This is a genomic window from Amycolatopsis sp. NPDC041971 (assembly GCF_055588925.1).
In genome coordinates, this window is record NZ_JBVJCE010000031.1 from 1 (window position 1) to 56,763 (window position 56,763).

At 67.8% G+C, this 56,763-nt stretch carries 36 protein-coding genes; 22 read left to right on the forward strand and 14 right to left on the reverse strand.

Annotation, left to right across the window (positions count from 1 at the left end):
* The first annotated feature begins 220 nt into the window (after nucleotides 1–220).
* From ACZ6DT_RS38835 to ACZ6DT_RS38875, 9 genes are all read left to right on the forward strand, one after another.
* Nucleotides 221–1,084, forward strand: coding sequence for an SCO6745 family protein (locus ACZ6DT_RS38835; protein WP_465604641.1), 864 nt, complete (start codon nucleotides 221–223; stop codon nucleotides 1,082–1,084).
* 443 nt (nucleotides 1,085–1,527) lie between these two features.
* Nucleotides 1,528–1,794, forward strand: a complete 267-nt coding sequence (locus tag ACZ6DT_RS38840; RefSeq protein WP_007035338.1) for a hypothetical protein — start codon at nucleotides 1,528–1,530, stop codon at nucleotides 1,792–1,794.
* A 13-nt stretch (nucleotides 1,795–1,807) separates the two neighbouring features.
* Complete coding sequence (locus tag ACZ6DT_RS38845; protein ID WP_465604644.1) at nucleotides 1,808–2,284, forward strand: hypothetical protein; 477 nt, start codon at nucleotides 1,808–1,810, stop codon at nucleotides 2,282–2,284.
* A 3-nt stretch (nucleotides 2,285–2,287) separates the two neighbouring features.
* Complete coding sequence (locus ACZ6DT_RS38850; RefSeq protein ID WP_465604646.1) at nucleotides 2,288–5,248, forward strand: ATP-binding protein; 2,961 nt, start codon at nucleotides 2,288–2,290, stop codon at nucleotides 5,246–5,248.
* Nucleotides 5,245–7,419 (forward strand): magnesium transporter, encoded by a 2,175-nt coding sequence (locus ACZ6DT_RS38855; RefSeq protein WP_465604649.1) that lies wholly within the window; start codon nucleotides 5,245–5,247, stop codon nucleotides 7,417–7,419. Before ACZ6DT_RS38850 ends, ACZ6DT_RS38855 begins: the two co-directional genes overlap by 4 nt.
* Before the next feature lie 3 nt (nucleotides 7,420–7,422).
* Nucleotides 7,423–8,019, forward strand: coding sequence for a hypothetical protein (locus tag ACZ6DT_RS38860; RefSeq protein ID WP_465604652.1), 597 nt, complete (start codon nucleotides 7,423–7,425; stop codon nucleotides 8,017–8,019).
* Nucleotides 8,020–8,023: 4 nt separating this feature from the next.
* Nucleotides 8,024–9,022, forward strand: a complete 999-nt coding sequence (locus tag ACZ6DT_RS38865) for a C40 family peptidase (protein ID WP_465604654.1) — start codon at nucleotides 8,024–8,026, stop codon at nucleotides 9,020–9,022.
* Nucleotides 9,023–9,115: 93 nt separating this feature from the next.
* The gene (locus ACZ6DT_RS38870) at nucleotides 9,116–10,291 is read left to right on the forward strand and encodes a hypothetical protein (protein WP_465604657.1); all 1,176 of its coding nucleotides are present in this window, start codon (nucleotides 9,116–9,118) and stop codon (nucleotides 10,289–10,291) included.
* Nucleotides 10,292–10,325: 34 nt separating this feature from the next.
* Nucleotides 10,326–10,523: a hypothetical protein gene (locus ACZ6DT_RS38875; RefSeq protein ID WP_465604659.1), complete on the forward strand. Its 198-nt coding sequence runs from the start codon at nucleotides 10,326–10,328 to the stop codon at nucleotides 10,521–10,523.
* Between the two features lie 217 nt (nucleotides 10,524–10,740).
* On the opposite strand, the gene ACZ6DT_RS38880 is transcribed toward ACZ6DT_RS38875, so the two are convergent.
* The gene (locus ACZ6DT_RS38880) at nucleotides 10,741–11,706 is read right to left on the reverse strand and encodes an ATP-binding protein (RefSeq protein WP_465604662.1); all 966 of its coding nucleotides are present in this window, start codon (nucleotides 11,704–11,706) and stop codon (nucleotides 10,741–10,743) included.
* Nucleotides 11,707–11,840: 134 nt separating this feature from the next.
* Between ACZ6DT_RS38880 and ACZ6DT_RS38885 the strand changes: the two genes are divergently transcribed.
* Together ACZ6DT_RS38885 and ACZ6DT_RS38890 are read left to right on the forward strand one after the other, a co-directional pair.
* Nucleotides 11,841–13,250 (forward strand): RNB domain-containing ribonuclease, encoded by a 1,410-nt coding sequence (locus tag ACZ6DT_RS38885; protein ID WP_465604728.1) that lies wholly within the window; start codon nucleotides 11,841–11,843, stop codon nucleotides 13,248–13,250.
* On the forward strand, nucleotides 13,247–14,008 hold the full coding sequence (locus tag ACZ6DT_RS38890; RefSeq protein ID WP_465604665.1) for a helical backbone metal receptor: 762 nt from the start codon (nucleotides 13,247–13,249) through the stop codon (nucleotides 14,006–14,008). Before ACZ6DT_RS38885 ends, ACZ6DT_RS38890 begins: the two co-directional genes overlap by 4 nt.
* A gap of 39 nt (nucleotides 14,009–14,047) precedes the next feature.
* On the opposite strand, the gene ACZ6DT_RS38895 is transcribed toward ACZ6DT_RS38890, so the two are convergent.
* Both ACZ6DT_RS38895 and gabT read right to left on the reverse strand, forming a co-directional pair.
* Nucleotides 14,048–15,478 (reverse strand): aldehyde dehydrogenase family protein, encoded by a 1,431-nt coding sequence (locus tag ACZ6DT_RS38895; protein ID WP_465604668.1) that lies wholly within the window; start codon nucleotides 15,476–15,478, stop codon nucleotides 14,048–14,050.
* Nucleotides 15,475–16,806: a 4-aminobutyrate--2-oxoglutarate transaminase gene (gene gabT / locus ACZ6DT_RS38900; protein WP_465604671.1), complete on the reverse strand. Its 1,332-nt coding sequence runs from the start codon at nucleotides 16,804–16,806 to the stop codon at nucleotides 15,475–15,477. The genes ACZ6DT_RS38895 and gabT overlap by 4 nt, the downstream gene beginning before the upstream one ends.
* A gap of 109 nt (nucleotides 16,807–16,915) precedes the next feature.
* Between gabT and ACZ6DT_RS38905 the strand changes: the two genes are divergently transcribed.
* Nucleotides 16,916–18,388 (forward strand): PucR family transcriptional regulator, encoded by a 1,473-nt coding sequence (locus tag ACZ6DT_RS38905; RefSeq protein WP_465604673.1) that lies wholly within the window; start codon nucleotides 16,916–16,918, stop codon nucleotides 18,386–18,388.
* Here the strand turns inward: ACZ6DT_RS38905 and ACZ6DT_RS38910 are convergent.
* Both ACZ6DT_RS38910 and ACZ6DT_RS38915 read right to left on the reverse strand, forming a co-directional pair.
* A complete protein-coding gene (locus tag ACZ6DT_RS38910) occupies nucleotides 18,372–19,106 on the reverse strand; it encodes a cache domain-containing protein (protein ID WP_465604676.1) in 735 nt (244 codons plus the stop codon). The two genes, ACZ6DT_RS38905 and ACZ6DT_RS38910, sit on opposite strands and share 17 nt — an antisense overlap.
* A 32-nt stretch (nucleotides 19,107–19,138) precedes the next feature.
* Nucleotides 19,139–19,882 (reverse strand): FadR/GntR family transcriptional regulator, encoded by a 744-nt coding sequence (locus ACZ6DT_RS38915; RefSeq protein WP_465604679.1) that lies wholly within the window; start codon nucleotides 19,880–19,882, stop codon nucleotides 19,139–19,141.
* 163 nt (nucleotides 19,883–20,045) lie between these two features.
* Here ACZ6DT_RS38915 and ACZ6DT_RS38920 point away from each other — a divergent pair, with 163 nt between their 5' ends.
* On the forward strand, nucleotides 20,046–21,077 hold the full coding sequence (locus tag ACZ6DT_RS38920) for an aldehyde dehydrogenase family protein (protein ID WP_465604682.1): 1,032 nt from the start codon (nucleotides 20,046–20,048) through the stop codon (nucleotides 21,075–21,077).
* A 133-nt stretch (nucleotides 21,078–21,210) separates the two neighbouring features.
* On the opposite strand, the gene ACZ6DT_RS38925 is transcribed toward ACZ6DT_RS38920, so the two are convergent.
* Nucleotides 21,211–24,201, reverse strand: a complete 2,991-nt coding sequence (locus ACZ6DT_RS38925) for a PQQ-dependent sugar dehydrogenase (RefSeq protein WP_465604685.1) — start codon at nucleotides 24,199–24,201, stop codon at nucleotides 21,211–21,213.
* A gap of 440 nt (nucleotides 24,202–24,641) precedes the next feature.
* Between ACZ6DT_RS38925 and ACZ6DT_RS38930 the strand changes: the two genes are divergently transcribed.
* Nucleotides 24,642–34,205 (forward strand): RHS repeat-associated core domain-containing protein, encoded by a 9,564-nt coding sequence (locus tag ACZ6DT_RS38930; RefSeq protein WP_465604688.1) that lies wholly within the window; start codon nucleotides 24,642–24,644, stop codon nucleotides 34,203–34,205.
* A gap of 172 nt (nucleotides 34,206–34,377) precedes the next feature.
* On the opposite strand, the gene ACZ6DT_RS38935 is transcribed toward ACZ6DT_RS38930, so the two are convergent.
* The 4 genes from ACZ6DT_RS38935 to panB all read right to left on the reverse strand — a co-directional run bounded on the left by ACZ6DT_RS38935 (nucleotide 34,378) and on the right by panB (nucleotide 38,141).
* On the reverse strand, nucleotides 34,378–34,734 hold the full coding sequence (locus tag ACZ6DT_RS38935; protein ID WP_465604690.1) for an XRE family transcriptional regulator: 357 nt from the start codon (nucleotides 34,732–34,734) through the stop codon (nucleotides 34,378–34,380).
* A gap of 94 nt (nucleotides 34,735–34,828) precedes the next feature.
* Entirely contained in the window at nucleotides 34,829–35,794 is a 966-nt protein-coding gene (gene pip, locus ACZ6DT_RS38940) for a prolyl aminopeptidase (RefSeq protein ID WP_465604693.1), read from the reverse strand.
* An 89-nt stretch (nucleotides 35,795–35,883) separates the two neighbouring features.
* Nucleotides 35,884–36,858, reverse strand: a complete 975-nt coding sequence (locus tag ACZ6DT_RS38945; RefSeq protein ID WP_465604696.1) for a right-handed parallel beta-helix repeat-containing protein — start codon at nucleotides 36,856–36,858, stop codon at nucleotides 35,884–35,886.
* A gap of 407 nt (nucleotides 36,859–37,265) precedes the next feature.
* The gene (panB, locus tag ACZ6DT_RS38950) at nucleotides 37,266–38,141 is read right to left on the reverse strand and encodes a 3-methyl-2-oxobutanoate hydroxymethyltransferase (protein WP_465604698.1); all 876 of its coding nucleotides are present in this window, start codon (nucleotides 38,139–38,141) and stop codon (nucleotides 37,266–37,268) included.
* 242 nt (nucleotides 38,142–38,383) lie between these two features.
* Here panB and lysX point away from each other — a divergent pair, with 242 nt between their 5' ends.
* Together lysX and ACZ6DT_RS38960 are read left to right on the forward strand one after the other, a co-directional pair.
* The gene (gene lysX / locus ACZ6DT_RS38955) at nucleotides 38,384–41,701 is read left to right on the forward strand and encodes a bifunctional lysylphosphatidylglycerol synthetase/lysine--tRNA ligase LysX (RefSeq protein WP_465604701.1); all 3,318 of its coding nucleotides are present in this window, start codon (nucleotides 38,384–38,386) and stop codon (nucleotides 41,699–41,701) included.
* Between the two features lie 143 nt (nucleotides 41,702–41,844).
* Entirely contained in the window at nucleotides 41,845–42,432 is a 588-nt protein-coding gene (locus tag ACZ6DT_RS38960; protein ID WP_465604703.1) for a DinB family protein, read from the forward strand.
* A 76-nt stretch (nucleotides 42,433–42,508) separates the two neighbouring features.
* On the opposite strand, the gene ACZ6DT_RS38965 is transcribed toward ACZ6DT_RS38960, so the two are convergent.
* Nucleotides 42,509–43,045, reverse strand: a complete 537-nt coding sequence (locus tag ACZ6DT_RS38965; protein ID WP_465604705.1) for a methylated-DNA--[protein]-cysteine S-methyltransferase — start codon at nucleotides 43,043–43,045, stop codon at nucleotides 42,509–42,511.
* 90 nt (nucleotides 43,046–43,135) lie between these two features.
* Between ACZ6DT_RS38965 and ACZ6DT_RS38970 the strand changes: the two genes are divergently transcribed.
* Nucleotides 43,136–43,762 carry a VOC family protein gene (locus ACZ6DT_RS38970; protein ID WP_465604707.1) on the forward strand — a complete coding sequence of 209 codons (627 nt, stop codon included), beginning with the start codon at nucleotides 43,136–43,138 and terminating at the stop codon, nucleotides 43,760–43,762.
* Here ACZ6DT_RS38970 and ACZ6DT_RS38975 read toward each other — a convergent pair.
* Together ACZ6DT_RS38975 and secA2 are read right to left on the reverse strand one after the other, a co-directional pair.
* Nucleotides 43,733–45,490 carry an NAD+ synthase gene (locus ACZ6DT_RS38975; protein WP_465604710.1) on the reverse strand — a complete coding sequence of 586 codons (1,758 nt, stop codon included), beginning with the start codon at nucleotides 45,488–45,490 and terminating at the stop codon, nucleotides 43,733–43,735. The genes ACZ6DT_RS38970 and ACZ6DT_RS38975 overlap by 30 nt on opposite strands.
* Nucleotides 45,491–45,648: 158 nt before the next feature.
* Entirely contained in the window at nucleotides 45,649–47,976 is a 2,328-nt protein-coding gene (secA2, locus tag ACZ6DT_RS38980) for an accessory Sec system translocase SecA2 (protein ID WP_465604713.1), read from the reverse strand.
* Nucleotides 47,977–48,124: 148 nt separating this feature from the next.
* On the opposite strand from secA2, the gene ACZ6DT_RS38985 reads away from it, so the two are divergent.
* Nucleotides 48,125–49,696 carry an alpha/beta hydrolase gene (locus ACZ6DT_RS38985; RefSeq protein WP_465604731.1) on the forward strand — a complete coding sequence of 524 codons (1,572 nt, stop codon included), beginning with the start codon at nucleotides 48,125–48,127 and terminating at the stop codon, nucleotides 49,694–49,696.
* Nucleotides 49,697–49,748: 52 nt separating this feature from the next.
* On the forward strand, nucleotides 49,749–51,296 hold the full coding sequence (locus tag ACZ6DT_RS38990; RefSeq protein WP_465604715.1) for an alpha/beta hydrolase: 1,548 nt from the start codon (nucleotides 49,749–49,751) through the stop codon (nucleotides 51,294–51,296).
* Nucleotides 51,297–51,374: 78 nt separating this feature from the next.
* Here ACZ6DT_RS38990 and ACZ6DT_RS38995 read toward each other — a convergent pair whose 3' ends face one another.
* A complete protein-coding gene (locus tag ACZ6DT_RS38995) occupies nucleotides 51,375–52,043 on the reverse strand; it encodes an LppX_LprAFG lipoprotein (RefSeq protein ID WP_465604718.1) in 669 nt (222 codons plus the stop codon).
* An 89-nt stretch (nucleotides 52,044–52,132) separates the two neighbouring features.
* Here ACZ6DT_RS38995 and ACZ6DT_RS39000 point away from each other — a divergent pair, with 89 nt between their 5' ends.
* From ACZ6DT_RS39000 to ACZ6DT_RS39010, 3 genes are all read left to right on the forward strand, one after another.
* Nucleotides 52,133–53,398, forward strand: a complete 1,266-nt coding sequence (locus ACZ6DT_RS39000) for an MFS transporter (RefSeq protein ID WP_465604721.1) — start codon at nucleotides 52,133–52,135, stop codon at nucleotides 53,396–53,398.
* A 69-nt stretch (nucleotides 53,399–53,467) separates the two neighbouring features.
* On the forward strand, nucleotides 53,468–54,811 hold the full coding sequence (glnA, locus tag ACZ6DT_RS39005) for a type I glutamate--ammonia ligase (RefSeq protein ID WP_465604723.1): 1,344 nt from the start codon (nucleotides 53,468–53,470) through the stop codon (nucleotides 54,809–54,811).
* A 14-nt stretch (nucleotides 54,812–54,825) separates the two neighbouring features.
* Nucleotides 54,826–56,388: an amidase gene (locus tag ACZ6DT_RS39010; protein ID WP_465604725.1), complete on the forward strand. Its 1,563-nt coding sequence runs from the start codon at nucleotides 54,826–54,828 to the stop codon at nucleotides 56,386–56,388.
* The last annotated feature ends 375 nt before the right edge of the window (nucleotides 56,389–56,763 follow it).

Genomic DNA, 56,763 nt, shown 5'->3' on the forward strand with positions numbered 1-56,763 from the left:
CCCCCCCCCCCCCCCCCCCCCCCCCCCCCCCCCCCCCCCCCCCCCCCCCCCCCCCCCCCCCCCCCCCCCCCCCCCCCCCCCCCCCCCCCCCCCACTCCCGAACCGGCTCACCTGCGAAGTGATAGCAAAGGTCCCTTGCTCCCGCCGCAGCCCCACCACACCTCCCACTGCCGCCCCTTCAGACGACGCGCCCCTGTCTACTTGCCGGTAGGCTGCCCCCATGGGCGAAGCGAGTCAGGTCACGGGACGGTTCCGCAGGACGTTCGAAGTACTGCATTCCCTTACCTACTTCGCACCCGAGACGGAAGCCGCGCTCACCGGCGCGGGCCTCCGGCCGGGGCGGATGACCTACTTCGCGGGCCGCGCGGCGCCCATGGGCGCGGTGGGCTCCGAGGTGGTCGCGGCCACCTTCTACAACTTCAACCCCGAGCTGGTCGCCCGCTACATCCCGCGCGCGTGGACGCTGGCCGGCCCGGACAGGATCATCGAGGCCCGCTTCGAGGCCGTCGACGCGGCGTTGACCCGGCTGCTGGGCAAGGAGACCCTCGGCTCCGAAGAGGTCGCCGAGGCGGCCGAGCTCGCCCGCGAGGCGACCGGAGGCTGCCAGCCCGACGGCCGTCCGCTCTATGCTGGGCACGCGGGCCTCGACTGGCCGAGCGAGCCGCACCTCGTGCTCTGGCATGCCATCACCCTGTTGCGCGAGCATCGCGGTGACGGCCACATCGCCGCGCTGATCGTCAACGGTCTCGACGGGCTCGCCGCTCTCGTCACGCACACCGCCACCGGCAAGGGGTTCCTGCCCGCCGTCGCCAAGGCGTCCCGCGGCTGGAGCGACGAGCAGTGGGACGGCGCGGCCGCCAAGCTCCGCGAACAGGGCATCCTGGACGCCGATGGCGGTCTGACCGAGGCCGGACACGATCTTCGCGAGCGGCTCGAAGTCGCCACCAACGCCTCGTCGGCGAGGCCGTGGGAGTACCTCGGCGAGGAGAAGACCAAGCGCCTTCACGAGCTGTGCGGGCCTTTGAGTCGTAAGGCCGCCGAAGCGGGCGCTTTTCCCGCGAATGTGTTCTCTACGGGCAGATAATTACGCTATGTAGCGAAAATGCCTACCCTGTTTTCGCTTTGGGTAACGGAAGTGTGACTTTCGCTTGATCGGCCCTCATAATTTTTGTCGAATGCGTGTTCACCCAGCGGACTCGGGAGAAGCCGCCGAACGAGTCATGTCACACTGGTCGAGGCCCGATTCTCCGCGGCCGGTCCGTACTCACAGTGAGCAAGATGCCTCGCAACCGAGTGAGGCCGTCGGCACACTGCGAAATACGGGTGGCCGGGGTTAAACCAGACGACCCTTGCAACGATGATGGAGACCGAGGATGGTCGTGGTGCTGTGCCTCGCTCTGTGATCTGTGGACAAAGCGATATCTACAGAGCGCGCTTTGACCACTACGCCTCGTAACGCCATGATGTTCGAAGCACCACCGAGCCAGAACCGCGCGAACCCCCTCTCCGCGCACCGGGAGTAATGCGATGATGACCATGACCACCCTCGACACGCTGGCCGCCGGCGAGCTCGGCACCGGCAACGTCCGCACCTGGCTGATCGACAACATCATCCCCCTGGTGCTGCTGGCCGTCGCGCTCCTCCTGCTGTGGCTGGGCGGCGGCAAGGGCGACAACGCCGGTGTCATGCGCCGACTCGCCGGTGTCGTGATCGCGCTGGCGATCATCGGCCTCGCGGTGAGTGGCGCCGGAGTCAACGTGGGCCAGTGGATCGCCGGCCTCTTCACGGGCTGAGGCAGGGCTCGCGTTGCGTATCCGCACCGATGACGAGGTTTACCGGGTCGATGCCGTGTGGCTCGGCCCGCCGAAAGCGACTTTTCCCTGGAGAGCCCGCTACGTCGCGTGGCTCGTCGGTATCCCGGTCTTCCTGCTCGTGCTCACCGTCGAACGGTGGGCGGGCTGGAGCTTCGGGTTCTTCTCGACGGCCTGGGCCTTCGTCGCCACAATTGTGATCACCAGGTTGATCACGTCCAAGATCAGTCACGAACGCCCCCTCGGCGCCGTGGCCGGGATGGCGGCGAAAGAGCTCAACACCCCTAGAGAACGGACTACGGGCACGGGGGGCGCCGCCAGCGCGTCCCGTGTCCGGGTGCGGGCGAACCGCCCGTTACCGAAGCATCGCAGGAGACGGCAGTACCAGCACCACGGCTACGGCGGCGGCGCCGGAGCTCAGGGAACACCACGAGCGCGTCGGAGCCGTCCTGCGGCTCGGGCCGGGAGGTAGTCGTTGTTCGGTCGCGGCGGAAGCCGAGGAAAACGTGATCGAGATCTGCAGCAAGGGGCCTGGAACCCGCCCCAGCAGGTCCGCTCCGCGCAACCCAAGAAGGCCGATAAGGGGAGGCGGCTGCCCGGGGAAGCGGCGATACCTGCCTACACCCCGTCGATCGCGGCGCGAAGCATCGACGGGCACCTGTTGCGCACCGGTCACGAGGTCTACGCCTGGTACCGGCTCGCCCCCCAGCGCTGGTCGTTCCGATCGGATTCGCAGCGCCGCGACCTGATCGCGGCCATCGCCGGGCAGTACGCGGAGCTCCAGGGCCGCTGGCTGCACCTGCGCGTGACCAACCGGCCGTATCCGATCCGCATGTGGGCCGAGGCCCACGTGCACAACGCCGTCGGCCGTCCCCAGGACGTGCCGGGCGCGCTGTCCTTCGACGATTACCTCATCGGCGAGCAGCAGCAGCTGATGGGCCGCTCGATGGCGGAAAAAGAGGTCTACCTCGGCGTCCAGGTGCAGACCAGGCGGATGATCGACCGTGCGGTCGAGAGCGCCGCCCCGGTGCTGCGCAAGATCCTGCCCGAGGCCGTCGACGCAGAACTGGCCGCACTCGACTCCGAGGTCGAGCATCTCGACCAGGTGATCGGCTCGGCCGGGCTCGAAGGCCGTCCGGTGCATGCCGAGGAGATGTCCTGGTTGATGCACCGCTCGTGCTCGCTGGGGTTGCCCGCGCCGCGCAACATGCCCGCGGTCCCCGGCGCCGCCTGGGAGCCCGAGGATCTCGCCAGTTTCACCGACGCGGCGGATTTCCACGCCGAGCCGTACGCGCCGACGGTCACCGTGCGCGGCCGCACCGGATCGAACGCCGGGGTCTCGCGGCATCTCGCCGTCCTCACCGTCGGCCAGATGCACGGTCTTCAGATCCCCGAGGTCGACGACCCGTGGATCCAGCACGCCGACCGGCTGCCCGCCGCGGTCGAGGTGTCCGCGCGGATCTACGTCCGGCGCCCCGAGGAAGTGGCGGGGGAGCTCCAACGCCAGATGAACAAGGTGCGTTCGCAGGTCAAGCACTACACCGACGAGCACGAACTGGAGCCGCCGCAGTCGCTGGCGCGCCAGGCCGGCCGGGTGCTGGAGATCGACGACGAGATGACGTCGGGCTTCACCGCGCTGGCCACCCGGGTGCGTTCTTGGTGGCGGCTGGCGGTGTCCGGGCCGACGGAGCGGGACGCGCTGCGCCTGGCCCAGCAGCTTCTCGACCTCTACAAGCCGAAGATCGCCGTCGAACACCCCGAGGCGCAGTACGCGCTGGCCAGGGAATTCATCCCCGGCGAGCCGCTGGCCTCGGCGGCGTACATGCGGCGCGGTTCGGTCGTGTGGGCGTCCTCGTCGGTGCCGACGGCGACCGCCGAGGTGGGCGACCGCCGCGGCATCCTGCTCGGCGAGACCGTGACCGCGACCCGGCGCCCGGTGGCGTGGGATCCGTGGATGGCGCAGGAGATCCGCGACGGTTCCGGGCTGACCGCGATGGTCGCCGGTCTCGGTGGCGGTAAGTCGTTCCTCGGTGGTGGCATCGTCTACAAGACGCTCCGCGCGGGCGCGCATTGGACGATCCTCGACCCGTCGGGCCCGCTGTCGCGGCTGTGCGACCTGCCCGAAATGCGGCCGTACGCGCGGAACATCAACCTGCTCAACGCGCAGCCCGGCATCCTCAACCCGTACCGCGTGGTCGCCGAGCCGCAGATCGAGCACTTCATGGACGAGGACGACCCCGAGCGGTCGTGGCGGCGGGAGAAGGCCCTCGCCGGTGCGACGCGCCGCCGTCTCGTGCTCGACGTCCTCACCGGTGTCCTGCCGTACGAGGTCTCGCGGATGCCGCAGACCCGGATCGTGCTGCTGCGCGCCGTCCGTGCGGTCGGCGGCCGGTTCGAAGCCGATCCCGGCCAGGTCATCGACGCGTTGCGCCGGGACTCCAGCGAGCACCATGAGCACGCCGCCGTCGTCGCGGACTTCCTCGACGAGATGCGCGAGCGGATGGCACTGCTCATCCCGGAGACCGACGCGGACCCGTACGCCGAGACCCGCGACGACCGGATGACCGTGCTGACCATGGCGGGGCTGACCCTGCCCAAGGACGGTGTCCCGCGCGAGTACTGGACGGACGCGGAGTCGCTCGGCGTCGAGATGCTGAACCTCGCCGCGTGGCTGACGCAGCGGTCGGTGTACGAGAAGCCCAAGGAACTGCGCAAGGGCGTTTGGATCGACGAGGCGTTCTTCCTGTCCGAGGTCCCGACCGGTCGCGTGCTGATGAACCGCTTCGCCCGTGACTCGCGTAAATGGAACGTCCGCGTGCTGCTTTCCTCGCAGATCCCCGCGGACTTCCTGAAGATCCAGGGTTTCGTGGCGCTGCTGGACTCGGTGTTCGTCGGGCGTCTTGACGACGACGACGCCCAGGCCGACGCGCTGCGCCTGCTCAAGGTCCCGGTCGGCGTGGGCTACGAGCAGGTCGTCGCGGCGCTGGGCCGCCGTCCCGGTTCGCAACGTGATCTCCAGCGGGACGTCGAGCCCCGGCAGTTCATCTTCGGTGACGGCGCCGGCGGCGTGGAGCGGATCCGCGTCGACTTCTCCGGCCCGCACCTGGAGCACCTGCGCCGGGTCATGGACACCACGCCGGGTTCGCCCGACGCCAAACCGTCGAGGCCGGGCAACGAACTCGCCGTCCCGGAGGAGAAGCAGTTCGTGGCCGCTCCGCCGGAGGAGGACGACTTCGAACTCGAAGAGGATCTCGAACTCGCGGCCGAACTCGAAGTCGGGCTGACCGAGGAGCAACTGCTCGGCGCCCCGGACCCGTTGGCGGCCGAGACCGGGGAAGTGCGAGGCGCCGTCCGAAACGGACACATCACGAACGGGGAGAAGGGCGAGCAGCCCGCGCGCGCCGGCAAGGGCGGCACCGGCAGGGATGCCGCATGAACACGGTGATCACGCTGGCGTGCGTGCTCGCGTTCGCCGCGGGCTGGCACGCGCTGCGCCGCCGCCTCGAAGAGGGGCCGCGGCCCGGCAAGAACAGACCCAGCCGCCGCGCGACGATGCTCGCCGTCATGCTGATCCTGGGCCTCCAAGCCGTGGCGACCGCTCCGGCGGCTTCGGCCGCGGCCTGTGGTGAGGCACCGAACCCGGAACGGCCCGGCGCGGGCATGGTCGGCGCGCTCGACCCGCCCGCGACAGCGCGCGGTGAAGGCGGCAGCCCGTACAACGTCTACGGGTACGCGGGGCACGTCTGGGACACGTTCGAAACCGACTGCGGTCCGCTGGCCGGTATCACCTCGCCCAACTCGACGATCGACACCTGGGCGGGCAACCAGCTGTTCAACATCGGCAAGAACATCGTCGGTGCCACCAACTCGCTGCACTACACCGTGTTGCAGGGCAGCCTGCTCAGCCCGCTGTACAACGCCGTCAAGGCCGGGGCCGAGAAGGTCTACAACAACATCTACGCCCAGTTGTTCGGCCTTGCCGCGCTGATCATGTCCATCATGTTGTTCCGCAACATCTGGCGTGGCGACCTCGCGGCGGTCAGCAAACGGGCGCTGTACGGGCTCGCCGCGGTCTGGCTGGCCGCGTCCTCCTTGGCACTGCTGCGATTCCTCGATCCGATCGACAACGCGATCGTGCAGACCACCACCAACATCCAGGCCGGGTTCATCGACGAGGCGAAGACGCCGCCGCCGACCCAGCCGCAGCCGCCCTCGACCCAACCGTGCCAGGCGACCCCGGAGGCCGTCGCGGCTCGACAGCCGTGGGACCGGGTCCCGACCGAACTGCACTGCCGGGTCGTCTACGACAACTGGCTCCGCGGGGAGTTCGGCAGCCCGGACTCGCCGCAGGCCATCCAGTACGGCCCGGCCCTCCTGGACGCGCGTGCCTTCACCTGGGGCCAGATCCAGCAGGGCGGCGACGCCGACACCGCGCTGGTCGACTCCAAGAAGGCGGCGTTCAAGGACATCTCCACCAAACTCGGCCCGGCGACGGGCTATTTCACGGGTGAGGACGGCAGCCGTGTCGGCGCCGGTTTCCTTTCCCTCGGCCAGGGAATCTTCTATTCGCTGTTCCAGTTGCTCGCGAAGGCGACGGTCCTGCTCGCGCAGGTGCTGATCAGGATCTTCGTCCTGACGGCTCCGTTGATCGGCCTGATCGCGCTGCTCCAGCCCCAGATCATGCAGCGGATCCTGAAGGTCGTCGGCGCGGTCGCCTTCAACCTCATGGTGCTCTCGGTGCTGGCGGGCGTGCACACCCTCCTGCTGGAGGCGATCTTCACCGCGGGGAACTCGCTTTCCCTGCTGACGAAGATGGTGCTGGCCGCCATCATCACCGTGCTGCTGTTCATGATCGGCCGTCCCGTGCGGCGGTTGTGGCAGATGGTCGAGATGTCCGTCGGCATGGTCGGCGGCGCGGTGCCCTCGCCACGCGGCGGCCTCTTCTCCCGTTTCCGCAAGAAGAGCAACGAACCGACCCCGCAGGACGCCTTCTGGCAAAACGTCCGCGACACCGACGACGTCGTCGATGGCGACCTCCGCGGTCCGGTGGGCGCGACGGTCGGCGGCGGGCGGTTCCGGCCCGAGGCGACGATCTTCGCCAGTTCGCAGCGGCTCGACAGCGGCTCCGCCGCGATCCGGCCCGCGGCGGCCTGGTCGGGAGCGCCGTGGCCCGGCGCCGTCGGCGGCGGTGGCGGCATGCCCGCGCTTCCCGCCGGTGGCGGCGGAAGCGTCCCGGTGTTCGGCCAGTACAACCCGTCCGCGGGCAATCCGGGGGACTCCATGTTCACCTCGGGCGGGCGGAGCCCGATCCAGGTGCCGAGCCGCCGGGTCGACACGTCGCCGGTCGCCGACCGGCGCTGGAGCGACGAACCGGAGCCGGTCGTGGTGCCATCGCGGATGAACTCCGCGGGCGGCGGCTACACCACGCCCGACTACTCGGGAGCCGTGCCGGTGCAACCGGGGCCGGCCGCGGCACAGGTGCCACGCCCGCGCCGCGTCGACCCCGAAGTCGTCGCGGGCAAGCCGGTCTACGTGCTGTACCGGCCTTCGCGCGGGCTCGAAGTCCGCGAGGAAGTCCGCGACACAGACCATGCAGTGGGTCGGTGACCCATGCCGATCCGGACCAATCGCGGGCGCACCGCGGTCTACCGCAGACTCTGGGGCTGGCCACTGCGCTCGCCCCGCCACCTCATCGGCACGCTCGTGATCCTCGCGGTGTTGTTCACCGCGCTGGGCATCCTGCTGCCGAAGTCCATCGGAAAACCGGGACAGACGGCCATCGGGCCGGGTGCTTCGGCGACGGCCAGTTCACGTCCCGGCGTCGCGGCGCCGGTGACCGTGACGTCGACGTTGCCGCCGAGGATCACCACCCGGCCGCCGCCGTCTTCCGCGCCGGTCGACCAGGACGGGGTCCGGGTCGCCAAGGAGTGGGTGACGGCATGGGCGAACCATCCCGACGGTACGACGACCGAGAAGTGGCTGAACGGACTGAAGCCCTACACCACCGAGGAGTACCTGGCCGGGGAACTGACGACGGTGGATCCCGCCAACATCGCCGCGACCAGGGTCTCCGGGGAGCCGCAGGTCGCGTCCTCGGTCACCGGATCGATGGACGTGGACGTCCCCACGGACGGGTCCAAGGTCCGGGTGACCGTCGTCAAGACGAACCCGGGATGGCGGGTCACCAAGTTCACCCAAGCGGGCTGACCCGATGAAGATCGGGCTCATCGTCGGCGTGCTGATCACCGCGGTCTTCGCCGCGGTGATCACCACGAGCAAGGTCACCGAGGTGGTGACCGACCACCTGGAGGCCCAGGCGGGCGGCGTCGTCAAGACCTCTTGCGACGCGTCGATCGGGCCGACCCTGCCCGGCCAGGTCGATCGCGGTTCTTCGGACGTGAACAAACTCGACGACGAACAGAAGGGGATCGTCGCGCTGATCATCTCGATCGGCAAGCAGCGGACGCTGTCCCCGCGGGCGTGGCAGGTGGCGATCCAGGCCGGGATGACCGAGTCCAAGCTGCGCAACCTGACCTACGGCGACCGCGACTCGCTCGGCATCTTCCAGATGCGGCCGTCGATGGGCTGGGGCACCGTCGCGCAGGTCACCGACCCGCCGTACCAGGTCAACAAGTTCTACGACGTGCTGCTCGCGGTGCCGGACTGGGAGAACATGCGTCCCGGCGACGCCGCGCAGCGGGTGGAGCGGTCCGGCTTCCCCGACCGCTACCACAACTGGGAGCCGATGGCGGCCCTCCTCGTGCAGAACGAGGGCCAGATCGTCGACGTCGTCGGCTGCGGCACGAGCGTCGGCAGTGTGGTGCCGCCGAGCCAGGCAGCCGCGCAGGCCATCAAGTTCGCCCTCGCCGAGCAGGGCAAGCCGTACGTCTGGGGCGCCACGGGGCCGAACAGCTACGACTGCTCCGGGTTGATGCTGCGGGCCTACGAGTCGGCCGGGATCATCATCCCGCGTGTTTCGCGGGACCAGTACAAGGGCGGCGCGATGCTGCCGGTCCGCCAGGCGCAGCCGGGTGACCTGCTGTTCCTCGCCACCGTGCCGTCGAACCCGGCGACCATCCACCACGTGATGATGTACCTGGGCGAGGGCAAGATCGTCGAGGCGCAGCAGACCGGGGTGCCGGTGCACATCCGGGACTTCTCCTTCGACGAGGCCGAAGTGGTCGCGCAGGCGGTTCGTCCTGGCGTTTAGCATGGTGAAAGCGTGGTATCGCGACCGCGGGACCATCGGATTCACCCGAAGTGGCGGCCTGTCCACCGGCAAGCGGCCGCACACTGGCAGAGGATGAAGAACGTGGCACGGAAATTCGGAAGGCGAGGCAAGCCCGCGGCGGCCAACGGTCCGGAGGTCGATCCCCGCGATCTTTTCGGTACCGCACAACCCGCGCGGCACGCGGCCCGGCCGGCGTCGAGTACGCCGCTGGCCGACCAGCTGAATCAAGGCTGGCCGGGCGTCGACGCCGGTTACGTCGTGTTGCCGCGTTCGCTGGCCGAGGGGATGTCGCTGCCCTGGCAGCAGCAGATGGCCGCCCTGCTGGCCCAGTTCCATCACGAGAACGCCCGCCTCGCCTGGCCGATCTACCGTGTCGTCCCGTCGCGCTACGAAAAACTCGTCGACCTCGACGAGGAACAGCTGGCGGAGGCCGGCTACCTGGTCGAGATGGACACCGAAGGCGAGATGATCTACCGCGAGCGCAGCGGCCGGAAGATCGAAGACCCGGCGAACACCACGGTGCTCGTCTCGTGTCTCGACCCGATCCCGAAGCCTGCGCGGCGTCAAGCGCCCCCGCCGCCTTCGCAGGCCGCGCCGACCGCGACCGGGCAGCCGCCGCGCGCCCCGGCGCCGATGAACATCGGACCCGCGCCGGTGTGGCGCACGGTCACCCCGCCGGTGCCTCCCGCCCCTCCGTCCGGTGGGTTTCCCGCGCCTTCTGGTGGGGCTGTGCCGCCCGCTCCGCCCGCTTCGTCCGGCGGGTCGCCGTTGCAGGGCGGCCAAGCGGTACCTCCGGCGCCGGTTCAGCCCGCCGCCCCCAGCGGGCCTCAGGTGCCTTCGCCTGCTTCGCAAGCACCGGCGCCTCAGGCACTGCCTCAGCCCACCCGGATGCAGCCCCCGTCGACGAACCAGACGCCGCCTCCGCCGATGACCGCCCCTCCGGCCACTCCGGAAGCGCAGCCCGCCGCGCCGTCCCAAGCCGAACCGGAGCCGCCTGTCACGACTCCGCCGCCGTCCGCGATGCCGCAGGCCGCTCCTCCTCCGCCGGTGTCACCCACTTCGCCGCCGCAGGGCATCCCCGTCGCGCCGGAACCCGCGACCCCGCCGCGCGGTGTCCCGATGCACCGGGGCTGGTTCGACGAACTCGGCGGGAACGCGCCGGAAAGCTCGAAGGTGGACCAGCCCGAGAGCGCCGAGTTCGGTCCGACCGGTGATCCCACGGAGATCCCGTACCGCTATCGCAAGTGATGACAGGACGTCCGGGTGATGTCAGGCTTGTCGTATGTCGAGCGACCCGAACCCGGATCAAGGCTGGTACTTCAACACCAAGACGAATCAGGTCGAGCACCTGGAACGAGGCCGGGGCGTCGACCTCCTCGGCCCGTACCCGGACGAGGCGACGGCCCGGCGCGCCCTGGACATCGCCAAGGAACGCACCCGCCAGGCCGACGCCGAGGACGCCAAGTGGAACGGTGACTGAGCGCCTGTGCGTCGGGTCCTGAGGTTGATCGACGGGGGATCGGGGACACTCGACGTCCCCGATCCCCCGTTGATCAAGGCCGTCCTTCGCCACCGACCTCGAGTGCCGCTGCACCGTGAGCAGGCGGGGGAGCAAGGGACCTTTGCTAGCGTCGCTTAGCGCATGCAACCAAGCGATAGCAAAGGTCCCTTGCTCTCTCCTCCGCTGAAACAGCAGGTCAGGCGTCTTGCCGCGCCAAAGCCGGGCCCAGCGCGAACTCCGGGTCCACCTGAGCCGTGAGGTCCTCCCCGGCCCGCCCGCTGCCCCACGCCCGCGCGTTGCGGAGGTGGAACTCGACGCCCTGACGCTGGTAGCGCGCCCAGTCCCGCTGCTCGCCGTCGACGGTCGCGAGCATCGAGTCCAGCGTCCGGAGGTTGTGCGTTTCGAGTTCGCCGATGGGGCGCGCGCGGCCGCGTTCGGCGGCGCGGACGTGCCGCGAGTTCTCCATCCAGCCCAGCAGGGCGTCGCCGACTTCTGCGCGCAGGAACTCGATGTCCTCGTCCTCGGTGACCTTGTTGCCCACGACGACCAGCCGCACCCCGAAGTCGCGCGCGTAGTCGGCGTATTGCCGGTACACGCCGACGCTGCGCACGGTCGGTTCGCACACCAGGAACGTCACGTCGAACCGCGTGAACAGGCCGGACGCGAACGCGTCGGCGCCGGCGGTCATGTCCATGACCACGTATTCGCCCGCGTCGTCGATCATGTGGTTCAGCAGCAGTTCCGCCGCGCCGACCTTCGAGTGGTAGCAGGCGACACCGAGGTCGTCCTCGTCGAACTGGCCGGTGACGCCGAGCCGCACGCCGCCGAACTCGCGGAAGCACGCCTGGAAGATGGGGTTGTCCTCGAACGGCCGGACCAGCCGCGACCCGCGCCCCGGCGGAGTCGTCTTGATCATCGAGGCCGCGTCGGCGATCCGCGGGTTGTCGCCGCGCAGGTACTCCTTGATCAGGCCCATGTTGTCACCCAGCGTCGGCCACGCGATGGCCTCTTCCTCGCTCGCGCCGAGCGCGACGGCGAGGTGCTGGTTGATGTCCGCGTCGATCGCCAGTACCGGTTTCCCGCCGCCGGCCAGGTACGCGGTGAACAGCGACGCCAGCGTGGTCTTCCCGCTGCCGCCCTTCCCGACGAACGCGATCTTCACGCCACGGCCCTTCCTGTCGTTTTGAAAAGGGTATCGGTTTTCATTTCGGCTCGTAACGTACACCCGACCGGCCCGCACCCGAACGGGCGATCAACGGCGCCGGATCGGGATAGGGTTGGGTGGTGCCTTCACTCGTGATCAGGACACGCTCGGCAGGAGGGGACTTCGGTCACCTTCGAGCCGAGTTCTCGCTGCCGGAGTCGTTCGGGCCCGACGTGCTCGCCGAGGCGGAGGCGGCGGTCGTCGACCCGATCGAGTCCGCGGAGGAACGCGAGGACGCCACCGGTCTGCCCTTCGTCACCATCGATCCGCCCGGTTCCAAGGATCTCGACCAGGCGGTGCTGGTCGAGCGCGTCGAGGGCGGCGGATTCCGCGTTCACTACGCGATCGCCGACCTGGCCGCCTTCATCCCGCCGGGGGGCGCGCTCGACAAGGAGGCGCGCCGCCGCGGGCAGACGCTCTACCTGCCCGACGGGAACGTCCCGCTGCACCCGCCGGTGCTGTCCGAGGGCGCGGCGAGCCTGCTGCCGGGGGAGACCCGGCCCGCCGTGCTGTGGACCATCGACGTCGACGCGGACGGTGAGCCGACGGCGACCAACGTCCGCCGGGCGCTGGTCCGGTCCACCGAACAGTTCGACTACGAGACCGTCCAGGCTTCGATCGACGCGGGCGAGCCGCATCCGTCGGTCGCCGCGTTGCCGGAGCTGGGCCGGCTGCGCCGCGAGCTCGCGATCCGGCGTGGCGCGGTCGAACTGCAGTTGCCGGAGCAGGAGATCAGCGGCGATCCCGACGGCGGCTGGGCGCTGATCCAGCGGCCGCGCAACGACGTCGACGCGTGGAACGCCGAGATCTCGCTGCTCACCGGCATGGCCGCGGCCAAGATCATGATCGGCGCCGGGATCGGGGTGTTGCGCACGTTGCCCCAGCCCGACGCCGAAGCGGTCGAATGGCTGCGCCGATCGGCGCAGGCGCTGAACATCGACTGGCCCGAAGGCAGGAGCGTGTCCGAGTTCCTGGCCGCGCTCGACCCCGGCCAACCCGCCTCGATGGCGCTTTTCGCCGACACCACAAGGCTTTTGCGCGGCGCCGGGTACACCGCGTTCGACGGCGAACTGCCCGCCTTGACCACGCACGCCGGGATCGGCGGCGCGTATGCCCACGTCACCGCGCCGATCCGGCGGCTGGTCGACCGGTTCGCCACCGAGATCTGTCTCGCCGTGAGCGCCGGCCGCGAAGTGCCCGAGTGGGTCCGCGCGGCGCTTTCGGAGGTGCCGGAGCAGATGACCGCGTCCGACACGCTGGCGGCCAAGGTCGAACGTGCCTGCATCGATCAGGTCGAGGCCTGGGTCATGGCCGAGCACATCGGCGAGGAGTTCGACGCGATCGTGCTGCGGGCCGACGAGACCAAGTCGGAGATCCTAATCGAGAATCCGCCGGTGATGGGCAAGTGCGCGGGTGAGAAGCCGCCAGAAGGCGAGCGGATCCGGGTCCGGCTCACGGCGGTGGACGTCGACAAGCGGAAATTGTCCTTCGAGCGCGCATGATCGACGATCTCGGCGAAGTGGTCCCGCTGCGCGAACCGGCGTCGCGGGTGGTGTCGCTCGTGCCGTCGCTGACCGAAGCCGTCGAGGTGAGCGCGCCGGGAAGGCTGGCGGGCGCCACGGACTACTGCACCCATCCGGTCGATCTGGACGTCCCGAGGGTGGGCGGCTCGAAGTACCCGAACGTGGACAAGGTGCTCGAACTCGCACCGGATCTGGTGCTGGCCAACTCCGAGGAGAACCGGCCGGAGGACGTGGAGCGCCTGCGCGCCAACGGGATTCCGGTCTGGGTGATGGAGGCGTCGGCGACCGTGCCCGGCGCGCTCGCCTCGATCCGGCGGATCCTGACGCAGGCCTACGACCTCGTCGAGCCGGAATGGCTGGTCGAGGCCGAAAAGATCTGGCGGGAGACCCTGCCGGAGCGGTTCCGCGCGGTCGTGCCGGTCTGGCGGAAGCCGTGGATCGTGCTCGGCAGGGACACCTTCGGCGGCGACGTCCTGCATCGCGTCGGAATCGGCAATGTCTACGCGGACGACGAAGAGCGCTACCCGCGCCCCAAGCTCGACGAGGTCCAAGCGCGCTTCGCGGCCGGAGACGCGAACCTGCTCGTACTGCCCGACGAGCCCTACGAGTTCACCGCGGACGACGGCCCCGAAGCGTTTCCCGGCGCGAAGCACGTCCTGGTCTCTGGACGCTACCTGACCTGGTACGGCCCTTCGCTCGTCGAGGCCCATGCCCACCTCACGCGTTTAGTCCTCTGAATGCGGTAGTAGCGCATCCAGAGGACTAAACGCGGGTGGTCAGAGAGTGAGACCGGTCAGGACGGTGACGCGTTCTTCGGTGAAGTCGGCCATCGCCGACGCGGGGCCTTCGCGGCCGACGCCGGAGTCCTTCACGCCGCCGTAGGGCATCTGATCGGCGCGGAAGCTCGGCACGTCGCCGACGAGCACTCCGCCGACACGCAGCTTCGCGGACACGTCGAACGCCGTCGGCAGGTCGCGCGTGAACACACCCGCCTGAAGGCCGAAGCGCGAGTCGTTGATCCGGCGCACACCGTCGTCCACCGACTCCACGCGCGTGATCGACACGACCGGTCCGAAGACCTCGTCGGCCATCACCGACGCGTCCTCCGGCACGTTCGCGAGCACCGTCGGCTCGACGGTCGCACCGTCGCGCTTCCCGCCGGTCAGCAGTTGACCGCCCGCGTCGACGGCCGCGGCGATCCACGACTCCACCCGGGAAGCGGCGGCGGTGTTGATCAGCGGCCCGACGTCCACGCCGTCCGTCCGCGGGTTGCCGGTTCCGAGCGCGCGTACCTGCTCCAGCACCTTCGCCCGGAGCTCGTCGTAGACGTCGGCGTGCGCGTACACGCGCTGCACCGAGATACACGACTGGCCCGCCTGGTACATCGCGAACGTCGCGATCCGCTGCGCCGCGAAGTCCAGATCCGTCCAATCAGGACAGACGAGCACCGCGGCGTTGCCGCCGAGTTCGAGCGCGACATGCTTGCGCGGCACGCTGTCGCGGATACCCCAGCCCACCGGCACGGAACCGGTGAACGACACGACCGGCAACCGCGGATCGGCCACCAGTCGAGCCGATTCCTCGTTGCTCACCGGGAGAATCGACCAGCTTCCGGCGGGCAGGCCGGTCTCGGCGAGGATCTCCCCGAGCAGCAACGCGGTCAACGGCGTCGCGGGCGCGGGCTTGAGCACGATCGGCGCGCCGACCGCGATCGCCGGAGCCACCTTGTGCGCCACCAGGTTCAGCGGGAAGTTGAACGGCGTGATGCCCAGCACCGGCCCCTTCGGCACGCGGCGGACGAGCGCGAGCCGTCCGGTGCCGCCCGGGTCGGTGTCGAGCCGCTGCAGGTCACCGGAGAACCGGCGTGCCTCTTCGGCGGCCCAGCGGAACGTCGACGCCGCGCGCCCGACCTCGCCGCGCGCCCACTTCAGCGGCTTGCCCGACTCGGCGGTGATCAGCCGCGCGAGCTCCTCGGACCGCTCACCCAAAACTCGGGACACGTGGTCCAACGCGCCCGCCCGGACATGCGCGGGAAGCGTCGCGAACTCGTCGGAGACGTCGTGCGCCGCCTGCACGGCGGTCTCGATGTCCGAAGTGGACGGAACGTGGTGCGACCCGGCCTCGCTCCCGTCGAAGGAGTGCCGGACGACGACGGTCTCGCCGCCGGCGACCGGCTTTCCGGCTACCCAGAAGGGGAAGGTACTCACTTGACGGCCTCCGTGCGGACAGCGTGCTCGAGGACGGACAGTCCCTCGTCGAGCAGTTCGGTGGACAGGGACAGCGGCGGCAGCAAGCGGACGACGTTGCCGTAGGTGCCGCAGGTGAGGACGACGACGCCTGCCTGGTGACAGGCCCGCGCGATGCGCTTGGTCAGCTCGGCGTCGGGTTCGGTGGTGCCCGGCTTCACGAACTCGGCGGCCAGCATCGCGCCGCGGCCGCGGACGTCACCGATCACGCCGGTCTCCTCGGCCAGTGCCCGCAGCCGCGGCAGTACCGTGTCCTCGATGCGCTTCGCCGACGCCGTGAGGTTGTCCTGGCGCATGACCTCGATCGAGCCGAGCGCCGCGGCGCACGCGATCGGGTTGCCGCCGTAGGTTCCGCCGAGTCCGCCCGGCGGGACGGCGTCGAGCAGTTCCGCGCGGCCGGTGACGGCGGCGAGCGGCAGCCCGCCCGCGATGCCCTTGGCGGTGGCGATCAGATCGGGCACGACGTCTTCGTGCGTGGACGCGAACCACTCGCCGGTGCGGCAGAAACCGGTCTGTACCTCGTCGGCGACGAACAAGACGCCGTTTTCGGTGCACCAGCGGGAAAGCGCGGGCAGGAAACCGGGAGCGGGCTCGATGAAGCCGCCTTCACCCTGCACCGGCTCCAGTACGACGGCCGCGACCTGGTCGCCGCCGATCTGCTTCTCGATGCGGTCGATGGCGATCCGCGCCGCTTCGGGACCGGACAGCCCGTCGCGGTACGGGTACGAGCCGGGCACGCGGTAGACCTCGGGCGCGAACGGGCCGAAACCGTGCTTGTAGGGGATGGACTTCGCGGTCAGCGCCATCGTCAGGTTGGTACGGCCGTGGTAGGCGTGGTCGAACACGACGACGGCCTGGCGACCGGTCGCGGCGCGGGCGATCTTCACCGCGTTCTCGACGGCTTCGGCGCCGGAGTTGAACAGGACCGAACGCTTCTCGTGGGTGCCCGGTGTCAGCTTGTCGAGCGCCTCGCACACCTCGACGTAGCCCTCGTACGGCGTGACCATGAAACACGTGTGCGTGAACCGGCCGGCTTGCTCGCGGACGCGGTCCACGACGGCGGGGGCGGCGTGGCCGACGTTGGTCACCGCGATGCCGGAACCGAAGTCGATCAGGACATTGCCGTCGGCGTCGGTGAGCAGGCCGCCCTCGGCGGAGGTGACGTAGACGGGCAGCACCGAACTCACCCCCGCGGCGACGACGGCGGCGCGTCGCTCCTGCAGGGCGCGCGAGGCGGGGCCGGGGATTTCGGTGCGCAGCCTGCGCTGGGTTTCGGTGGTGACGGTCACGGCCAGACTCCTGCGGACGCGAGGGACGGGGTCGCCATCCAGGATGGGAGCCGGTCCGGTCCACGTCAGCTCGACATCTTGTCGATATCGAGGCGTAGAGTTGGACAACATGGCACTGACCCTCGCCGCGCTGGTCGCCGAACGCACGCTCGGCCTGCGCGTGCGCGCGGCGGAGGCCGGCCTCGACCGGCCGATCGGCTGGGTCCACCCCACCGAACTGACCGATCCGCAGGCCTTCCTCGAAGGCGGTGAACTGCTGCTGACCACCGGCCTCGCCCTCGACGAGACCACGTCACCCGGGTACGTCCGGCGGCTCGTCGACGCCGGCGTGGCGGGGCTCGGTTTCGGAGTCGGCCTCAGCCACGAGAGCATCCCCCGGTCCCTTGTGGACACGGCGGAAGAGGTCGGGCTCCCGGTGCTCGAAGTGCCGAGGAAGACACCGTTCATCGCGATCACTCGCGCGGTCTCCCGTGCCGTCGCCGCCGACGAGTACGCCTCGCTCGTGCGCACCGGCAAGGGCCAGCAGGAGCTGACCAGGACGGCCGTCGGCAAGGGCGGTCCCGGTGGGATCGTGCGGAAACTGGCGAAGCTGGTCGACGGCTGGGTGCTCCTGCTCGACTCCTCGGGCGCGGTCACCGAGGCTTCGTCGGCGTCCTTGCGGCCGTTCGCCGACGAAATCCGGGAAGACCTCGCGCGGCTGCGCGCGGGCACGCTGGTGACGGTGGCCGGGGAGTACGAGGTCGTCTTGCAGACGCTGGACACCCGCGCGCGAGGCGTGCTCGCCGTCGGCACCCGTGAGCCGCTCGACGCCGCGGGGCAGCATATCGTCAACACCGCGGTGTCATTGCTTTCCCTTGCCCTGGAACAAAACCGCGAGTACGTCGGCGCCTTGCGACGGCTGAGGTCGGGGACGATCGACCTGCTCGCCGCCGGGCACACCGAACTCGCCACGCGCACGATGAAGTCGCTTTGGGGCGGTGTTCCGGAGGCGCCGTGGACCGTGCTGGCCGTCGCCGGTCCCGCGGGCGCACGTCGTTCCCTCGCCGACAAGCTTGACGCCGAAGTGTCCGGGGAGACGGTGTTCTTCGGCGAGTCCGGGGCGTTCGTGGTCGCGCTCGGCGACGTGGAGCCCGTCGTCCGGCAGGCTTCCCGGATCGGGGGACTGCACTCCGGAGTCTCCGATCCGGTGTCCATAGTGGACTTCCCGGCCGGGCTCCGGCAGGCGAAGCAGGCGGCGGAAGCGGCCAAGGCCAAGCGCTCTCCGCTGGTCCGGTTCGCCGAACACGCCGGACGCGGATTTCTGGAGATGGTCGATTCGCAGGCGGCACAAGCCTTCGCGGACAGCCTGCTGGCGCCACTGCGGCAGCATGACGAAACCGGCCGGGGGGAACTGGTCGCCTCACTGACCTGCTGGCTCGAACACCACGGTCACTGGGATCTGGCGTCCGCGCGGCTCGGCGTGCACCGGCACACTTTGCGCAATCGTCTGCGCAAGGTCGCCGAACTGACCGGCCGCGATCTCGATTCCCCCGGCGTGCGCGCCGAATTCTGGCTCGCGCTGCAGGTCAGCGCTCGGACCTGACCAAGGCGATCGGCGAGTCCCCGCAGCGCCGCAGTCGCGTGCCGTTCTCCGTCGTGACCGGCTCCGCCCCAGCGGACCACCAGGCAGGGACGTCGACGTCGCGCACCAGGGAACCGGTCGCCTGGCGCGCGTTGTTCGACACGATGACCCGGCCTTGGGCGTTGACCAGTGCCGCGCGGCCGCCGAGCGCGCGCAGTTTCGGCTGCAGCAGGCGCTCGACCTCCCGCACGTAGATGTCCGCGCCGACGACCCCCGCGAACTCTCCGTCGCGCTGGACGGGGACGGTGAAGGTCAGCGTGTATTCGTCGGTGCAGAGGTAATCGACGTACGGTCCGTTGAGGTGGCGGCGGCCGGTGTCACGCGGGACGGTGAACCACGACTGCCGGGTGTAGTCCAGGAAGTTCTCGCTGCCCGGATCGAGGCTGATGACCAGTTGTACCGGCTCGGCGTCGCCGGTCTCGGTCCACCATTCGAAGGCGAATTCCTGATCGGCCAGCGCGTTCGGCGCGCTGATGAACCCGGCACCGACGACCAGGTCGCCGAGGACGTCGAAGACCCGCGGCCGAAGGCGGGGCAGATCTCCGGTAGTGGCATCGGCGGATGCGGCCAGGAGGCCTTCGGCGCCGGCCAATACCGGCTTCAGCCGGCCGAAGACGTCCTCGACCAGGGCGGATACCTGTTCGATGACCTCGGAACCGGCGGACGGTGTGTCGTTCACGGTGCTCACCTCGGATGCGCGGACGCCGCAGCTTAAGGGGCCAGAAGGGCTAAATGCACGCCCGCCAGCCGGTCTATCGCTTCGAGGACGTGTTCCTCGACGAGCTTCCTGGCCAGCTCGCCGTCGCCCTGAGCGATCGCGGCGGCGATCGCGCGGTGTTCGGCGTAGGCGTTCTCGCGGGTGCCGTGCGGCTCGAGCGGCAGCCACAGCAATCCGCCTCGTTCGCTCTGCAACTGCACTTCTTCCCTGGTCAGCCGCGGCGATTGGGCGGCCGCGGCGACTTCGAGATGGAACTGGCGCTCGGCGCGCGATGCCTCCGCGCCGGTGGCGGTGCGGATGTCCTCGGTCGCCAGTTCGAGCCGCTCGATGTCCTCGGGCGAACTCCGCTCGGCCGCGAGTTTGGCCGCGGCGCCCGCGATGGCGAGGTAGTGATCACCGACGTCGCGGAGTTCGGACAGCGAAACCGTGCGAAGGCGCTCTCGCCACGAAGCGGCCGAAGGGTTGATAGGCGTCTTCACGAAGCTTCCGCCGCCTCGGCCGCGTCGCGTCTCCACGAGCCCCTGGTGTCTTAAGGCCACGAGCGCCTCGCGAACCGTCACGGTGGAGACGCCGAACTGGGCGGCCAGCTCGGCTTCGCTCGGCAGCTGCTCCGAGTCGGCGAGCAACCCGAGCGTGATGGCGTCGACCAGCCGCGCGGTGACCGCTTCCGCCCGGCCGATCTGGTCGAGCGGCGCGAACATCGCTGATCGCGCGCTGTGCGACATCCCCTTACGCATGGTGGCCCTTCGCCCGTACCGCTACCCGATGGGATCAATCTTGCCCCATCGTCTAGTCATTTAACATCTGGACTTATACGTTTCGGCCCCTGCTGCCCGCGAGGGAGCAAGGGACCTTTGCTATCGCCTCACGCCCCCAGACCCAGTAGCCACAGGAGCGCTCGTGCGGCAGCTGAAGCACTTCATCGGCGGTGAGCACAGCGGATCCGCGTCGGGCCAGGTCGCCGACATCGTCGATCCCGTCACCGGCCGCCCGTATTGCACCGCCGCCGTCGCCGGCACCGGCAAGCCGATCGTGTTCACCGCGGCCGAGGAACTGCCGATGATCGTCGACCAGTTGCGGTTCTTCGCGGGGGCCGCGCGTGTCCTCGAAGGACGGTCGGCGGGCGAGTACATGGAAAGGCATACCTCTTTCGTCCGCCGAGAGCCGATCGGCGTGTGCGCGCAGGTTACGCCGTGGAACCATCCGCTCCGCATGGCGGTCTGGAAGATCGCCCCCGCGCTCGCCACGGGGAACACCGTGGTGCTCGAACCGGCGACACGACGCCCGCGTCGACCCTGTTTCTCGCCGAGATCTGCGCCGAATTCCTGCCGCCTGGCGTGCTCAGCCGGGTCTGTGCGTGCCGGGATCGAAGTCGCGGCATCGGCTGCGAAGGACGTGAAGCGCGTCCATCTCGAGCTCGGCGGTGAGGCGCCCGTAGTGGTCCTCGCCGACGCCGACATCGAAGCGGCCGCGGAAGGCATCACCGCCGCTGGGTACTTCAACGCCGGTCGGGAGTGCACAGCGGCGACGCGTGTCCTGGTCGCCGACGAGGTCCACGACGCTTTCGTCGCGGCGCTCACCCGCCAGGCACGGGCGACGACCACCGGTAAACCCGACGACACGTCGGTCAGCTACGAACCCCTCAACAACGCCGCCCAGTGGCTGCGCACACGACGGTCCACTGTGGAGGTGAGCGGCCTGAGAACGAGGGTACTTCTACGAATCGACGGTGATCTCCGGCCCGGTCATCACCGCAGCGCTTCGAGACCGAAGCGCTCGCCGCGGCCAACGGCGTCGACTACGCACTCGCGTCGCCGGCTGGTAGCCGAAATGCCGCACGGCGGCGTCAAGAAGTCCGGCTACGGCAAGGACCTCTCGCTCTACGGCCTCGAGGACTACACCCGCGTCAAGCACGTGATGAACGCGCTGTGACGACCACCGAAAGGCACGCCATACCTCATCAATCCGGCGTAACGGCTTTCCGGCGACACGACCTCAGGCGGACGGCTGTAAAGCGAAACGCCGGTGCGGCCTTTGCGGGCCGCACCGGCGTTCTCGAGTTCACTCAGTACCGACGGTCTTCGACCGCTCCTGTCGATCCGTTGTAGGTGATGTAGCCGAACTGGAAGTCGCTGCGCTTACCGGTCGGGGTGTTGTACTCACCACTGGTCGGGAAGCCGAGATACGAGGTCTCCCAGCCGAGGTCCCGCCAGCGAAGGCGGATCACCCCCTTGACCTCCCAGGCGACGTTCGTTCCCGCACGCCAGTAGATCGAGTGCGCGAAGCCGCCCTGGGCGAAGTGGTTGTACTTACCCTTACTGCCCGGCGTCCAGGTCTCGTCGGTGGTCGGGTAACCGATGCCGGTTTGCCAGCCGATCGCCGCGTAGCGGTCGCGGACATATCCGTGCACTTCGAAGGCATCGGTCGATGGTGACCAGTAGATCGAACCGTTCCCGCTGAAGTGGGTGTACCGGCCGACGCCGTCCGGCGTGGCCACCTCGTCGGTGGTCGGATAGCCGAAGAACACCTCCCAGCCCAGCGAACGCCATTTCTGCCAGATCCGGCCCATCACGTAGTGCGCGCCGGTCGCCGCGGTCCAGTAGATCGAAGCGTTGTTGTTGTTGAAGTGATTGACGCGCCCGATGCCGTCCGGCGTGGTCAGCTGGTCGCTGGTCGGGAAACCCAGTGGACCGGCTTCGCCGTTGGTGGCCTGCCACTTCGTGCGGATCTCGCCGTGGATGGCCATGGCCCCGACGCTGGAGTTCCAGTAGATCGACGCGTCACCGGTGAGCGGACCACCCACGAAGTCGTTGTAGCGGCCATTGTTCGCTCTGGCCACGAGTTCGTCGGTCTTCGGCGACCCCAGGTAGGCATGGGCGCCGAGCGTGACGTACTTGGTCAGGATCTCCCCGGCGACGGCTTTGACGCCGTGCTGCTCCGTCCAATACAGACGGCCGGAAGCGTACTGCTGCCAATGGCCGTCACCCTCGATGAGTTCCAGCCCCACCGGAGCGCCCATCAGCGTCCGGATGGGAGCCTCGTCCGCGTAGCGCTTCTGGATCGGGGTCTGGTATTCCGCACGGAGGGTGAGCCCCGCGACGGGCATCTGGACTTGACGGACCGGCTCGATGCTCTGGTTGTCCGGCCACTTGACGAAGTTCGCCGCGTCCAAAGATTTGGGAGGAGCGGAGATCTTGACGGAGGAGTTCACGGTCACCAGCCGGTTGGTGCTCTCGTTCACCCCGATCTGGACCCGCGCCGGACGACTGCCTGCGACGGCCAGCCGAGCCGTCCGGGGGTTGACGGTGTACCGCTGACTCGTGATCACGCCTCGGCTGTTCTCCGCCGTCCCGGTGACCACGACACGGGTGTCGGTTTCGTTCGGGAAGGCGAACAAGAAGGTGGTGCCCGTGCCGGTGCGCAGCGTGGTGTATTCGCAGGCGTTGTTCTGGGGACAGCGCATCCGCTCGGCTCGCCACTTCACGGTCAGCGATCCATCGGTGGGGTCCTCGGCCGAATCAACACCCAGGGAGACCGTTTCGCCGCCGGAAAAGACGGTGTTCGGGTCAGGAGCCGCGAGCGAGAGCACAGGGGTGGCTTCACCGGGAACGAAGGTCTGACTGGTGTTCGTCACCGCACCGTGCGCGTCGCTCACCGTGAGACCGACCGTCACCGCGTCGCCGGTCGAGTACGTGTGTTCCACGACCTGCCCGCTGCCGGTGGTGCCGTCCCCGAAGGTCCATTGGTAGTCGAGGGTGTCCAGGTCCGGGTCACTCGACCCTCCCGCGTCGAGTGAGATCTTCTTCGTGGCCGGCGTCACGGTTCCGGTGAACGCCGCGACGGGAGCCTTGTTCGCCGGCTTGTAGCTCAACCTGCGCAGTTTGGAAGATGCGGAGTCGGCCAGCACGACGTCGCCGTTCGGTGCCGTCAGAACGGAGACCGGATCGCCGATGTCGGAGGCGATCGTGTTGATCGCCTGGGTGACCTTGCCCCCGGCGTCGAACGCGAAGGTCGAAAGCGTGTGACCGCTTTTGTTGGCTACGAAATGAAGTCCCCGATAAGCGTCAGGATACGAAGTCCCAGTGTAGGGAAGTCCGCCGACGAGGGTATCCGTGGCTCCCTGGGTCGCCTCACTGACTGGCGCGGAGTTCGCGACGTTGGCACATTCCGGGAGGTCGCGATAGCCGGGGGCACGCGTGGTGCCTTCCCAGCACGGCCACTTCAAGTTCTGGCCGGGGAAGGCGAGATTCGCTTCGCTGCGGGCCGCCCAGCCGATGTCGGTGACGACGACGCCGCCCCGCGGATCCACCGCGATCCGAGGATCGCGCAGCCCGCTCGTGTAGTTGCGGCTACGCCAGGACGTCGGAGCCCCCGGGTCGTAGAACGGGTTGTCCACCCGCCCTTTGCCGTCCGTGCCGATGCGAAGCACTTTGCCCGTCGGTTGAGCCGGGTCCAGTGCCCGCAGGGCGAACTTGTCCACATTGTCCTTGGTCGCACCGGCCGGAGCCTGAACGGTCGCGTTGTCCCCGACAGCGACCCAGAGGACATCGCCGCCGGGATCCACGACGACGTCCTGTATTCCCTTGCTGTCGGCGTTGACCGGGAACTCCAGGACGGGGGTCTCGTCCGTGAGTCCCGTCGGCGCGCCCACCCCCTCCGCCCGCCATTTGCTGAGGCGGAACACCTGAGTGGATGTACTGGTCGCGAGTGCCCGAGTGGTATAGACCGTTCGGCTGGTAGTGAAGTCCGGTGCCACCGCGATGCCCGTGAGGCCGAGCGAACCGGCGGTGTGCACCGGAAGTGAGGCGATCTGTACCGGCTGGCCGCCTCGCGGTACCAGCTGCACCGATCCCAGGCGGCCGGTGGTCAGCGCGCTTCCGTCCGGGAGATAGGCGGCGTCGGTGAGATCTCCGGCCTGCTGGCCGGTGGGTGTGTCGACCAGGACGAACCCCGTGGGGAGTGCCGGTGCGGCTTGCGCCGGGGGTGCCGTGGTGATCACGGTGCCGAGCAGCACCGTGGCGGCCGCAGAGACGACCAGGGATCTTCGAGTCCGCATTGGACCTTCCTTCTCCGAATACGGAGAGTGCCATGCGCGGAAAGTGCTCACGAACGCACAAAAAATCGCGACAGCGCGACAGAGTTGCCCATTCTGTAACGCGACGCGACCTTCCGCCCCCAGCGCCCTCGTTTCTGGTTATGAGCACGCCGGACGCTAGCGGCTGGTCAGAGCGCCGTCATTCGACCGAAAGCGTGATTCGATCGTCGCTCGTGAATATCTGTGATCTAGCTCATCTTCAGCTAACGGTTATTTAGTACGATCGAACACCTGATCGATGATCGATCGGTCATCCACGCGTGTCCATTCGGCCACGGCCATTTGGCCCAAAATCGGTAAAAGGCCTTGCCGGGCGTCTCGCCGCCCAGCAATATCAACTTGCCGACCTGCTCTGAAGGAGCCGAGGGCTGTCCTGAGTGGGCATCCCAAGGGGGGAAGTCATGAAACGGATCCGTCGTGGACCTGTCCTGCGCGCAAGACTCCGGGTGACGCTCGCGTTGCTGCTGATCGTCGCACTCGTGGCGACGCTGGGGCCGGCGGCTTCGCAGCGGTTTCCGTCATCGGACGAGGCGGGTGCGTCGGCCGTGGCGGACGCCCCGAAGCAGGAGTCGGGATCCGCTGAAGGCGTCGCGGACCGGCCGACGCCCGATAGCGCCGCCACGCCCGCGATCAATCGGGCGACGGCCACTTCGCTTCAGTCGAAGTACCCGCCGATCACCTTTCCCGAACCCGCCTCCGGCAAGCGCGGTAACGCCAAGGTCGTACCGCCGCCTGCCGCTTCGGTGCGTGGTTTTGACGCGCAGGCCAGCAAGGAACTGCCACAGCGGCGCACCACGCACAGCAGCGTTTACGACAACCCCGACGGTACGCAGACCACCGTCTACGGCCAGGATCCGCTGAACTTCCCGCTGCCTGAGGGCGGGCTCGGCCCCGTCGACACCCGGGCCGTCCCCGACCAGGCAGGCGGTTGGCGCAAGGCGGGCGATGAGCTCCAAGTTCAGATGGGACAGACGAGCGGCTCGATGCGAGTGAGCGACGGCGCCGGGCACGAGGCCGCCTTCACTCTCCTGGGTGCGCGGGCGACGGCCGGACGCGCGGAAGGCAACGCGGTTGGGTACCCCGACATTCTGCCGAACGCCGACATGCGGGTCGAGTTCACCGCGGGCGCGGCCAAGGAGTGGTTCGTCCTCAAGAACCCCGACGCTCCTCATGCCTGGGAGTTCGCGCTCGATCTGAAAGGACTCGAGGCGAGGATCGCCGATGGCCAGGTGGTCTTCGTCGACCGGGCGGGTGCGGTCGTCCTGCGCGTACCGGCGGGCTACATGCTCGACTCCAGTCGTCAGGAAAGCGGTGAACCCGCGACCTCCTATGGCGTCACCTACCGGCTCGGAAGCCGTGATGGCAAACAGATCCTCCGGGTGGAACTCGACTCCGCGTGGCTGCGGGACCCGGCCAGGGTCTACCCAGTGCGGGTCGATCCCACCGTGGTCAAGGAGTCGGTCAGCACCGGCAACCTCGTGGTGGAGAACGGCACTCGGTTCACCAACGCCAATGAGTTGCGCATCGGCCGCAGCGGCGGCAAGACCGCTTCGAGCTACCTGCGGTTCGGCGGCATCGGCGGAGATCTGAAGGACAACCGGATCTTCGGTGCGCAGCTGCAGCTGACCAACTTCTGGTCCGGCTCCTGTACGCCCCGTCCGATGTCCGTGCATCCGGTCACCGCGGACTGGGGTTCCTCCGGAACGCCCCCGTTCGGCGGTGCGCTGGGCGGCGGGGTCTTCTCACACGGGTACATGGCCCCCTTGGCGACCAGATCGAACTGCCCCACCGCCCACGAACTGATCGACCTGGGCGTCGGCGGCCGGGACCTCGTCCAGCAGTGGGCGGGCGGTGCTCCGAACCATGGTCTCGCCCTTCAGGCGCCGACGGACCCGGCGGCGTGGAAACGCTTCACCGGTTTCGGCACGGCCAACCCCCCGCGTCTTTACGTGACGCACTCGCCGTACAACGCCGACTACCGCATCGACCGCGCCACACCGGAACCGCCGGTCACCCGCGCGGCCTCGGGCAAGGTCAAGATCACCGTGACGAACCGTGGAGCGCAGGCCTGGTCGCGCAACGACTTCGCGCTGGGTTACCGCGTCTACGACCGGAGTGGTAACTCGCTCGGATCTCAGCTCGCGGCCGAGCTTCCCGGTGACGTGGCGCGCGGCGCTTCCGTCACACTCGACGCGGAGATCAAACCGATCGGGGTGGGCAGCTATCTCCTCGACTTCAGCATGTTCCGCAAGCCCGGTGATTACTTCACCGATCACCAGGTCGCGCCCGCTCGGATCGGCCTCGACGTGTACGACGTGCCGCCGTTCATCAAGCAGCAGTACCCGCCCAACGGCGCCTCCGTCCAGACGCTGACCCCGCAGTTGTGGGCGAGCGGTATCGACGTCGACCCGCCTCCGGGCAGTACCCTGAAGTACCGGTTCGAAGTTTGCGAAAAGGGCGCGGACGACAACCCGGTCAACTGTTTCAGCTCGGCGCACCAGACGAATCCGACCTGGACGGTCCCGGACAAGAAGTTGTTCTGGAACAAGATCTACCTCTGGCGCTCGTTCGCGTTCGACGGCACCAACGAGAGCGAAGCGTTGCCGTTCAGTGCCATCTTGAGCGCCGTCCCGCAGCCGGCGATCACCTCGCATATGGCCATGACCCCGCACAGCGGGACCGACCGTGACTTCGACCCGATGGTCGGCAATTACCACTCCAGTGCGATCGATGTCCAGATGCCGACGGCCGGTCCCGGCTTGAGCGTCATCCGGACCTACAACACCTTGGATCCCCGCCGCGACCACTGGTTCGGCACGGGATGGGCGACGAAGTACGACATGCGGGTGGTCCGGGACTACGTGGGGAACGTCCTGGTCACCTATCCCGACGGCCAGCAGTTGCGGTTCGGGCTGAACCCGGACGGCACCTACGCGCCGCCACAGGGCCGGTTCGCCGCCTTCAAGTCTGAGCCGGACGGCGGCTGGTCGCTGACGGACAAGTCGGCGACCACGTATCGCTTCGACTCCGCGGGCAAGCTGACCGGTTACACCGACGGCGTCGGGCGTGGCGTCAGGATCTACTGGGAGGGTGACGCCCTCACCCGTGCCCTGGATCTGGCCAGCGGGCGGCAACTGGTCTTCCTGATCCAGGACCGCAAGGTCGCCGAGGTGTTCGCGACCGAGGTCAATGGCCAGATCCGGAATTGGAAGTACACCTACGAGGGCAACCGGTTGCGAGCGGTCGAAGACCCCTTGGCGAACATCACCCGGTACGACTACGCCGATCAGTCCAGGTTCCGCACGGTCGTCAATGACACGGCACCGGACGGGTACTGGCGATTGGGCGATCGGAGCGGAGAGACCGCCGTCAGCCAGGTGGCGTTCAACCGGGGCAAGGACAACGGCAAGTACAAGAACGTCGTGCTCGGGACGGCGGGAGCGGTGCCGGGTTCGGCCGACACCGCGGCGACCTTCAACGGGTCGAGCTCGGTGCTGCAACTCCCGGACGGGGCGGTCAAGAAGAGCAGGGATCTCTCGGTCGGGCTGTGGTTCAAGACCAATGGCGCCGGTGTCCTGCTGGGCTACCAGCAGAACGAGATCTCGGGTTCGCTGCAGAACGCCTATACGCCGGCGTTGTATGTCGGGACGACCGGAAAGCTCTACGGGCAGTTCGCTGACGGCACGACCGCGCCGATGAGCACTCCCGGGGTGGTCAACGACAACAAGTGGCACCACGTGGTGCTTTCCGGATCGCTGGCGACACAACGGCTCTATCTCGACGGTGTCCAGGTCGCGACCAAGCAGGGCGTGATCGATCACGGCAACCAGACCAAGACGTACGTGGGCGCTGGCTTCGTCTCCGGTAACTGGCCTGCCAAGCCCGGCAACGACCACGGGTACTTCGCCGGAGCGATCGATGAGGTGGCTGTTTACACCAAACCCTTGGGGGACAACGCGGTCCGCGAGCAGTTCCAGGCTGCTCAGCCGTCCGAAGGGCTCAGCAGGATCACTCTGCCCAGCGGCAAGATCGCCGCGGAGGTGGAATACGACACGGTCAGCGAGCGGGTGAAGAGTTACACCGACCGTAATGGCGGGAACTGGCGGCTCGGCGTGCCGGTGATCACCGGTGAAGAGAACAATCTGATCCGCACCGTTCAGTTCACCGATCCGGGCAACCGCAACCACACCTTCGACTACGACCCGGTTCGGGGCCGGATTCTGCGGACGGTCACCCCACTGGGCCTCGGCGTCCGTCCGGAAGACCAGGCCGGGCAGCCCACCGAGGAAGTCCGCTACGGGATCCGAACCTACGACTACGACGACGAAGGCAATCAGAACACCATCGTCTCCGAGAACCTCAATGAGGTCACACTCGGATTCGACCAGCGGGGGAACGTGGTCAGCAAGCAGACCTGCCTGATGCTTGGCCGCTGCCAGACCGAATACTTCGGCTATCACTTCAGCCCGGACAACCCGCTCGATCCTCGAAACGACAAGGTCGTTTGGAGCAGGGACGGAAGGTCAACGAACGCCGAGGACAACCGGTACCTGACCACGTACCTCTACAACGCCAAGGGCGACCTCACCAGCCAGAAGATGCCCGATGGCGGCGAGGTCGTGCACAGCTACACCACGGGCACCGAGCGGCCGCTCGACGACGTGAACATCCCGGTGCCGGCCGACCTGTTGTTGTCGACGGTGAGTGCGACGGGTGAGAACACGAACTTCCGGTACTACAGCACCGGTGATCTCGGCGAGATCCAGCAAGCGTCCGGAATGCGGACACGATTCGTCTACGACACCGCGGGACGGCGGACCTCTTCCACGATCTATGTGGACGCTTACCCCGACGGCATCACGACCACTTACGAATACGACGCGCTTTCGCGAGTGAAGGCCGAGACAGGGCCCGAGACCACGAACGCCGTCACCGGCGCCAAACATCGTGCCCGGACGGTCACGTCCTATGACAAGGACGGGAACATCGAGCGCGAGGAGGTTTCAGACCTCGTCGGCGGCGACCCGGCCCGCGTCACCACTCGGGAGTACGACGATCGCGGCCGTCTCGTGCACCTCGTCAACCCGGAGGGCAAGGGAACGCGTTACGGCTTCGACGTCTTCGGCAACCGGATGTTCGAAATCGACGCGAGCGGTGTGAAGAAGTCCTACGCGTATACGGCTCGCAACGAAGTCGCCGAGGTGCGCCTGCACGGCTGGCACGGTGGCGTGGTCGACCCGGCCGACGGAGACGGCCGCCCCGGCGACGGGGAAGGGGACACCGATCCGGCGAACTCGAAGCCGACGGTGCTCGAGTCCTTCCGGTACGACGAGTCCGGACGGCAGATCCTGCACGTCGACGCGATGGGCCGTACGACGCGGAACAACTACTACGCCAACGACCTGGTCGCACAGGTGGTGGCGGAGGGTTACCGGGACCCGGTCACCGGCAACGTTCGCGACCTCGTGCTGGAGAACAACAGCTACGACGGCGCCGGGAATTTGACCAAGCAGACCACGGCCGGAAACCGGACCACGACCTACGACTACGACACGGTCAACAGGCTCACCCAGTCGATCGAGGACCCCGGCGGACTCGACCGCAGCACAAGGTTCACCTACGACCGCAGCGGCAATGTGACCCGCACCGAGAAGTCCGGTGATCCCTCGAACACCAGCGGCGGACAGGTGAACACCGCTGAGACCACCGAGTTCGAATACAACGCCTCCGGCCAGCGGACCAAACAGACCGTCCACAATGGCCAGGAACGGCTGATCACCACCTGGAGCTATGACGAACGCGGCATGCCGGTGTCGGTCACCGATCCTCGTGGGAACGAGTCGTCGTCCCAGTACGCGACGACGATGGCGTACGACCAGCTGGCCAGGCCCATCCGGGCCACCGGTCCGCGCGTTCGCGTGGAGTCGAACGGCGGCGCGCCGGCGGACGCGCAGGCGACCATGGTCACCGGGTACGACACCTTCGGTTCGGTCACGCACACGAAGGACCCGCTCGGCCGGGTGACCACGGCGGCGTACGACAAACTCGGGCAGCTGGTGAAGGCGAGCCTGCCGTCGTACACACCGCCTGGCGCCACGGCGCCGATCACGCCGACCAAGGAGGTCCGCTACGACGCCGTGGGGCGCGTGATCAAGCAGATCGACGCCCGGCAGCACGCGACCGAACTTCGGTACGACCAGCTGGGAAGGCTGCTGGAGCGGCACGACCCGCAGGACGGTGGCACGGCCGCCGGTGTCTGGAAGTACTCCTACACGATGACCGGCCTGCCCCTGTCCGTGACTTCGCCGACGGGTGCCCGGGTCGAAGCGACCTACGACGAACTGGGCCGCAAGGCCACGTCGACCGCGGTGGAGCGGTTCCCGACGCCTGCCGCGTACACCACGAAGTATCGACACGACGACGCGGGCAACGTGGTGGCGGTCGAGAATCCGGCCGGCGAGAAGGGCTTGAACACCTACGACAAGCTGAACCAGCTGATCACCGCGGTCGACCCGGCCGGGGTCACCACCAAGCGGGGCTATGACCGGCAGGGCAGGCTGGTCCGGGCGAGCGACGGTGCGGGCGCCACGAAACGGCTCAACTACGACCTCGCCGGACGCGTGATCTCCGAGTTCGACGTCGACGGCCAGTGGACCGGCTCGCAGCCGGTGTTGCGAGAGCGCAAGTTCACCTACGACCCCGCCGGCAACATGCGGACGTCGGAGGACTGGGAGAAACGGGTCACCACGTTCAGCTACGACGCGGCGAACCGGTTGTCGAGCCAGATCGAACCTGTCGCGGACGGAAAGACGATCACGACGTCGTTCGGCTACGACGCGGCCGGAAACCGCACCAGGTTCACCGACGGCCGATCGAACAAGACCCTCTTCACCTACAACAGCCTGAACCTGCCGGAGTCGGTGGTCGAGCCGTCCACCGCCGCGCATCCCGCGGCGGCGGATCGGACCTGGACGCAGTCCTACGACGCCACGGGCAACGCGACCCGGCTGGCCGCGCCCGGAAACGTGAACCGCGACCGGACGTTCGACGCGCTGAACCGGATGCTCACGGAGACCGGCTCGGGCGCCGAGACGCAGACCGCCGACAAGACACGGACCTATGACGCCGACGGTCGTCTGCGGGTGGCGGGGAGTAACGCGTACACCTACAACGACCGTGGTGGTCTGCTGACCGCGACAGGTACATCCGGCGCGTCGTCCTTCGCGTACGACACCGCAGGGCGCGTCATCACCCGAAAGGATGCTGCGGGCACCACTGGTTACGGCTATCTCAAGGGCCGTCTGGACTCGGTGACCGACGGCGCGACCGGGGGCAAGCTGACCTACGGCTACAACGAAGCCGGCAAGGTCAAGACAGTCGACTACGGTGCCGGCCGGGTCCGTACCTACGACTACGACAACCTCGCACGGCCGAAGTCCGATGTCCTGAAGGAATCGAACGGCGCGGTCCTCTCGTCGATCGCCTACACCTACGACCCGAACGACCGGGTCAAGACGAAGACGACCGCGGGATTGGCCGGCTCCGGCCAGAACAGCTACTCGTACGACTTCCAGGGGCGCATGCTCTCCTGGACGGACCCGTCGGGTAAGTCGACCGAGTACGGCTGGGACGACTCGGGCAACCGGGTCAAGGCGGGTGACAAGAACGCGACCTACGACGAGCGGAACCGTGTCCTCGCCGATGGCGACTACACGTACGCCTACTCGCCGCGCGGCTCACTGAGCTCACGGACGTCGTCCGGCTTGGAGGAGAAGTACTCCTTCGACGCCTTTGATCGGCTGACCAAGTTCGGCACGACCGAGTACACCTACGACGACTTCGACCGGCTCGCTACTCGAGGCGGACAGAAGTTCTCGTACGCGGGCATGGAACGAGACACTGTCAGCGACGGTGTCTCACGCTTCGGCCGCGGTCCGGATGGCTCCTTGGTGTCGCTCTCGCAGGGAACCGATTCCCGGCTCACGCTTTCCGACCGGCACGGAGACGTCGTCGGCGCGCTGGCGCCCGCGTCGGGTGGTGTCGTCGACTCGACGGCGTATGACCCGTACGGCAAGCGGATCGCGTCGACCGGTGCCCCGCGGACGGTCGGTTTCCAGGGCGACTGGACGGATCCCGACAACGGGAACGTCAACATGGGGGCGCGGTGGTACCAGCCGGGCTCCGGTACCTTCGCCTCTCGCGACAGCATCGCGCTTCCGTTCTCGCCGTCGATCAGTGCGAACCGGTACTCGTATGTGCTGGGTTCACCGTTGAACTACTTCGACCCGGATGGTCACGGTTGGTTCAGTGACTTGTGGGACAAGGCGGGCACGATCGTGCACACCGCGCTGGACGTGGCGGGCATGATCCCCGGTATCGGCGAGATCGCCGACCTCGCGAACGCCGCGATCTATGCGGCCGAGGGTGACTGGGAGAACGCGGCTTGGTCGGCGGCGGGCGCGATCCCGTTCGGTGGGAACGCCGCGACCGCGGCGAAGTGGGCTCGGAAGGCGGGCGACTTCATCGGTAATGGCCGTCGAGCGGGCCGTCATGCCGACGACGCGGTCGGTGTCGGCCGTCGTTATGGCGATGATGTCGCCGGTGCCGCTCGCCGGGGTGCCGATGATGCCGCGTCGGCTGCTGCTCGGAAGGCTTCGGCGGTGGCGGCTGCTCGTAAGGCGGCGGCTGCGGCTGCTGCTGCGGCGGCTCGGCGGGCTGCGGCGATTTTGGCGAGGAAGAAGGCGGCTGCGGCTGCTGCGCGGGGTGCTGCGGAGCGGACGGCGAAGCGGAATCCGATTCCGACGTTGAAGGCGGCGTTGAAGCCGGTGTTCAAGGGGACGGATCTGGTGTCGTCGTCTCCGTTGATGCCGGCGCGGGTGGTGCAGGCGTTCAAGGCGGATGTGCAGGACGCGGGCCGGGTCTTCGACTTCTTCAAGAAGCAGGTGGTGGGGGACGGGGCTGTCGTCCAGAACGTCGCGGAGACTGTGACGGCGGTGTCGGAGGTTGCTCAGTCGGGTGCTTCTCCTGATGATCTTCTGTCGGCTTTGGGTGGTTTGGCGGGGCGGAACAAGGGGCGGGGTAAGCATCATGACGAGTCGTCTGGTGGTCCGGCCGGGAGTTGTGCGACCAGCAACAGTTTTGATCCGAACACGTTGGTGGTGATGGGTGACGGGTCTCGGAAGCCGATCAAGGATGTGAAGGTCGGGGACAGGGTCCTGGCGAAGGATCCGACGACGGGTCGCACTGCGGTTCGGGTGGTGACGGATGCGCGGTCGCATGCGAGTAAGCGCACCCTGGTGGAGGTCGGTGTCGCGAGTGAGGCCGGTCGTGGGTCTGTGGTGGCGACGGATGAGCATCCGTTCTGGGTGGCCTCGGAGAAACGCTGGTCGAACGCTGTTGATCTGAAGGCCGGGCACCGGCTGGAGACCGGGGATCATCGGGACGCCACGGTCACCGGCACCCGGTCCTGGTCCGAGACGCGACGGGTCTACAACCTGACCGTCGACACCGACCACACGTACTATGTGCTGGCGGGGGCCACTCCGGTCCTCACTCACAACTGCGGCCCGAGTAGCGGGCACACTCGGATGTACGTCGCGGGGCGTCCTGGTGCGGACGCCACTCCGCAGGACCACCTCCCCGCAAGTGCGCTGGTTACCAGGGGAGGAAATCTCCAGGACGGTAATTATCACTACGTGGTAGCGCCGGGTGGTTCAGTGAGAGCGTTTCACGAGAGCGTCTTCGATAACGGTGTGTGGGCAGGGCATACGAGCCTATCAGGAGGTAAGCCCGTGGCGATGGCGGGCACATTTGACGTGACGAACGGATCTATTGTCGAATTCGGCAACTTCTCTGGCCACTACAGGCCGAATGGATCCGGCATGGAATCGGTCGCTCGAGACGCCCTAAACAAGAATGGCTTCAACGTTGATGGAGCGCGCTGGGATCCCTTCGGTTTCGCGTGATCTCTCGCTCGCTGGCTCGCTCGTAGGGTGGAAATAATTTCCTGAGTGTTTTCGTTGAGTTGAAGGTTCGCGTGCGCTCTACCTATGAAGGCCTCCTTGGAATCCAAGGAGGCCTTCATAGGTAGAAACGCGCGTGCTGGCCGATCAGCGCGCCGTCTTCGGCTGCTCCTCGCTAGTCGTGGTCTTCCAACTTCAGGTCGCGGGCAACGTCGATCAATTGTTGAAATTTTCTATTCGGCAACAAGCTTGCGATCGAAACCAGCTCGGCGATTCCTGTCGAATTACGGTACGCTCTGGCGGCGCCCAGAGTCTGCTTCGGTGCAAGTCCGGCAATTGTGAGCAAATCGACTTCGGAGATCTGTAATGCGGGCGCAATATCCCGCACTATTTCCGGCGATGGCGGAATGTTTCCGTTAATCAATTGCAGAATGGTTGATTCGGCTCGTGCTGAAGCTCGGCTGACAGCTCTGGGGGACAGTTCGCGGTTGTCCATCAGGCCCTTCAGTATATCGGCAAAACTTTGAGTCATTCTCATAGCTTACTGAAAGTGTGTCTTGCGTGGTGTAGTGATGAGCCGATACATGATGCGTCGGTGTATGTCGCTGAAGTATAGGTTCACGCTGCTAAGGTTCAAAGGACCGAAAAGAGTCCGTGGCTTCCCGAAGCGCCGCCACCATCCCCGGATCCGTCACCGCGTGCCCTGCCGCTTCAACGAGTTCCAGCTTCGAGTCCGGCCAAGCCCGGTGCAGCTCGTAGGCCGTCACCGGCGGGCACACCGCGTCGTACCGCCCCTGCACGATTACCCCAGGAATCCCCGACAGCTTCCCGGCCTCCCGGATCAACTGCCCTTCCTCAAGCCACGCGCCATGGCAGAAGTAGTGCAGCGCCAGCCGGGCGAACGTGACAGCGAAGTCCGGCGACGCGTACTGGTTGTGGAAGGCCGGATCCGGGCGCAGGCAGACGATCGCGCCTTCCCAGATGCTCCAAGCGATCGCGGCACGCTCCCGGATCGCCCGATCGGGGTGATAGACGAGTTCGCGGTACGCCGACAGCGGGTCGTCGCGGCGATCTTCGGGGATCGGCGCGAGGAAGGCTTCCCACTCACGGGGAAAGAGATTCGCGGCGCCGCCGTTGTAGATCCAGTCGAGTTCACTGCGGCGGACGGTGAAGACGCCGCGCAGGATGATCTCGCTGACGCGGCTCGGGTGGGTTTCGGCGTAGGCGAGGGCGAGGGTCGCACCCCACGAGCCGCCGAAGAGCTGCCACTGGTCGAGATTCAGCCGTTCGCGCAGCTTTTCCATGTCCGCGACGAGGTGCCAGAGGGTGTTGACCGACAGATCGACATCCGGTGTGCCGATATGCGGAGTGCTGCGGCCGGCGCCGCGCTGGTCGAACAGGATGATCCGGTACGCCTCGGGGTCGAAATGCCGCCGGGCCATGGAGGAGATGCCGCTACCAGGGCCTCCGTGCAGGACGACCACGGGTTTGCCGTCCGGGTTCCCGGCCTCCTGGCAGTAGACCCGGTGCCCGTCGCCGACGTCGAGCATGCCCTCGGCGCGCACGTGGATCGGCGGGTACAGGTCATCCATAAGAACACTCTGCCCGAGTCGGCGAATGTCCGAAGGGTGGGGGCCCGCCCCCGCCGCCGGGCTGAGCGGGCCCCCGGTCTTCGGTCGCGTCAGCAGCCCGCCGTGGCGGCCACGTTCGCGAATCCCTTCCCGGCACCGGTCACCTTGTTGCTCGCGCAGACCTTGTTCCCCGTCGCGGCCTTCACGAGATAGAAGCCGTACGCGTAGGGGGACCGCACGTCCGCGGTGTTGCCGGAGAAGGTGTTGCCGCGGCCCCAGCCGTCCAGCTGGACATGGACCTCGAAGCCGCCGTAGGTCGCGTCGTGCACGAAGACCTTGCTGCCCCGGTTGTCCGCGACCACGTAGTTGTTGCCCTTCATGTCCACCCAGCTGTCGGCGAAGTGCTCGCCGCTCTGCCCGGTCCCGTCGAAGACGTTGCCGCGCAGTTCGCCGCCGGTGGTGCCTTCCTTGATGTCGATCGACTCGGCCCGCACGTTCGGGCCGATCTTGTTGTTCAGCGCCTTGTTGCGATCGCTCCGGTCGGGCGTGCCGCCCGGCCAGTTGCCCTTCGCGGAACCGAAGTAGATGCCTTCGCCATAACCCGCGTACTCGCGGCCGGTGTCGGTCACCTCGGAGTTCTTCACGATGTTGTCGGTGCTCGTGTACTGGAAATGGATGCCCTCGTGGCCGACGCCGGTGACCTTGATGCCGTCGACGACGGTGTTCTTGACGCCCGTCGCCATCAGACCCTTCTGGCCACCGGTGAGGGTGAAGCCGGTCAGGTTCCAGTAGCTGCCGGTGAGTTCGAGCGTGCGTCCCGCCGAAGCCTTGATGACCGCGCTTCGCGGACCCTTCAGCGTGACGCGACTGCCGGAAGTCCCGCTCTTCGCCGCCTTGAAGTTGCCCGCGAAGGTGGTGTTGGCCGCGAGTTCGATGACAGTGCCCGGAGTGACCGAAGCAAGCGCCGCCGTCAGCTGCTCCGAAGTCCCTACGCGGACCGTCGCGGCCTGTGCGGGGTACGCCGCCAGCGTCGACAGCAGGGCGGTACCGATCGCAATGGCCAGAACCCGCTCACGAACACGCATCCGTGGTCCTCCTCGTCGAGGGATCGAAGCTCGGTCGTGGCGGCGACGGCTAGACGTTAAGCCTCTTTACGAACGTGCGTCAAGGACATGATTGAAGTTCATATATGTGAACAACTAAAGGAGGGTCGTCGTGCATGGCCCACCCTGAAAAGAGAGCAAGGGACCTTTGCTATCGCGCCCCTCGGCAGGCCCGGGGGTGTGTGGATATAGGGACGTTGAGTGTCCCTATATCCACACACCCTGTACTCCGCGTAGTGATGGGTACTGACTGTATGGACTTTGGTGCGTTGGATGACCCGAAATCCTCACAGTCAGCCGCGGGGAGAGCAAGGGACCTTTGCTATCGCCCTCCTCAGTGGGAGTGACAGCAAAGGTCCCTCGCTCTCTTTTCGCAGGTCAGAGGCGGGTCAGTCCTGGAACGAGTGCTCCGGAGCCGGGAACTCGCCTCGCCGGACGTCCTCCGCGAACGCCGACGCGGCCCCGGCCAGCACACCGGCGAGGTCCGCGTACTTCTTCACGAAGCGAGGGGTCTTGCCGCGTCGAAGCCCGGCCATGTCCTGCCAGACGAGCACCTGCGCGTCGCAGTCCGGGCCCGCGCCGATGCCGACGGTCGGGATCTTCAGCTCGTGCGTGATCCGCTTCGCCGCTTCGGCAGGCACCATCTCCATGACGACCGCGAAGGCGCCAGCCTCCTCCAGGGCCAGCGCGTCGGCGAGCAACGCTTCGGCCGCTTCGCCGCGTCCCTGGACCCGGTAGCCGCCCAAATTGTGTTCACTCTGCGGAGTGAATCCGATATGTCCCATTACGGGAACGCCGGCTGACGTCAGTGCCTCGACATGCGGAGCGAATTTTCGTCCGCCTTCGAGTTTCACCGCGTGCGCGCGGCCTTCCTTCATGAACCGCACCGACGTCTCCAGCGCCTGCTGCGGCGAAAGCTGGTACGAGCCGAACGGCAGGTCGGCGACGACCAGTGCCCGCTTCACCGATCGAGTCACCGCGCGGACCAGTGGAAGCAGTTCCTCCACGGTCACCGGAAGCGAAGTGTCGTAACCGAAGACGTTGTTCGCCGCGGAATCCCCGACCAGCAGCACGGGAATGCCCACCTCGTCGAACAGCGCGGCGGTGTACATGTCGTAGGCGGTGAGCATCGGCCAGGTTTCGCCGCGCTCCTTCATGTCGCGAAGGTGATGTACGCGGACTTTCTTCCCAGATGTGGGCTGGGGCGCCGCGCCGGTCCCGTACGGAGCGGCGAGCTCGCCGGAATCCTTATCGGTGGCAGACATCCTTGTCGACCGTCCTTCCCTCGAGGCCTCGAAGAGGTCCCCGGGTCGTGGAGCTGAACAGGCCAAGCCTGACATGCGGATATGACCGTCCCAAGGCCCTGCGACCAGCTTCACACAGCGGCGTCACGCCTGCGGATGAGGAAATTCAGACCAGAGGATGATGATCGTTGACAACCACACGGGCTTGTGTGACGTCAAGTAGTACAGCTGTCGATCACCTGTGTGTACCGCGAAAGGCCAGTATGGGAAACCCACCGAGCCGAGTCTCGCCGTGGAAGGCGAGGGCCGGCGGAATCGTCGCCACCCTCGTGCAGCTCGCGGCCGTGTTCTCGGTGATCCTCCTGCTCGCCGGCGGTGTGAAGGGGCCGGTGCTCAGGACGGGTGACGTCGCTTTCTCGGCACTGAGCATCCCGACGAACGCGAGTCTCGTGATCGTTCTGCTGCTCGTCGTCCTCGGCGCCGCGCTCCGCCGCCGCAAACGCGCCGCGCTGTACACGCTGCTGCTGTTCCAGGTCGGCGGCCTGGCGGTGACGCTGGCCTTCCAGGCCGCCCTGCTGTGGTGGCCCGAGCTGCTGAAACTGGGGCCGTGGCAGGTCCGGCACATTCCGCACCAGGTGTGGGTGCTGGCCATCGCCGACCTGATCTCGCTCGGCATGATCGCTTTCCTCTGGATTCTGCGTCCCGCGTTTCCCGCCCGGCTCGCGCCCGGCGCTTGGCGCGACGGCTTCACCGTGCTGTTCGGCGGTTTGGCCGCGGTCATTCTCGTCGGCTGGGGTCTGAGCGAGGCCTTTCCCGGCCGTCTCGCCGACACCTGGGCGCGGTTCGCCTGGGTCGTCAACCACACGACCGGTGAGAACATCCAGCTGCGCCGGGTCGGCATCGGCGAAGGACCGGCCTGGCTCGACCTAGTGCTCGACCTCAGCGCGACGGCCGTCGCGACGGCCGCGTTGTACACGCTGTTCCGCGGCGTGCGCAGCCGTCGCTTGAGGACGGACGAGGAAGAACTGCGCGTACGTCGCCTTCTGGCCGAACACGGCGAAGACGACTCTCTGGGCTATTTCGCCACGAGGCGCGAGAAGAGTGTCGTCTTTTCGCCCAATGGCCGCGCCGCCGTGGCCTACCGTGTGCTCGCGGGCACCAGTGTCGCGAGTGCGGATCCCATCGGTGATCCCGACGCTTGGCCTGACGCGGTCCGCGCCTGGCTGAACGAGGCACGCACCTACGGCTGGACCCCCGGTGTGCTCGGCGCGAGCGAATGCGGCGCGAAAGTCTATGCCGACGCGGGCCTGCGCGCGCTGGAAATCGGTGACGAAGCGGTCCTCGACGTGCGTGACTTCAGCCTCGCCGGGCCGGAACGCCGCTCGGTCCGCCAAGCGGTCAAACGGATCGAACGGGCCGGATACACCACGAAAGTCCGGCGCCACAGCGAAATCCCGGCCGACGAGATGGCCAGGCTGTTGCTGCACGCGCAGCAGTGGCGCGGCGCGGAGACCGAACGCGGGTTCTCGATGGCGCTCGGCAGGCTCGGCGATCCGAGCGACGGCCGCAGCGTGATGGTGGAGGCGTACGACGCCAAGGGCGATCTTCGCGGCATGTTGTCGTTCGTGCCGTGGGGCCGTCGTGGTCTTTCCCTTGATCTGATGCGGCGCGACCGCGACGCCGAAAACGGGCTCAACGAATACATGGTTGCCGAGGTCGTGGCGGCCAGCTCGCGCCTTGGCGCACAACGGATTTCGCTGAACTTCGCGATGTTCCGCGCGGTCTTCTCCGAAGGGGAGCGGATCGGTGCGGGGCCGGTGCTGCGGGCCTGGCGCGGCGTGCTCAGCATGGCGTCGCGGTTCTTCCAGCTGGAATCGCTTTATCGGTCCAACGCCAAGTACGGCCCGGACTGGGAGCCGCGGTTCCTGTGTTATTCCTCGGCTCGACGGCTGCCGCGGGTCGGTATCGTCGCCGGCGCGCTCGAAGGATTCGTCCCCACCGGGCGCTCCGGGCGGGCGCTGAAACTGGAGACGGTCACCGACGAATTCGTCGCCGAGGTCCACCGCATCGAAGCGAACGCCGCCACTCCCGCGCCGAAACAAGTGCGGCGACCTGACCAGGTTCGGGTGCGAATGGCGAAGCTGGATCGCTTGCGGGAAGCCGGGATCGACCCCTATCCGGTCGGTTTCGCCCGGGAAGATCTGCTCGGTGACGTCGTCTCGAAGTTCGGCGATCTGAGTCCGGACTCGCACACCGGCCACCGGGTCCGCGTCGCGGGACGGGTGCTCGCGATGCGCAACCTCGGTGGGCTCTGTTTCGCGCGGGTCAAGGATTTCAGCGGCGAAATCCAGCTGATGCTCGACGCCTCCGTGCTCGACCTCGGTGGCTGGCGGCGGGGCGTCGACCTCGGTGACCACGTCGGTGTGAGCGGGCAGGTCATGACGTCGCGGCGTGGCGAACTCTCGGTGCTCATCGATGAATGGACCGTCACGGCTAAGAGCCTGCATCCCTTGCCGGACAAGCGAAAGGGCCTCACCGACCCGGAGACGCGGGTGCGGCAGCGCTACCTCGACCTCGCGGTGAACCCGGATTCGACGGCGATGCTGCGGATGCGCTCGACCGTGGTGCGCGCCGTGCGGGAACGGCTGCACCGGGGTGACTATCTCGAAGTCGAGACGCCGATGCTGCAGACCGTGCACGGCGGCGCCAACGCCCGCCCGTTCATCACGCACATCAACGCCTACGACATGCGGATGTACCTGCGGATCGCTCCTGAGCTCTATCTGAAGCGGCTGTGCGTGGCAGGGGTCGAGCGCGTTTTCGAGCTGAACCGGAACTTCCGCAACGAAGGCGTCGACGCGACGCACAACCCCGAATTCACCATGCTGGAGGCATACCAGGCCTACGCCGACTACAACACGATGCGGACGCTGACGCGGGAACTCGTGCAGTGCGCCGCGGAAGCCGCGTACGGCGCGCAGGTCGTACGCCGACCGGGGCCGGACGGGACGGTCGTCGAGTACGACATCTCCGGTGACTGGCCGGTGATCCCGGTCCACGAAGCCGTCTCGGCGGCGCTCGGGGAGAAGATCGACGCGGGCACCTCGGTCGCCGAACTCCAGCGGTTCTGCCGCGCGGCGGGAGTGCCGGTGAACGAGGAGGCCGGGCACGGCGATCTCGTACTGAAGGCGCATGAGCATCTGGTCGAAGGCGCGACCGTACTGCCCACGTTCTACACCGACTACCCGACCGACGTCTCGCCGCTGACCCGGCAACATCGCGTGGACCCGCGGCTGGCCGAGCGCTGGGACCTGATCGCGTTCGGTTCCGAGGTCGGCACGGCCTACACCGAGCTGACCGACCCGCTCGAGCAGCGGCGACGGCTGGAGGCCCAGTCGCTGCGCGCGGCGAGCGGGGACGTCGAGGCGATGGAACTGGACGAGGACTTCCTGCTCGCGCTCGAACACGGCATGCCGCCGACCGGCGGGCTCGGCATCGGCGTCGACCGGCTGCTGATGATGCTGACCGGGGCGTCGATCCGGCAGACGGTGCTGTTCCCGTTCGTCCGGCCGCAGGGCTAGCGGGGAAGCAAGGGACCTTTGCTATCGCTTCTCTCGACGTCGAGAGAAGCGATAGCAAAGGTCCCTTGCTCTCTTCCCGGCCGAATCGCCGCAAGAAACCGGTGCCGGATGCCATGATCCCCTTCCCGATGGAAGGAGCCACCATGGCTGGAAACGTTCCCCCGGTCGCCGACGAGCGCGAAGGTCTCCTCGCCTACCTCGAGCAGCAGCGCCACGTCCTGCGGATCGCGGTGCACGGTCTTACCGAAGAGCAGGCGAGAGCCGTCCCGACCAAAAGCTCACTGAGCGTCGGCGGCCTGATCAAGCACACCGCGACCGTGGAAGACGGCTGGATCGACATCCTCCTCCAGAAGCCCTCCAAGCCGATGGACGAGTCGATGAAGGAGTACGAAGCCGGGTACGTGATGACGCCGGATGAGACGGTCGAAAGCGTCCTCGCGCGCTACGACGAGGTCGCGAGCCGCACCGCGGACGTCATCGCCGGTGTCGCCGACCTCGGCCAGCCGGTCCCGGTGCCGAAGGGCGTGCCCTGGTATCCGCAGGACGTCGACGCGTGGTCGGTCCGCTGGGTGCTGCTTCACCTCATCGAGGAGACCGCGCGGCATGCCGGGCACGCCGACATCATCCGCGAGCACATCGACGGCGCGACGGCGATCCCGCTGATGGCCGCCGCGGAAGGCTGGCCGGAGACACCTTGGCTCAAGCCATGGTCGCCGGCCCAAAGCGACTAGAACCCCAAGCGACTAGAACCCCAAGCGACTAGAACCCCAAGCGACTGGGACCCCAAGCGACTGGGACCCCAAGCGACTAGAACAGCGTCGGTTCGTCCGCCAAAGCGCCTTCGATGACCAGCATCCGGCGTTTGGTGGCGACCCCTCCGCGCGCGGAGAACCCGCCGTCCTTGCCGCCCGCGGCGAGCACGCGGTGGCACGGCACGATGATCGGGAACGGGTTCCGGCCCATCGCCTGCCCCACGGCCTGCGCACCGCGGGGCAGGCCGAGGATGTTCGCGATGTCGCCGTACGTCAGCGTCTTGCCCGCGGGGATCGTGCGGATGAACTCGTACACCCGGTGGTGGAAGTCCGGTACTCCTTCGTAATCGAGCTCGACACCGGTGAGATCCGTGCGCTCGCCGTCCATCAACGAGACGATCCCGTCGATCGCGTGCTGGACCTCGCTCGGCGGCGTGGATTCGGCCGCTTGGGGAAGACGCGTGGTCAGTCGCGCCCTCGTCTTCTCTTCACTGCCCTCGGGGAGCTGGACCGCGATGACCCCGCGTTCGCTCCACGCGATGCCACTGTCGCCGATCGCGGTGCCGAACACGGAGTAACCCGGTGCCGTCATGTGTCCAGGGTACGAGTGCGGTCCGACAGTTTTCGGTTCACCGCCATGCCGCGGTGCCGCCGGAGCTGCGGCTGCGGTAGGAGTATGGGCATGAGCGACCTCGTGCTTGATCACCTCGTGTACGCCGGGCCGGACCTCGAAGAGGCCGTCGCGCGCGTCGCCGAGCTGACCGGCGTCACGCCTGTACGCGGTGGAAGGCATGTCGGTTTCGGTACGGCCAATTACCTGGCCGACCTGGGTGCCGGCGCCTATCTCGAAGTGGTGGGCCCCGACCCGGATCAACCCGAGCACCTCGGACCCCGCCCGTTCGGCGTCGACGAGCTGACCGCGCCCGCCCTGGTCACCTGGGCCGCGCGTGTCGAAGACATCGACGAGGCGATCGCCGAAGCCCGCGACCGCGGCTACGACCCGGGCGAAGCGTCCGAGATGTCGCGGACCACCGATGACGGCGAACTGCTGACCTGGCGTCTCACCGGTTCCGGCGGTCTCGGTGGACTCGCGCCCTTCCTCATCGACTGGGGGAGCACGCCGCATCCGACGACGCGGGGTCTTCCGTCGATCCCACTGCTCATGGTCACCGGCGTCCACCCCGAGCCGGCCGCGGCCGAATCCGCGGTCCGCGCGCTCGGGATGGACATGCTCGTCCGGCGTGACACGAAGCCCGGCCTGGTGGCCGTGCTGACGAACTCAGCCGGGAAGCAGGTCGCGCTGAGCTGAGCGGGTCACGACGGTGCCCTCACGCCAGCCGTTGGTCATCGGCAGCCGCCGGTCCCGTCCGAACGCCTTGAACGTGATCTTGGTGCCCGGCGGGTACTGGCGGCGTTTGTATTCGGCCTTGTCGACCATCCGCACCACGCGGTCGATGGTCTCCGGTTCGAAACCCGCGTCGACCAGATCGACGTAACCGCGGTCGCCCTCGATGTAGTCGTCGAGGATGTCGTCGAGCATCAGGTAGTCGGGCAGCGAGTCGCTGTCCAGCTGACCCGGCCGCAGCTCGGCCGACGGCGGTTTGGTGATCGAGTTCTCCGGGATCGGCGGGGTTTCGCCGTTCTTCTCGGCTTCCGCGTTGCGCCACTTGGCCAGATGCCAGACGTGTGTTTTGAACAGGTCCTTGATCGGCGCGAAGGCCCCGACGGCGTCGCCGTAGATCGTCGAGTAGCCAACGGCGAGTTCGGTCTTGTTGCCGGTGGCGAGCACCAGATGACCGTCCTGATTGGACAATGCCATCAGCAGCATGCCGCGGACACGGGCCTGGATGTTCTCTTCGGCGAGGCCGGACAGCTGAAGCTGCTCGACATAGACCTTGACCATGTCCGCGATCGGCTCGACGCGGTAATGCGCGCCGATCCGGCGGGCGAGGTCCTCAGCGTCGCCCTTCGAGTGCTCCGAGGAGTACTCCGAAGGCATCGAAACGCCGTAGACGTTGTCGCCGCCCAGCGCGTCGGCGGCCAGCGCCGCCACGACCGCCGAATCGATGCCGCCGGAGAATCCGAACGTCACCGACGAGAAGCCGTTCTTGTGCACGTAGTCACGCAGGCCGACGACGAGCGCGTGCCACACCTCGGCTTCGTCCGACAGCGGCTCGCTGATCGCGGACTCGTTGCTCGCGCTGTACGCCGGAACCGGGTCCTCGCTGAGCACGCGGCGTTTGACCCGGAGGCCGTCGAACTCGCCCTCGGCGGCGTGCCCACCCGGCTCGAGGTCCGTGTCGACGACGAGCAGGTGCTCGACGAACTGCGGCGCGCGCGCCAGCAACCGGCCGTCCGCGCCGACCACGATCGAGTCGCCGTCGAAGACGAGGTCGTCCTGCCCGCCGACCTGGTTCGTGTACACCAACGGCGCGCCGGCCTCGGCCGCGCGGCGGGCGATGAGCGGCAGGCGGATGTCGTCCTTCGCGCGCTCGTAAGGCGAGGCGTTGGGCGCGACCACGAGGTCGACTCCGGCCTTGCCCAGCGCGGAGATCGGACCGCCGTCCTGCCAGACGTCCTCGCAGATCACCATGCCGACGTCGACACCGTGGAAGCGGACGATCTCGAGGTCGTGGCCCGGCTTGAACCATCGGTGCTCGTCGAAGACGCCGTAGTTGGGCAGGTGATGCTTGAACTGACGGGCGACCACCTCGCCGCGGTACAGCGCGGCCGCCGCGTCGCGCGCGCCGGTCTCGTCCAGGTCGAGGTACCCGATGTAGGTGAGCACCTCGCCGCATCCGGCGTCTTCGAGCCGCTTGGCGAGCACTTCGACCATCTGCTTCGAGGCGGACGCGAAGGTCGGGCGGAGGGAGAGGTCCTCGACGGGGTAACCGGTGAGGGACATCTCCGGGAAGACGACGATGTGGGCACCTGCCTCGGCGGCTTTGCGAGTCCACGCGACGGTGAGCTCGGCATTGCCTTCGAGGTCCCCGACGGTGGTGTTGACCTGGGCCAGTGCGATGCGCAGTTGCGGCATGCCGACATTCTCACCCACCGGCGTCCGCGGGGACGACTGGATGTGCCGAATCGCCCACCTGGGGCCGGCCGGACGAAAAGAAAGCGGGGGACCTTTGCTATCGCTCTCCGAAAGAGAGTGATAGCAAAGGTCCCCCGCTCCCTGCTCAGGACGGCGCGCTACTTCCGCTTGATCATGCTCCGCACCTTCTTGATGGTCTGCTCGAAGTCGGAGTCGAACGGGTTGTCGTGCACCAGGTAGGTCCACGTCGTGTTCGCCCGCCGCACGCCCGCGTCACCGAGGTCGATCCCGTTCTCGGTGATCTCGGCTTCTTCGAGCGTCTTCGCCGCCCGCTCGGCCGCCTCCGGGATGATCTTGTGGAACTCGGGGATCGCCGCGCGGTGGAACTCGTCGATCGGCGTCTCCCGCGCCAGCGCCCGCAGGTGGATGCTCTCCCGCACGTCCGTCAGGAACGCCAGGTGGTCCGACCACAGCTGGTCGATGTGGAACAGCAGCACCTCCCGGCACAGCTGGTGGACGCGGGCCTCGTCGTCGACCGCCTCCGAAAGCTCCTTGAACTTCTCCGGATGCGCCTTCTCCAGCACCTCCGCCGCGTGCGCGGTCCGCAGCACCTTGTCCCGATGCTCGAGCAGCTCGCCGCGCTGCCGCTCGATCAGCCGCGTGTAGCGCCAGGTGTTCCGGTGGATCTCCAGGTCGACACCTTCGGCGACGCGCTGCGCGTGGTTGATCTGCCGCAACGCCGCCGGGTCGGTGACCTCGCCGCTGCCCACGTCGGAGCTGATGCCTTCGGGCACGTCCGGCGCGTTCGACAGCACGAGTTCGTCGTTCAGGCTGGCGAAGAACACCGCGCTGCCCGGGTCGCCCTGCCGTCCGGACCGGCCGCGCAGCTGGCCGTCCAGCCTGCTCGACGGGTAGCGGGCGGTGCCGATGACGTGCAGGCCGCCCAGTTCGACGACGTCGTCGCGGCCGTCACCGTCCTTGCCACCCAGCCGGATGTCGGTACCGCGACCGGCCATCTGCGTCGAGACGGTGACCGCGCCCTTCTTGCCGGCGTCGGCGATGATCGCGGCTTCCTCGGCGTCGTTGCGCGCGTTGAGCACGACGCATTCGAGATCGGCCTTCGCCAGCTTCTCGGCCAGCTCTTCGGATTCGGCGACGTCCTGGGTGCCGACGAGGATCGGCCGCCCGGTCTCGTGCACCCGCCGGATCTCCTCCTCGATCGCGCGCAGCTTCTGCGACGGCGATCCGAAGATCCGGTCCTCCTGGTCTTCGCGGATGTTCGGCGTGTTCGGCGGGATGACCGCGACCTCGAGCTTGTAGAACTCGCGCAGCTGCTCGGCGACCGCGACCGCGGTACCGGTCATCCCCGCGACCTCGGGGTACCGCGCGAGCAGCGCCTGCACGGTGATCGAGTCGAGGATCTCGCCCCGGTCGGTCGCCTTGACCTGCTCCTTCGCCTCGACGGCGGCCTGGAGGCCGTCCGGCCAGCGCTGCAGTTCGGCGACGCGGCCACGCGCGGCGTTGATGAGCTGCACCTTGCCGTCGCGCACCAGGTAGTCGACGTCGCGGGTGAGCAGCGCGTGCGCGTGCAGCGCCACGTTCACCGCGGGCAGCCTGTCCGAGCCCGTCTCGTCGTAGAGGTTGATGTCGTCGCCGAGGGCCTTCTCGACCACCGACGCGCCCGCCTTGGTCAGCCAGGCGTTGCGGCCGTCGGCGTCGGTCTCGTAGTGCAGCCCGAGCCGCAACCGCCGGACGATGTTCGCGACCTCTTCGTCGGCGTCGGTGTGGTCGATCGATCCCGCCATCACCAGCGGCACGCGGGCCTCGTCGACCAGCACGGAGTCCGCCTCGTCGACGATCGCGACCTCGGGCTCGCGCTGGACGAGGTCCTCTTCGAGGGTCACCAGGCGGTCGCGCAGCACGTCGAAGCCGATTTCGCTGACGGCGCCGTACGTGACTTCCTTCGCGTACGCCTCGCGGCGCTCGTCGCGGGAGTGAGCGGGCTCGACCCAGCCGACGGAAACGCCGAGCAGGTCGTAGATCGGGCCCATCCACTCCGCGTCACGACGAGCGAGGTAGTCGTTCACCGTGACGACGTGGACGTGCTTCCCGCGCAGGGCGTACCCGGCACCGGCGAGCGCACCGGCCAGCGTCTTGCCCTCACCGGTCTCCATCTGCACGATATGCCCGCTGAGCAGGCCCATCGCGCCCAGCAGCTGGACGTCGAAGGCGCGCTCGCCGAGAGCCCGCCGCGCGGCCTCGCGACCGAGCGCGCAGACCTCGATCAGCTGTTCGTTGCCGAAGGAAGCGGCGTCGCGAAGCTTGCCGGCCCGCTCTGTCAGCTCCTCGTCGGAGAGCTTCTCCAACTCGGGCTCGAGCTTCTCGATGGCCGGCAGCAGCGCTTCGTAGCGGGTCAGCTCGACGCTGCCCGGCCGCTGGATGATCCGGCGCAGCTTCTTGCCCACCCGGCTGATCAGTGCTGCCACCCCTGTGCTCCCGTCTGCTCTTCTGCCGTACGACCCGTATCACCAACGCGGTGGTGGTGCGGCCGAGTTCCACGGCCGATGGCACGATCCAACCGTGTCCACTCATGTCAGCGCCAGGTCCCGTGCCCGTCGATTCGCCGCGATCACGCTGTCCGGCCTGCTCGCCGTCACTTCCGCCGCGTGCTCGTCGGGAGAGGGTAGAACTCAGCCGCCGCCTCCGGCCACCGAGTCGCACGCTCCGACCGGACCCGTGCCATCCGGCCTCGAGAAGTTTTACGGACAGAGCCTGACCTGGGCCGACTGTGCACCCTACGCGACATCCGATGACGCGAAAGCGGCGTTTCGAGTGAAGGACGCACAATGCGCCCGGTTGACCGTCCCGCTCGACTACGCGAAGCCTGAAGGCGATTCGATCACGCTCGGCCTCCTGCGCCGGAAGGCTCTGGAAACCGACGAAAGGATCGGGGCGCTCGTGGTCAACCCCGGCGGCCCCGGTGCTTCCGGAATGGCCGCCGCGGCCGGTCTCGCTTCCCGGACGGCGACGAACGCGCTGGGCAGACGCTTCGACATCGTCGGTTTCGACCCGCGCGGTATCGGCGCCAGCCAGCCGCAGATCCGCTGCCTGACCGACGCCGAACGCGACGCGGACCGGGCGGACGACAGCGAGACGGACGGATCACCCGAGGGAGTGAAAAAGCAGGAGACCGAGTCCCAGTACTTCGCGGCCAAGTGCGCCGAGCGGACCGAACACGGCCCCTCGATGCTCGCGAACGTGGGCACCCGTGACGTCGTCAAGGACATGGACGTCCTGCGGTCGGTCCTCGGCGATCCGAAACTGACCTACCTCGGCTACTCCTACGGGACGCGGATCGGATCCGCCTACGCCGAGGCGTTCCCGGCGAACGTCCGCGCGCTGGTGCTCGACGGGGCCGTCGACCCGGAGCAGGACGCGGTGGAGTCGCTCGTCGCGCAGGGACAGGGCTTCGGTAAGGCGTTCGGAGAGTTCTCGAACTGGTGCGCCGCGCGCGAGGACTGCGCGCTGGGGCGCGACGCCGCCGGCGTGACGAAGGCGTTCCAGGATCTGGTGCGGCCGCTGATCGACTTCCCGGTGCCGGTCGGTGACGGCCGGAAACTGTCGTACGAGGACGCGACGACAGGCGTGATACAGGCCCTCTACCAGGAAGATCTCTGGGAATCGCTGAACACCGCGCTCAACGACCTGAAGCGCCAGCGCGGCGACGGCCTGGAGAAGCTGGCCGACCTCTACAACGAACGCGGCGCCGACGGCCGCTACGGGACGACGCAGGACGCGTTCGTCGCGATCAGGTGTGTAGACGACCCGAGGGTCACCGATCCCGCGAAGCTTCTCGACGCGCAGAAGCGGTATGCGCAGGCGGCGCCGTTCCTCGACGACGGCAAGCCGGACGGTTCCGCTCGCGACGCCTGCGCCTTCTGGCCCGTGCCGAACACTTCTGCGCCACACCAGCCCAACGTCGACGGCCTGCCGAAGACGCTGGTCATCTCGACCACGAACGACCCGGCGACCCCGTATCAGGCGGGCGTCAACCTCGCGCAAGCGATCAAGGGAGCTTTGCTGACGTTCGAGGGCAACCAGCACACGGTGTTCCTCCAGGGCGTCTCGTGCGTTGACCAGATCGGCATCGATTACCTGGTGGACGGCGCCTTGCCGGATGAGGGCACCCGCTGCGCCGCCAAGTAACGAGTTCGGCGCGAAGGGCCCTGACAGGCCGGGACGCTGCGAAGATCTCGAGATGATTCGCCGCGTCCCGGCCGTGCTCGTTGCCGCTGTGCTGGTCACCTCCTGCACGACTCAGCAGCCGCAACCCGCGCCGACGGCGTCTCCGACGATCATCGCGTCACCGGCTCCGGACCCGAAAGCGCTTGAGAAGTTCACTCGGCAGAAGCTGGCCTGGGGCGCGTGTGCGTCTTATGCGGACAAGGCGTTCGACTGCGCGAAGCTCACTGTGCCGCTCGACTATCTGAAGCCGGACGGCGAGACGATCTCGATCGGCGTTCTCCGGCACCAGACGAAGAACGCGGGACGGCGGATCGGTTCTCTCGTACTCAACCCCGGTGGTCCTGGTGGATCAGGCGTTTCCGCAGCGGCGCGGATCGCGAAGTCCCGGCCGGCGACGGCCCTCGCCGAGCGATTCGACATCGTCGGATTCGATCCGCGCGGTGTCGGGACCAGCGATCCGAAGCTCGTTTGCCTCACCGATGCCGAACGCGACGCGGACCGCGCCGAGGATTCCGAAAGTGATTCGACGCCCGACGGGATCGCGAAGCAACTCGCCGACGCCAGGACGTACGCCGCGAAGTGTGCCGAGCGCACGAAGCACGGTAAAGAGCTGCTCGCCAACATCGGGACCAGGGACGTCGTCCGCGATCTCGACATCCTGCGCTCGGCCCTCGGCGACGAAATGCTCACTTACCTGGGATTTTCGTACGGCACGCAGATCGGCACCGCCTATGCCGAGGCGTATCCGGACAGGGTGCGGGCGCTGCTCCTCGACGGCGCGGTGGATCCCGAACTCGACACCGCGGAATCGCTGGTCACGCAGATGGCGGGTTTCCAGAACACGTTCGCCGAATTCGGCAAATGGTGCGTCGCTCGCGAGGATTGCGCGCTCGGCCGTGACGCGAGTGCGGTGACGAAGGCTTTCCAGGACTTGGTCCAGCCGCTGATCACCGAACCGGTGCCCGCGGGGACCCGCAAGCTCTCCTTCGAGGACGCCATCACCGGGACCAGCGCCGCGCTGTACTCGCAGGACGCGTGGAGGTTCCTCAACGACGGGCTCGCCGAGCTGAAGCGGGGGAGTGGCAAAACCCTGGTCGCGCTCGCCGACAACTATTACGGCCGCGAGACGGACGGCCGGTACACCGGGATCCTCGACGTGTACTTCGCGGTCCGCTGCGTCGACAGCACGCGGATCGCCGACAGACGCGTCATCGAAGGCGCCCATCAGCGGATGGTCCAGGGCGCGCCGTTCCTCGCGGGCGGTACCCCGGACATGAGTGAACTCGACATCTGCTCGGTATGGCCGGTGCCCGCCACCTCCGAGGTCCACAAGCCCGACATCGACGGCCTGCCGCGGCCCCTGATCATCTCGACCACCGACGACCCGGCGACCCCGTACGCGTCCGGCGTGAACCTGGCCCGAGACCTCAAGGGAGCTTTGCTGACGTTCGACGGCGCGCAGCACACCGTCTTCCTCGACGGCAACGAGTGCGTCGACAGCGCCGGCTTCGCCTACTTGATCGACGGCGTACTACCCGCTCCAGACACCCGCTGCTCCTAGCGGGGAAGCAAGGGACCTTTGCTATCGCCGACCCCGTTGACCAGGCCTTTCCCGCCGAAAGAGAGCAAGGGACCTTTGCTATCGCCCGTCCCCGACGACCACCGCGTTGTGCCCGGTCAGCGCCAGCTCCAACATCACCGCGAACTCCTCCGGCTTCGTCGGCGGCACCTGCAACCACACCCGCACCAGCCGCCGCGGCTCGTCCCGCGATATCCACAGCTTCACGAAAACGTCCGACTTGATCTCCGGCACGATCCCGCCGATCACCGCGGCCGGCACCTTCGCGGCGATCCGGAACGAGTCGGTGTCCTGCACCCGCTCCCACCGCTCGCCCCGCAGGTCGGTCGCCCCGGTCAGCAGCCGCCGAAGCCCGCCTTCAGGCCCGAGCATCGCTTGAGGCGTGTACGGCGCCGAAGCCGGAAGCACCCGCTCCCCATCAGGCCCACTGAGCGCGATCTCCGAGCCGGACAGCCGGTACTTGAGCTTCCTCCGTTCGAAGTCCTCCTGCAGGTCGGCATTACCGGCCGCGCCACCGTCGAGACTGATCTCGCCGTCCAGCCCGCGCACCGGCAGCCCGGTGACGACGCCGTTGACTCCGAGCGTGAACCGCACGCTGCGTAACGAGACGAGGGATTCGGCCGCCGCGCTCACGTAGTCCTGGGCGGGCGGTAACGGGGGTGACCCCGCGCAACCGCCGATGAGCCCGATCGTGAGCAGCAGCGCCGGCCAGAGGTGACGGCAGCGCATGGCCAGAGCCTATGGCCTTGGCCCGAATCTTTCGCACAGTGTCCTTCCAGCCGCTTTCGGCGGGAGCCGTCGTCGATGACGCTGTACCCGTGCAACCTGAGACCCGGCTCCACCGCGCGTGGTTCGTCGCCGCTGCCGCCTTCATCGCCTTGCTCGCCGCCGCCGGTTTCCGCGCGGCCCCCGGCGTGCTCATCGACCCACTTCACAATGAGTTCGGCTGGTCGCGCGCGACGATCGCGGCGGCTGTCTCGGTGAACCTCGTTCTCTACGGCCTCTTCTCGCCCTTCGCGGCAGCCCTCATGGAGCGCTTCGGCATGCGACGCGTCGCTTCGACGGCGCTGTGCGTCGTCGCGATCGGCGCGGGCGGCACGGTGTTCATGAACGCGAGCTGGCAGCTCATCCTCTGCTGGGGTGTCCTGGTCGGCGTCGGCACCGGCTCGATGGCGATGAGTTTCGCCGCGACGGTCGCCGCCCGCTGGTTCGTCCGCAGCCGCGGCGTCGTCACCGGGGTCCTCACCGCGGCGGGCGCCACCGGCCAGCTGATCTTCCTCCCGATCGTGGCGAACCTCGCCGTCGACGAAGGCTGGCGGACGGCGTCGCTCGTCATCGCCATCGCCGCATTGGCCGTCGTTCCCGTCGTCCTTCTGGTGGTCCGCGATCACCCGTCCGACATCGGAACGACCGCTTACGGCGCGGAGCCCGGCGAAGTCGCTCCAGTCACTCGCACGGGTGGTTCCGCCCGTCGCGCGCTCTCGGTCCTCGGCTCGGCGGCGCGCACGAGGACGTTCTGGCTGCTCGCTGCCGGTTTCGCGATCTGCGGCGCCACGACGAACGGTCTGGTCAGTACCCATTTCGTGCCCGCGGCGCACGACCACGGCATGCCGCAGACGACCGCCGCCGGCCTGCTCGCCCTCGTCGGGATCTTCGACGTCGCGGGCACGATCGCCTCCGGCTGGCTCACCGACCGTGTCGACCCGCGGATCCTGCTTGGCGTCTACTACGCCCTTCGCGGCGTTTCGCTCGCCCTGCTCCCGCAGTTGTTGAGCGGAACGGTGGAACCGAGCATGTGGGCGTTCATCGTCTTCTACGGACTCGACTGGGTGGCGACGGTCCCGCCCACCGTCGCGCTCTGCGTCCGGCAATACGGCGCCGCCGGCCCGATCGTCTTCGGCTGGGTCTTCGCCAGCCACCAGCTCGGCGCTGGTCTGGCCGCTTTCGGAGCCGGCGCGATCCGTGATTCGTCGGGCGGCTACGCGCTCGCCTGGTACATCGCGGCAGGCCTCGCGGTGCTCGCTTCGGTCGCTTCGCTGTCGATCGCCAAAGCGACCAAACCCGAACCGGTCCTCGTCGGGTGATCCACCACTTCCGGTCGGATCGGCGCGTCGCGAAACATGTCGTTAACACGTTCTCGTTAGGGTGCGGCCATGGACCGTCAGCAGGAGTTCGTGCTCCGTACCTTGGAAGAGCGCGACATCCGTTTCGTCAGACTCTGGTTCACGGATGTGCTGGGGTTCCTCAAGTCCGTCGCGGTGGCGCCGGCTGAACTCGAGGGCGCCTTCAGCGAGGGGATCGGTTTCGACGGATCAGCCATCGAAGGGTTCGCGCGTGTCTACGAGTCCGACATGGTCGCGAAGCCCGACCCGGCCACCTTCCAAGTCCTGCCCTGGGAGACGCCGGACGGCGGCCCGTACTCGGCGCGCATGTTCTGCGACATCGCGATGCCGGACGGCTCCCCGTCCTGGGCGGACCCACGGCACGTCCTGCGCAGGCAGCTCTCGAAGGCGGCCGAAGCGGGTTTCACCTGCTACGTCCATCCCGAAATCGAGTTCTTCCTGCTCGCGAGCCTCCCGGACGACGGCAGCGAGCCCGAGCCCGCGGACAACGGCGGCTACTTCGACCAGGCCAGTCACGCGACTGCGACGCACTTCCGCCGCCACGCCATCGAGACACTCGAAGCGATGGGGATCTCGGTCGAGTTCAGCCACCACGAGGGCGCGCCCGGTCAGCAGGAGATCGACCTCCGGTACGCCGACGCGCTGACCATGGCCGACAACGTGATGACCTTCCGTTACGTCGTCAAGGAGGTCGCGCTCACCCAGGGTGTCCGCGCGACCTTCATGCCGAAGCCGTTCACCGATCAGCCGGGTTCCGGGATGCACACCCACGTGAGCCTGTTCGAGGGTGATCGCAACGCCTTCTACGACGCGGAAGACCCGTACGAGTTGTCGGCGACGGGTAAAGCTTTCGTGGCGGGGTTGTTGCACCACGCGAAGGAGATCTCGGCGGTCACCAACCAATGGGTGAACTCCTACAAACGGCTGATCAACGGCAGCGAAGCGCCGACGACCGTCTCGTGGGGCCGTGCGAACCGCTCCGCGCTGGTCAGGGTGCCGATGTACTCGCCCGGCAAAGCGTCGTCGCGCCGCGTGGAGATCCGCACGCTCGACTCCGCGTGCAACCCCTATCTGGCGTACTCGGTCATCCTCGCCGCCGGCCTCAAGGGCATCGAGAAGGGCTACGAGCTCCCTCCGCCCGCCGAAGACAACATCTGGCAGCTCTCGGAGGCCGAGCGTCGCGCGGCCGGATACGCCCAGCTCCCGCAGAACCTCGGCGAGGCGCTGTCCGAGATGGAGAAATCGGAACTTCTGCCCGAAGCGCTCGGAGAGCACGTTTACGACTTCTTCCTGCGTAACAAACGTGTTGAATGGGATAACTACCGCAGCGCGGTGACCCCGTACGAGCTGCGGACCTTGCTTCCGGTTCTCTAGACGAAGGAGACCTGATGGTGCGGCGACCGATGTTCGGAGTTCTGACGACCTTGGTCGCCGTGACCATCGCGGCAACAGCCGCACCGGCGGCCTCCGCCGCCGGAAGGCCTCTCGATCTCGACGCCGCAGACATCCCCGCGCTCCAGGCCCGCATGTCCTCCGGACGGCTGACCGCGGTCGGTCTGACCGCGACTTATCTCGACCGCATCCACAAGATCGACCGCAAGGTGAACGCGGTCATCGCAATCAACCCCGCCGCGATCGCGCAAGCCGCGGAGAGCGACGTCCGGCGTCGCGCCGGCAAGACGCGCGGGCCGCTGGACGGCATCCCGGTCCTGGTGAAGGACAACGTCGACACTCGCTCCATGCAGACGACGGCGGGTTCGCGCGCACTGCGCGGCAAGCCCGCGAAGGACGCGACCTTGATCCGTCGTCTGCGTGACGCGGGCGCGGTCGTCCTCGGCAAGGCGAACCTGTCCGAATGGGCGAACTTCCGTGCCGCCAAACCCACTTCCGGGTGGTCGGGCGTCGGCGGGCAGACGAACAACCCGTACGTGCTCGATCGCAACCCCTGTGGGTCGTCCGCCGGTTCCGCCGCGGGTATCGCCGCGTCGCTCGCCCAGGTCGCGATCGGCAGTGAGACCGACGGCTCGATCGTCTGCCCGGCCGGGATGACCTCGACGGTGGGGCACAAACCGAGCCTCGGCCTGGTCAGCCGCACCGGCGTGGTGCCGATCTCGGCCGAACAGGACACCGCCGGCCCGATGGCCCGGCACGTCGTCGACGTCGCGCTGACCCTGTCCGCGCTCCAAGGCCGCGACCCGAGCGACCCGGCCACCGGCGCGTACCCGCCGAATCAGCCGACCGACTACGCCGCGCACCTCCGGCCCGGCGTGCTGAAGGGCTCCCGGATCGGGCTCTGGCGTCTGCCGGTCCTCGGTCCGGACGTCGACGCCGTGCTGACGCGAACCAAGAACTCGCTGATCAAGGCCGGCGCCGAGGTCGTCGAGGTGACGCCGCCGTACCAGGCGAGGCTCGGTGAACTGGAGTTCCCGGCCCTGCTCACCGAGTTCCACCGGGACATCGATCGCTACCTGGCCACGCGCCCCGAAGGCCCGCGCGACCTCGCCGCGCTGATCGACTACAACCGGTCCGACCCGCTGGAGCAGACCTGTTTCGCCGGGCAGGAACTCTTCGAACAGGCACTCGCCGCGCCCGGCCCGTCCGATCCCGGCTACCTGGCGATGCGCCGCGAGCTGACCGACCTGGCGAAACGCTCGATCGACGAGACCCTCGCCAAGCACCGCCTGGACGCTATCGCCGCGCCCACGAACCCACCCGCCTGGAAGACCGACTGCAAGACCGGCGACAACGACGTGATTCCGTCGTCGACACCGGCCGCGGTCTCGGGCTACCCCGCGGTGACCGTGCCCGCCGGTTTCGTCGGTGAGCTCCCGGTGGGCGTCTCGTTCATGGCGGGGCAGTGGTCGGACGCCCGAGTGCTCGCCTACGCGGCCGACTTCGAACGCGTCGCACCCGCCCGCAAACCGCCCCGCTACCTGAAGACCGTCGGATGACGGCGGTGCACAACTGCTGACCTGCGACGATGTCGTTAAGTGACCCCCCTGTTTTCAGGGGGTTCCGGGGCATGTAATCTTCTCTTCGTCGCCAGGAACACCGGGCCGCCGGGGCCGAAAGCCCCGAGGTCAGGAATCAGGGCCGAGCGGGTTGACACCGCGAACCGGACCAGGTAATGTTCAGCGTCGGCCCACGAGCGGCCGCCGACTCCCTACAAGTAAGACCGTAGGATTCGGCATGCTCGACCAAAAGCTTGTGAATATCGCTTTGAAACAAAGCGTGTTGCTTGAGAACTCAACAGTGTGCTAGTGAACTAAGCCAGTAGAGCTTATGTATTTGAACCTCGTTTTGGGGTTCCTTTGAGAGCAAGAAAA

Coding starts and splice junctions, on each gene's coding strand:
- ACZ6DT_RS38835 (WP_465604641.1), top strand. CDS start 221: ATGGGCGAAGCGAGTCAGGTCACGGGACGGTTCCGCAGGACGTTCGAA.
- ACZ6DT_RS38840 (WP_007035338.1), top strand. CDS start 1,528: ATGATGACCATGACCACCCTCGACACGCTGGCCGCCGGCGAGCTCGGC.
- ACZ6DT_RS38855 (WP_465604649.1), top strand. CDS start 5,245: ATGAACACGGTGATCACGCTGGCGTGCGTGCTCGCGTTCGCCGCGGGC.
- ACZ6DT_RS38860 (WP_465604652.1), top strand. CDS start 7,423: ATGCCGATCCGGACCAATCGCGGGCGCACCGCGGTCTACCGCAGACTC.
- ACZ6DT_RS38865 (WP_465604654.1), top strand. CDS start 8,024: ATGAAGATCGGGCTCATCGTCGGCGTGCTGATCACCGCGGTCTTCGCC.
- ACZ6DT_RS38870 (WP_465604657.1), top strand. CDS start 9,116: ATGAAGAACGTGGCACGGAAATTCGGAAGGCGAGGCAAGCCCGCGGCG.
- ACZ6DT_RS38875 (WP_465604659.1), top strand. CDS start 10,326: ATGTCGAGCGACCCGAACCCGGATCAAGGCTGGTACTTCAACACCAAG.
- ACZ6DT_RS38890 (WP_465604665.1), top strand. CDS start 13,247: ATGATCGACGATCTCGGCGAAGTGGTCCCGCTGCGCGAACCGGCGTCG.
- ACZ6DT_RS38905 (WP_465604673.1), top strand. CDS start 16,916: ATGGCACTGACCCTCGCCGCGCTGGTCGCCGAACGCACGCTCGGCCTG.
- ACZ6DT_RS38915 (WP_465604679.1), bottom strand. CDS start 19,882: ATGCGTAAGGGGATGTCGCACAGCGCGCGATCAGCGATGTTCGCGCCG.
- ACZ6DT_RS38925 (WP_465604685.1), bottom strand. CDS start 24,201: ATGCGGACTCGAAGATCCCTGGTCGTCTCTGCGGCCGCCACGGTGCTG.
- ACZ6DT_RS38930 (WP_465604688.1), top strand. CDS start 24,642: ATGAAACGGATCCGTCGTGGACCTGTCCTGCGCGCAAGACTCCGGGTG.
- ACZ6DT_RS38935 (WP_465604690.1), bottom strand. CDS start 34,734: ATGACTCAAAGTTTTGCCGATATACTGAAGGGCCTGATGGACAACCGC.
- pip (WP_465604693.1), bottom strand. CDS start 35,794: ATGGATGACCTGTACCCGCCGATCCACGTGCGCGCCGAGGGCATGCTC.
- ACZ6DT_RS38945 (WP_465604696.1), bottom strand. CDS start 36,858: ATGCGTGTTCGTGAGCGGGTTCTGGCCATTGCGATCGGTACCGCCCTG.
- panB (WP_465604698.1), bottom strand. CDS start 38,141: ATGTCTGCCACCGATAAGGATTCCGGCGAGCTCGCCGCTCCGTACGGG.
- lysX (WP_465604701.1), top strand. CDS start 38,384: ATGGGAAACCCACCGAGCCGAGTCTCGCCGTGGAAGGCGAGGGCCGGC.
- ACZ6DT_RS38960 (WP_465604703.1), top strand. CDS start 41,845: ATGGCTGGAAACGTTCCCCCGGTCGCCGACGAGCGCGAAGGTCTCCTC.
- ACZ6DT_RS38965 (WP_465604705.1), bottom strand. CDS start 43,045: ATGACGGCACCGGGTTACTCCGTGTTCGGCACCGCGATCGGCGACAGT.
- ACZ6DT_RS38970 (WP_465604707.1), top strand. CDS start 43,136: ATGAGCGACCTCGTGCTTGATCACCTCGTGTACGCCGGGCCGGACCTC.
- ACZ6DT_RS38975 (WP_465604710.1), bottom strand. CDS start 45,490: ATGCCGCAACTGCGCATCGCACTGGCCCAGGTCAACACCACCGTCGGG.
- ACZ6DT_RS38990 (WP_465604715.1), top strand. CDS start 49,749: ATGATTCGCCGCGTCCCGGCCGTGCTCGTTGCCGCTGTGCTGGTCACC.
- ACZ6DT_RS38995 (WP_465604718.1), bottom strand. CDS start 52,043: ATGCGCTGCCGTCACCTCTGGCCGGCGCTGCTGCTCACGATCGGGCTC.
- glnA (WP_465604723.1), top strand. CDS start 53,468: ATGGACCGTCAGCAGGAGTTCGTGCTCCGTACCTTGGAAGAGCGCGAC.
- ACZ6DT_RS39010 (WP_465604725.1), top strand. CDS start 54,826: ATGGTGCGGCGACCGATGTTCGGAGTTCTGACGACCTTGGTCGCCGTG.